Origin of the sequence: Pontibacter qinzhouensis (assembly GCF_008017455.1) — a bacterium.
GTDB lineage: Bacteria > Bacteroidota > Bacteroidia > Cytophagales > Hymenobacteraceae > Pontibacter > Pontibacter qinzhouensis.
In genome coordinates this window covers 1-46,108 of sequence record NZ_VRTY01000046.1, presented here as the reverse complement: position 1 = coordinate 46,108, position 46,108 = coordinate 1, and the positions used below count along the sequence as shown (strand labels likewise).

The 46,108-nt window shown below is 42.6% G+C and carries 38 protein-coding genes; 32 read left to right on the top strand and 6 right to left on the bottom strand.

The window, feature by feature from the left end:
- Positions 1–494 precede the first annotated feature (494 nt).
- From FVR03_RS13185 to FVR03_RS13105, 17 genes are all read left to right on the top strand, one after another.
- Positions 495–1,730: an O-antigen ligase family protein gene (locus FVR03_RS13185; RefSeq protein ID WP_147922223.1), complete on the top strand. Its 1,236-nt coding sequence runs from the start codon at positions 495–497 to the stop codon at positions 1,728–1,730.
- Positions 1,727–2,491, top strand: a complete 765-nt coding sequence (locus FVR03_RS13180; RefSeq protein ID WP_147922222.1) for a glycosyltransferase family 2 protein — start codon at positions 1,727–1,729, stop codon at positions 2,489–2,491. The genes FVR03_RS13185 and FVR03_RS13180 overlap by 4 nt, the downstream gene beginning before the upstream one ends.
- A gap of 929 nt (positions 2,492–3,420) precedes the next feature.
- Positions 3,421–4,521: a glycosyltransferase family 4 protein gene (locus tag FVR03_RS13175; protein ID WP_147922221.1), complete on the top strand. Its 1,101-nt coding sequence runs from the start codon at positions 3,421–3,423 to the stop codon at positions 4,519–4,521.
- Between the two features lie 201 nt (positions 4,522–4,722).
- The gene (locus tag FVR03_RS13170) at positions 4,723–5,997 is read left to right on the top strand and encodes an O-antigen ligase family protein (protein WP_187270160.1); all 1,275 of its coding nucleotides are present in this window, start codon (positions 4,723–4,725) and stop codon (positions 5,995–5,997) included.
- 314 nt (positions 5,998–6,311) lie between these two features.
- Positions 6,312–7,412, top strand: coding sequence for a glycosyltransferase family 4 protein (locus FVR03_RS13165; RefSeq protein WP_147922219.1), 1,101 nt, complete (start codon positions 6,312–6,314; stop codon positions 7,410–7,412).
- A gap of 327 nt (positions 7,413–7,739) precedes the next feature.
- On the top strand, positions 7,740–8,849 hold the full coding sequence (locus FVR03_RS13160; RefSeq protein ID WP_147922218.1) for a glycosyltransferase: 1,110 nt from the start codon (positions 7,740–7,742) through the stop codon (positions 8,847–8,849).
- Positions 8,850–9,273: 424 nt separating this feature from the next.
- Entirely contained in the window at positions 9,274–10,080 is an 807-nt protein-coding gene (locus tag FVR03_RS13155) for a glycosyltransferase family 2 protein (protein ID WP_147922217.1), read from the top strand.
- 59 nt (positions 10,081–10,139) lie between these two features.
- Positions 10,140–11,516, top strand: a complete 1,377-nt coding sequence (locus tag FVR03_RS13150) for an undecaprenyl-phosphate glucose phosphotransferase (protein ID WP_147922216.1) — start codon at positions 10,140–10,142, stop codon at positions 11,514–11,516.
- Positions 11,517–11,649: 133 nt separating this feature from the next.
- Positions 11,650–11,934 carry a transposase gene (locus FVR03_RS13145; RefSeq protein WP_147922215.1) on the top strand — a complete coding sequence of 95 codons (285 nt, stop codon included), beginning with the start codon at positions 11,650–11,652 and terminating at the stop codon, positions 11,932–11,934.
- Positions 11,935–11,948: 14 nt separating this feature from the next.
- Positions 11,949–12,293: an IS3 family transposase gene (locus FVR03_RS13140; protein WP_147922214.1), complete on the top strand. Its 345-nt coding sequence runs from the start codon at positions 11,949–11,951 to the stop codon at positions 12,291–12,293.
- 9 nt (positions 12,294–12,302) lie between these two features.
- The gene (locus tag FVR03_RS13135; protein ID WP_304608224.1) at positions 12,303–12,839 is read left to right on the top strand and encodes a DDE-type integrase/transposase/recombinase; all 537 of its coding nucleotides are present in this window, start codon (positions 12,303–12,305) and stop codon (positions 12,837–12,839) included.
- A 1,142-nt stretch (positions 12,840–13,981) separates the two neighbouring features.
- A complete protein-coding gene (locus FVR03_RS13130) occupies positions 13,982–14,860 on the top strand; it encodes an acyltransferase family protein (protein ID WP_147922212.1) in 879 nt (292 codons plus the stop codon).
- 324 nt (positions 14,861–15,184) lie between these two features.
- Positions 15,185–16,582 (top strand): histidine--tRNA ligase, encoded by a 1,398-nt coding sequence (gene hisS, locus FVR03_RS13125; RefSeq protein WP_147922211.1) that lies wholly within the window; start codon positions 15,185–15,187, stop codon positions 16,580–16,582.
- A gap of 415 nt (positions 16,583–16,997) precedes the next feature.
- A complete protein-coding gene (gene hutH, locus FVR03_RS13120) occupies positions 16,998–18,506 on the top strand; it encodes a histidine ammonia-lyase (protein WP_147922210.1) in 1,509 nt (502 codons plus the stop codon).
- A 294-nt stretch (positions 18,507–18,800) separates the two neighbouring features.
- Positions 18,801–20,693, top strand: a complete 1,893-nt coding sequence (locus tag FVR03_RS13115) for a T9SS type B sorting domain-containing protein (protein ID WP_147922209.1) — start codon at positions 18,801–18,803, stop codon at positions 20,691–20,693.
- Positions 20,694–20,779: 86 nt separating this feature from the next.
- Positions 20,780–21,115: a YbaB/EbfC family nucleoid-associated protein gene (locus FVR03_RS13110; protein WP_147922208.1), complete on the top strand. Its 336-nt coding sequence runs from the start codon at positions 20,780–20,782 to the stop codon at positions 21,113–21,115.
- Positions 21,105–22,127 carry a glycosyltransferase family 2 protein gene (locus FVR03_RS13105; RefSeq protein WP_255474209.1) on the top strand — a complete coding sequence of 341 codons (1,023 nt, stop codon included), beginning with the start codon at positions 21,105–21,107 and terminating at the stop codon, positions 22,125–22,127. Before FVR03_RS13110 ends, FVR03_RS13105 begins: the two co-directional genes overlap by 11 nt.
- Here the strand turns inward: FVR03_RS13105 and FVR03_RS13100 are convergent.
- Entirely contained in the window at positions 22,122–22,340 is a 219-nt protein-coding gene (locus tag FVR03_RS13100; protein WP_147922207.1) for a PspC domain-containing protein, read from the bottom strand. The genes FVR03_RS13105 and FVR03_RS13100 overlap by 6 nt on opposite strands.
- Before the next feature lie 247 nt (positions 22,341–22,587).
- Between FVR03_RS13100 and FVR03_RS13095 the strand changes: the two genes are divergently transcribed.
- Both FVR03_RS13095 and FVR03_RS13090 read left to right on the top strand, forming a co-directional pair.
- Positions 22,588–24,369, top strand: coding sequence for a tetratricopeptide repeat protein (locus tag FVR03_RS13095; RefSeq protein ID WP_147922206.1), 1,782 nt, complete (start codon positions 22,588–22,590; stop codon positions 24,367–24,369).
- 86 nt (positions 24,370–24,455) lie between these two features.
- Positions 24,456–25,439, top strand: coding sequence for a pyruvate dehydrogenase complex E1 component subunit beta (locus FVR03_RS13090; RefSeq protein ID WP_147922205.1), 984 nt, complete (start codon positions 24,456–24,458; stop codon positions 25,437–25,439).
- A 420-nt stretch (positions 25,440–25,859) separates the two neighbouring features.
- Here the strand turns inward: FVR03_RS13090 and FVR03_RS13080 are convergent, their stop codons facing one another.
- Complete coding sequence (locus FVR03_RS13080) at positions 25,860–26,573, bottom strand: class I SAM-dependent methyltransferase (RefSeq protein ID WP_147922204.1); 714 nt, start codon at positions 26,571–26,573, stop codon at positions 25,860–25,862.
- A gap of 341 nt (positions 26,574–26,914) precedes the next feature.
- On the opposite strand from FVR03_RS13080, the gene FVR03_RS13075 reads away from it, so the two are divergent.
- The gene (locus tag FVR03_RS13075) at positions 26,915–27,463 is read left to right on the top strand and encodes a DinB family protein (protein ID WP_147922203.1); all 549 of its coding nucleotides are present in this window, start codon (positions 26,915–26,917) and stop codon (positions 27,461–27,463) included.
- A 455-nt stretch (positions 27,464–27,918) separates the two neighbouring features.
- Here FVR03_RS13075 and FVR03_RS13070 read toward each other — a convergent pair whose 3' ends face one another.
- Together FVR03_RS13070 and FVR03_RS13065 are read right to left on the bottom strand one after the other, a co-directional pair.
- A complete protein-coding gene (locus FVR03_RS13070) occupies positions 27,919–28,533 on the bottom strand; it encodes a DUF6565 domain-containing protein (RefSeq protein WP_147922202.1) in 615 nt (204 codons plus the stop codon).
- A gap of 578 nt (positions 28,534–29,111) precedes the next feature.
- Positions 29,112–29,600, bottom strand: a complete 489-nt coding sequence (locus FVR03_RS13065; RefSeq protein ID WP_147922201.1) for a hypothetical protein — start codon at positions 29,598–29,600, stop codon at positions 29,112–29,114.
- A gap of 140 nt (positions 29,601–29,740) precedes the next feature.
- Between FVR03_RS13065 and FVR03_RS13060 the strand changes: the two genes are divergently transcribed.
- Positions 29,741–30,214 (top strand): nucleoside deaminase, encoded by a 474-nt coding sequence (locus FVR03_RS13060; protein ID WP_147922200.1) that lies wholly within the window; start codon positions 29,741–29,743, stop codon positions 30,212–30,214.
- 109 nt (positions 30,215–30,323) lie between these two features.
- Here the strand turns inward: FVR03_RS13060 and ffh are convergent, their stop codons facing one another.
- On the bottom strand, positions 30,324–31,658 hold the full coding sequence (ffh, locus tag FVR03_RS13055; RefSeq protein WP_147922199.1) for a signal recognition particle protein: 1,335 nt from the start codon (positions 31,656–31,658) through the stop codon (positions 30,324–30,326).
- Between the two features lie 225 nt (positions 31,659–31,883).
- On the opposite strand from ffh, the gene FVR03_RS13050 reads away from it, so the two are divergent.
- The 10 genes from FVR03_RS13050 (at position 31,884) to FVR03_RS13005 (ending at position 44,475) form a co-directional block, all read left to right on the top strand.
- On the top strand, positions 31,884–32,501 hold the full coding sequence (locus FVR03_RS13050) for an START domain-containing protein (protein WP_147922198.1): 618 nt from the start codon (positions 31,884–31,886) through the stop codon (positions 32,499–32,501).
- A gap of 157 nt (positions 32,502–32,658) precedes the next feature.
- A complete protein-coding gene (locus FVR03_RS13045) occupies positions 32,659–33,981 on the top strand; it encodes a glycosyltransferase family 4 protein (protein WP_147922197.1) in 1,323 nt (440 codons plus the stop codon).
- A gap of 292 nt (positions 33,982–34,273) precedes the next feature.
- The gene (gene pseB, locus FVR03_RS13040) at positions 34,274–35,293 is read left to right on the top strand and encodes a UDP-N-acetylglucosamine 4,6-dehydratase (inverting) (RefSeq protein ID WP_147922196.1); all 1,020 of its coding nucleotides are present in this window, start codon (positions 34,274–34,276) and stop codon (positions 35,291–35,293) included.
- A gap of 213 nt (positions 35,294–35,506) precedes the next feature.
- Positions 35,507–36,694 (top strand): UDP-4-amino-4,6-dideoxy-N-acetyl-beta-L-altrosamine transaminase, encoded by a 1,188-nt coding sequence (gene pseC, locus FVR03_RS13035; RefSeq protein ID WP_147922195.1) that lies wholly within the window; start codon positions 35,507–35,509, stop codon positions 36,692–36,694.
- A complete protein-coding gene (locus tag FVR03_RS13030; RefSeq protein ID WP_147922194.1) occupies positions 36,684–37,421 on the top strand; it encodes a cytidylyltransferase domain-containing protein in 738 nt (245 codons plus the stop codon). Before pseC ends, FVR03_RS13030 begins: the two co-directional genes overlap by 11 nt.
- A 26-nt stretch (positions 37,422–37,447) precedes the next feature.
- A complete protein-coding gene (gene pseG / locus FVR03_RS13025) occupies positions 37,448–38,935 on the top strand; it encodes a UDP-2,4-diacetamido-2,4,6-trideoxy-beta-L-altropyranose hydrolase (RefSeq protein ID WP_147922193.1) in 1,488 nt (495 codons plus the stop codon).
- A gap of 11 nt (positions 38,936–38,946) precedes the next feature.
- Complete coding sequence (pseI, locus tag FVR03_RS13020) at positions 38,947–39,990, top strand: pseudaminic acid synthase (protein ID WP_147922192.1); 1,044 nt, start codon at positions 38,947–38,949, stop codon at positions 39,988–39,990.
- A gap of 3 nt (positions 39,991–39,993) precedes the next feature.
- On the top strand, positions 39,994–41,274 hold the full coding sequence (locus FVR03_RS13015) for a hypothetical protein (RefSeq protein WP_147922191.1): 1,281 nt from the start codon (positions 39,994–39,996) through the stop codon (positions 41,272–41,274).
- Positions 41,275–41,582: 308 nt separating this feature from the next.
- Complete coding sequence (locus tag FVR03_RS13010) at positions 41,583–42,923, top strand: polysaccharide deacetylase family protein (RefSeq protein WP_147922190.1); 1,341 nt, start codon at positions 41,583–41,585, stop codon at positions 42,921–42,923.
- Between the two features lie 73 nt (positions 42,924–42,996).
- A complete protein-coding gene (locus FVR03_RS13005) occupies positions 42,997–44,475 on the top strand; it encodes a lipopolysaccharide biosynthesis protein (protein WP_147922189.1) in 1,479 nt (492 codons plus the stop codon).
- Here the strand turns inward: FVR03_RS13005 and FVR03_RS13000 are convergent.
- Positions 44,472–45,605 (bottom strand): DegT/DnrJ/EryC1/StrS family aminotransferase, encoded by a 1,134-nt coding sequence (locus FVR03_RS13000; protein WP_147922188.1) that lies wholly within the window; start codon positions 45,603–45,605, stop codon positions 44,472–44,474. The genes FVR03_RS13005 and FVR03_RS13000 overlap by 4 nt on opposite strands.
- A 209-nt stretch (positions 45,606–45,814) precedes the next feature.
- On the opposite strand from FVR03_RS13000, the gene FVR03_RS24425 reads away from it, so the two are divergent.
- The gene (locus FVR03_RS24425) at positions 45,815–45,988 is read left to right on the top strand and encodes a hypothetical protein (RefSeq protein WP_187270158.1); all 174 of its coding nucleotides are present in this window, start codon (positions 45,815–45,817) and stop codon (positions 45,986–45,988) included.
- The last annotated feature ends 120 nt before the right edge of the window (positions 45,989–46,108 follow it).

Here is a 46,108-nt window from a genome sequence, read left to right as displayed (position 1 = left end):
TCTCCATAGTAACTGTGCTTAAGCTAAGTTAATAATTTTATAGCTTTGACACAGTTCCGTTTACAGTCTCGTAGCTAAATAGTGTTTCCCCTTCATTTGTTTCAAAATTAAAGTCAAGTGGTGGCATAATAGTTAATAAACTATTATGCCACCATCTGCCTCGTCAAACGTAGTATATGCCTCCTATTTTTTTCTGGTTAACTAATCCTTTACATACTCAAACACTTTATTCTATTTCCTTACTCTAAATATTTCTCCTAACTTCATACCTACACATGATCTGCAGGATAGCTGTATAAATGGCATGGATGATATACAGGTATCACCCTTTGCCTTTCAATTTCTTTTCTATAACTTTCCAACGAGATTAGGTCAGATCTTCAAAAATTTAGCAGTATCTAACCAGTCACTTTACCTTTTCAGGCTTGTCCGGTTCATGCTTTTAGAAAATAAATACAAAACTAATTCGATACTATAATTCGAGCATTTTAATTATGTTAAAGAAGCTCATAGGACTTTTTTTAATCTTCTCCCCCTTTACATCTTACTTTGCTCTGTCAGGGTGGTTAAGGCTACCAGTGATGTTACTACTTATTACTATTTCTGCTTTTTTAATAAAACTTATTTTTAAGCCTAAGATCAAGATAAAAGCTTTAAAAATAAAAGATTATGATATTTTACTAATTGTTTTCTTAGGGATTGTCTGGGTTTCTTTTATTACAGGGTTTGCGAACAAAAGGAGCTTTAATCATTCATTAGCATATACTTTCGCAATAGGAGCTTATTATTTTATTTTGAGGATTATAGTGCATTATGAAAAGCTGGATGCAGGCTTTATCATGAAAATGTTTGCCATCTCTGCGGTTGTCTGCTCATGTATCATAACTTTGGACTTTATTCTAATAAATGTATTCAAAATTGGCATAAGAGGATATTTTATTAATTTGGATAATGGTTCTGCAAATATGCTTTATTACATAAGAGGAAGGGCTTGGGCAGTAGGAGGCGTTGCTGAAGAGCCTGGTAGCATGGCACTCTTAATGAATATTATTTGCCCTGTAGGAATTCTCTATTACAAATTAAGAGAAAATCAGTTTATGCAGTATTTCCTTACAATTCTTTACCTCTTTTCGATGATCTTTCTTTTCTCCGCTGCCGGAATGTTGATTTTAATTTTAGTTTATGGTTTTATTTTCTCTTGTACTTTCCTGTTAAGTAAAAGGATTACGATAAAAAAGTCGAATATATTAGCCATATTTCTCTTAATAGGCATCTCAGCATTACTTGTTGTTAAATATTATGCAGTTCTGGAGAAGCCTTTAAATGAACTGAGTGATAAAGTATTATTTAAGAACAATAGTTACTCTGCCAGCATAAGATTACACACTTGGGTCACGGCCTTTAAAGATTGGTTTATGAATCCTTTTTTAGGGAATGGACCCGGATATGGAGTTGAAAAATATACATTGGGCTACCATAGTATATACTTAACTATATTAGCAGATTTAGGAATTTTTGCAATTATTGCTTTTGTAAGCTTTTTGATAAAGTTTGGAGGAAATTTATTTTGGCTTAATCCTCAAATAAGAACATATTTTATGCTTCCTTTTTTGTCGACCTTAGTACACTTGGCCATTGTAGGAGATTTTTACCATGCTCCATTCTGGATTCTTTTAATTTTAATTCAGCTCATCCAAAAAGATGAATATATTCGTAACTTTACCTCATGAAAATTTCAGTTATTATACCTGTTTACAATGGAGAAAAGTACATCAAAGAAACTTTGGACTCTATCTTTGAACAAACCTACAGGAACTTTGAAGTAATTGTAATGGATGGGGCTTCTATTGATAAAACAGCAGAAATTGTTGCTCAATATCCGAATGTTAAATTTTACTCAAGAAAAGATAAAGGGCAATCCGATGCCATAAATCATGGTTTTAAGTATGCTACTGGAGATATTTTAGCCTGGCAGAATGCTGATGATGTTTATTTTCCATATACTTTCAATGAAGTGGTTAATTTTTTTAAACAAAATACAAATGCTGATCTCATTTATGGCTATTACCATCTTATAGACGAAAAGAGTAACTGGATTTGTGATGTAAAACCAATTCTATGGAATAAATGGAAATTTAAACATGGAAGGTTCTGTCCTGTTCAACCAACCGTTTTTTGGCGGAAAAACGTCTATGAAAGTAAAGGACAGTTAAGACTTGACCTGAATTATTGTATGGATGTAGATTTTTACGCCAGTATCAGTAAAAAATTTAACATTTGCTTGTTACCCAAGTTCCTCGGCAAGTTCAGGGTTCACCAAGAGAGTAAAACTCAAAATATTAATAATAAAAAGAGTATTATGCAGGAGTATTACCAGGTTCTGTCACAGCATTTTAAGTATAATAAAATAAATAGGTTGCTTTTTTATATATTTCAAAAACGAGCTGATATAGCTAGTACTATTAAAAGAAAATGGTTGAAAAAGCTTTAAGAAGTATTCTGCACTTTAAGAAAAACTTAAATTGGCTGTGCTGAAACTTAATATTCATAGACGCAGCTATTTCTGAACAGGAATATTGTTTGCCTTGATTTCTACAATGCTTTACCTAATGTTATTGAAAACATACTGGAGTACGTAATAGTTATTCATTAGATGGTTTTAAAAAAAGGAGAACCTCTTATTTGAGATCATTACGCAGCGATTATTAATTTCTTCTTTCAATATATCTATCCCTAAGCTCGGGATAGATATATTGAAAGAAGAAATTTCACCTAATACTCTTAAAAAGTCCTTATGCTAAAGTATTGGTATGGAGTGGAAGTATTGAAAGGTACGGGACATTAGTCTTTTTAGATGAAAGAAGGGTATGATTGTTGAAACTATCATGCCAATTGAACATAGACTCCAATAATTTTGGATGATCACAAAATCCCCAATCAAGATAAAACATTTGATTGTATTTATAGTACAAGTGGTTTTAGAGCATGCTATTAATCTTTTACATGCATAAGCCAAATTTACCGAGATTTTAAAAAAGATTGGATTGTTTATAGCGAAACATCGCTTCTGCAGCATCTGTTTAGAGGAACTTTAGATTTCATCCATTTTACCTGTTCCGGCTACAGGTACGTATATAAAAACTTCAAAAAAATGAAATCGGAATAATTGCAGGTCATGGTACTGTACTTCTTTGGAGTATTGAATACTTCTTTTTGTTGATTTTTGGTTTTAATAAGTATTTGCGACTCATTATAAAAGCGATAGTTCGAATTTTGTTTTTCTGGATGCCCTACCTGGACCTCCTCGTCTGGAACAAAAAACGAACGATGGATTCAGCATCCGGATTATATTTTATAGGAGCCAAAACCGGTTACCAGATGCAGAACTCGGAGTTAATAGATTATTATAAGTAAAATTGAATGAAAATCGTACATATTATTACCGCACTAGGTTTTGGTGGGGCGGAAAGGTTACTTATTAATTTCTCGAATATACATGTACAGAAGCACGAAGTTCATATCATTTATTTAAAAGATATCACCGATTTAAAAGATAAGCTTCATCCCGATATTAAGCTAAAAATTATTCCCTTAGGCAATAATTGTAGTAAACAGATTCGTGCATATCTCAAGTTATGTAAACCTGATGTGGTTAACACTCATCTCAGCCATGCTGATTTTTTAGGATTGTGGGCTTGTAGAGGATTAAAGTTAAGCCTATTTTGCACCATGCATAATATCTGGTTTAAGTGGAATAAACTTGATTATATTTTTTTCCTGATATACAGAATTTTATTTACTACGGTCGCCCGAAATTCTAAAGTAATTGCCATTTCCAAAGCCGTCGCTGATCATGTTCATAAAAGGTTGGGAGTATCTTCTGATAGAATTCATTTGCTGTACAATTGTATACCAGCAAAGGCGGAAGCAGATATTAGCGACGTTTCACTCCTAAGAAATAAACTGCAGATCAATCCGGGCAATTTTAATATATTGTTTGTAGGACGACTAGCTGTTCAAAAGTCAGTGGATACATTATTATTGGCTGCTAGCACTCTGAAAGGTATTATTCCTAACATCAAAGTAATTTTGGTCGGTGAGGGTATGCTAAGAAATAAACTGGAAGCCCTGGCAAACCAACTTGCCTTACAAGATGTAGTTGAGTTTCGAGGTGCAACTTATCATCCCGAAGAATATTTTTCAAGCTGCCATATTTTTGTTTTACCTTCAATTTTTGAGGGTATGGGCCTGGTTATACTAGAAGCCTTTAGAGCAGGCATACCTGTAATTGCTACTAATATAGAAGGGCCAAAAGAGTTGGTTCAGGATGGATTTAATGGTTTACTAACAATACCTTTGGATCACGTGCAATTAGCAGAGAAAATCAAGTATTTATGGCAAAATCCTACTGTCGCCCAAAAATTAGGCAATCAGTGCAAAAAATCTTTTGAAAAACAATTTACAATAGAATATTATGCAGCAGAATTAGAAAATTTATATTTATCTAATAATATTCTATAAAATGAATTATCTGCTAAAGATACTGAAGATTATATATACCTGCTTCTTTTAATATTCAACACATCTAATATTTTGGAAGACAATTTATAATAGCAGGCTTAATTTTACAACCGATGTAATTAGTTTACTCATAAGTATGCATCAAGTGCCGCAGGAATATACTATTTTTAATTTCATATATAAATACCGGTTCTTATGCTTATGAACAAAGCAGCGGGGAAATACTCAAAAGATATTCAGGATAAAATTTACTTTTATTTGCTTATGTCTTTTGGGTTTTGTTTGATACTGCCGCGTAACTTCACAGTTATAATTCTTATTTTGTTATTATTAAATTGGCTTGTAAAGCTCGATTTTAAAAATTCATTTTTAAAACTAATTAACTGTAGTTACTTCATTGTTTTTATTTTGCCGTTTGCCATTTTGATAATATGGTTATTTGGAACTGATAACTTCGAGTACGCATTTTTCAAAATAGAAAAATCACTGGCACTATTCATCTTTCCGCTAGTCATTTTTAGCTCAAGACCACTTCAGCAAAATGAATACAGAAAAATTTTCAAGGCATTTATATTGAGTATTAGCATAGGAAGCATTATAGCAGTTTTGTTTGCTCTTTACAAAAGATACATAGTTTCAGGCCTAACACTTATTGAATTGAATAATTTTTTTATTGATATTCCTCTTTTGTACATGTCGCATATATATTTTGGGTATTATGTTGTTACTGCTGTTATTCTTACTATTTATATTTATATGACAGAACCCAATTTAAAAACTGGGACGAGAACAGCTATTGCTATATTACTGCTATATTTATGCGTTTTCATAATGTTGTGTGCAGGACTTGCTTCATTTATCTCTATCCTCGCCGTCGGATTATTTTTAACAATTGCATATTATTCTCAAATTAATAAGCGTTTTCTCATAGCTTTTGCTTTAATGGCAACAACTATAGGCTGCTTAGTGGTTTTAAAAGGTTCCAATAATACACTTGAAAGGTATAAGCAACGATTTAATGTCTCATTCAAAACTATCGAAAACAATCCTTACAATTATTCTTCTACCAGAATAGGGCCACTCTTGGCAGGGTTAACCATAATTAAGGATAATTGGTTTTTGGGGGTAGGGACAGGAGACACGCAGGATGAAATGGCAGTTGTTTATGTTGAAAAAGGATTAGATAGGCTTCTAGGATTTAATTCACATAATCAGTATTTAGATTTTTTAATGACTTTTGGTATTATAGGTTTGTTCGTGCTTTGTCTATTTTACTTTTACCCTCTCATAAAAAGTCTAAAACTTAGGCAGTATCATTATACATGCTTTTTGTTTATGATAATTATATGTTCAATAACTGAAAATATTCTGGAGAATAATAAGTGTATATTTTTACTAGCATTTTTTAATACATTGCTTGCATCCCAAATGGTAACTAATAATGCTGCAAAACATTTCATAAAGAGAACCATTTAAGCAATATCTATCTAGCCAACAATATTTTACAGCAGTAATGGAGCCTGTTTAAATAGTAGGATTAGTTAATAAAATAGGGAATCTGGGTCTTGTAGCAGAAGGTGCGCGATGAAATTTTATCCAAACGATTTAACGAATCCCAAGGGAGTATATATTACCATAAGAGCGCTGGGTCTGGCTGGACAAATACAGGCACCTGGGTAAGGGTCGTGAGCAACTAGCCTCAATATCATCTGCTTTTATACTGATGGCTAAATGCTTAGTTATATAGAAAAGTAAATATTTAAACAAGGTCTAAACATTCCAAATTGTTTATGAAAATATTGTATGATCATCAGGTTTTTGCAAATCAAAGATTTGGTGGCATCTCAAGGTACTTCTATGAATTAATGTCTTATGCTGTGGCACAAAAAATAGATTTTGACATTTCGTTGATTCTGTCTAACAACGTTTATGCGAAATGTTTGAAACCACAAGTATCCCCTTTTTTTAACTCATTTAATTTTCGAGGGCAAAAGAGATTGATGAGTATTATTAATAGTTTTAAAACAAATAGCAGCCTTAAAAAGCAGCAATTCGATTTATTTCATCCAACTTTTTATAATGACTCTTTCTTAAAGAATGGTATTAACAATAAGCCTTTTGTAGTAACCTGCCATGATATGATAGACGAGAAGTTTAGTCATTATTTTAAAAGTGATCTTGTTGCAAGGCAGAAAAAAAATCAACTTGAGGCTGCTGAAGCTATTCTAGCTGTTTCGGAAAATACAAAACAGGATATTATTAAAATTTTAAATATTCCTGAAAACAAAATTTTTGTTACGCCACTTGCCAGTTCCTTTAGTGCTAATATGGTGCTCCCTGAAAATGATTTTGTAACCAAATTGGGCGACTTCATTTTGTATGTTGGACTAAGAGACCATTATAAGAACTTTTTACCTTATGTTACAGCAATTGCTCCTATTTTAAAAAGAAATTCTCTTAAATTAATTAGTGCCGGAGGAGGTGGTTTCACCAAGAATGAAATCAGTATATTCAAGAAACTAGGTATACAGGATTTAGTTATACAGTTACCTATCAATGATCTATTTTTGGCCCAACTCTATAATCAAGCTTTATTCTTTGTATTCCCTTCACAATATGAAGGATTTGGTATACCTACTTTAGAAGCGTTTTCTTTTGGTACGCCAGTACTCTTAGCAAACGCAGGTTCATTGCCTGAAGTTGGTGGAAATGCAGCCTTATACTTTGACCCTTATGATATGTCTTCTATGTATAATAAAACAGAGAGGCTTGTAGCAAATTCTGCTTTAAGAATAGACTTGAGCAATAAAGGGAGGTCTCGTAGTAATTTATATTCTTGGGAAAAAGCAGCTAAACTAACTTTTAAAGTTTATGAATCGGTATTAAGTTGAGAAAAGTTGGTCAAATTATTAATTCATAGTTAGTATAAAAACAAATTATGAACAGGGCTACCGCGCCAATAATACACCTATCTGGCTATCAGCTTGTTGTGGATTTAATATTATTAAATTTCAATATTTCAAGTATTTAAATTTCAATAACTTACATATTTTGATGCGGAAGCCTTGAATTATATATTATTTTTTTATAACTATTTTTATGATAGTGGGTTAAATCAGTTGTTTTTAACAGTTATCAATATGTAATTGATAACTAGCTGGTTATTTTGATTTTTAGTACTTAATCAACTTGGTTGGTCCACTACCTTTTTTTATAATATGTTATTAGAATTGTTAATAATGAGAGTTATACATGTAATTGAGTGTTTCGCTTCTGGTGCAGCATTATTTGTAAATTTTTTAACTAGGTTTACAAATGGATTTGAACATATAGTTATACATGGTGAAAAGCCAGACGAAATTAGTGCTGAAGAAGTTAAGGCTACTTTCCCGGAAGATGTCAAATTTATTTATTGGAACTATTCTCAAAGGGAAATCAATCCTTATCAAGATATAAGAGCTTTGATAGAACTCCTGAAAATTTTCAGGAAACACAAAGGCGATGTTATTCATCTTCATTCTTCTAAAGCAGGCTTTTTAGGCCGAGTGGCTAGTACCCTTACCAAGCACAGGAATGTAGTTTATACACCTCATGGTGCCTCTTTTGCACGTAAAGATATATCCTCATTTCAAAAAAACTTATTTATCTGGCTTGAGAAAACAGCAAGTTTATTTTCGGGAAATATAGTATGCTGCTCATCCTCTGAAGCTGATATATTTAATCAAGTAGGTATTAAAGCAACTTATATTAATAATGGAACAGTTTTAGATAATTGCGAAAACACCACGCTTACGAAAAATCAGAGCAAATTTACTATAGTTACGTGCGGCAGGGTAACTGGGCAAAAAAATCCACAACTTTTTAACAGCATTGCTGAAAGGTTTGCAGAAAATTCTAAATTTCAATTTATTTGGGTTGGCGATGGAACAACAGCTAATCTTGATTTGCTTCAGTCTCCTAACATAATAGTAACAGGCATGGTTTCTAAAAAAGAAGTTTTTGAAATAGTAGGTTCTGCAGATTTATATATTTCAACTGCTTTATGGGAAGGATTACCTTTAGCAGTACTGGAGGCCATGAGTGTGTCTAAATGTTTACTTTTAAACAAATGTGTAGGAAATATAGATCTTGTAAAGGATGGTTTTAATGGTTTTAAATTCAAAACAATTGAAAAAGCTGTTGAAAAAATTTTGTGGCTTGAGAAGACGCCTCTTGAAGTGGAACGAATGGGGAATAATTCCAGAAAATGGTGCGAAGAAGACTTCAACATTAAAACAAATGCACATATGTATCAAGAACTTTATAAATTACACCTGCAGCATAAGTAATTTTGGTAGTGCTAAAGAAGTAATACTTAAGATATTTCATTAAAATTAAGCTGAAAAATATCTTGATTTTTAGCGAATCTGTACATATTATAGATAGATTTTTAAATCAGCATCACTTCTTTAACACTACTTTTATCATCAGTTAGTTAAACACTTAAAATAATATAAAACCAATTTAGAAAGATGTTTTATATAGACGGCGACTTAACTTCCCGGAAATCGAATTGTACTGCCATCTTTTACAGGACACTGGATGCAGAACATAAGACACAGAACTTTTTTAATAATTCTGTTGAAATAGAACAAATCAAATCTTGAATTCCGATAAGTTCTGTCGCTGTTTATATTATTTATGTAAGTCAGTTAAATGTATATTAAATAACTTACTGCTGTATTATAAATTACTATGTATAAATAAAATAAAGTGATAGTAGCATCCATAGTAGCATATAAGACAAAAGCATGGGTTATCAACCAGACAATTTTAAGCTTACTCAGTTCAGAACATATAAATCAAATTTTTGTCTACGATAATTCTCCTACAGATTGCTTAAGAACAGAAATTATTGTAGATGATTGTATAAGCTATCATTTTAATAATAATAACATTGGGTTTGGGAAAGCTCACAATTTTTGCATAAATAAATCTTTAAAAGCTTCTAAATACCATATCATCCTTAATCCCGATGTTTACTTTGAGGGCAATATAATCAATAATATGCTTGCCCTATTTCAGTCTGATCCAAACATTGGTTTAGTTGCACCTAAAATTCTTTATCCAAACGGTCAATTACAATTATCCTGCCGTTCGTTGCCTACCCCTTTCGATATTATTATAAGGAGAATTCCTTTTATTAAAAATTTATTCAGTAAACGATGTAGGTTTCATCAATTTCTGCATACATCTTACAATAAAACAATGAATGTTCCTTTTTTATTAGGATGTTTTCTTATGATTCGCAAAGATGTCCTTGAGGAAGTTGGTGGATTTGATGAACAATTTTTTCTTTATATGGAGGATTTGGATTTATGTAGAAGGATTAATCAAAAATACCAAACCCTTTATTATCCACAAACAACTATTTATCACTTATATGAGAGAGCTTCTGCCAAACAGTTTTACCTTTTTATAATTCATATATCATCAATGATAAAATATTTTAATAAATGGAGTTGGTTTGATGATTCTGAAAGAGAAAACATTAATAATAATCTCAAGAAGTTATCTTAAAAGTCTCAAATGTAAATTTAGGCTGCCAATTCTCCTTACATTTGTGCAAATTTTCTTTTATGCCCGGATTATATACAAAATACATAAAACTTGTTCATGCTTTTGGAGACTTGGTAGCTGTAACAGGTTCTGTTATTTCTACATTTATGTTATATTTTGGCAGTCTCGATAGTTTTAAGACACCGTATAAAGATTTCCTTTTTTATTCATCGATTGGATGGTTCATTTGTGCTGCATTACTAGGAATTTACAAAAATTACCGGGTTGCCCGAACAATAAGGGTAATAGTAAATGCTATAAAAGTAATTTTCCTCTACATTCTACTAATAGAAGCAACACTCAATGTTACTAATATCCAAAACATTTCCCGAGATTATTTATCAAACCATTATATATTATTAGGAACAAGTGTAATCATCTGGCGGCTGCTTGTTATTTACGCCCTTAAATACTGGCGCAGGAAAGGATATAATTTTCGGAAAGTCATCATTGTAGGTTATGGAAATACTGGTTTAGAACTCAGGCGGTATTTCAGCCAACATCCTGAGCACGGATATAGATTTATAGGCTTCTTTGATGATAAAAAGCATGGGGACCATATAATAGGTAGGGTAGCAGATATTGAAAGGTTTATCGTTGAAAACGGAATAGACGAAATTTATTGCTCTCCGCATGAGCTAAGCAAAGAGCAGGTGGTAAGGCTGCTGGACTTTGTGGACAATAACCTGGTCCGCATGAAGTTTTTACCCGAACCCGGCGACTTTCAATACAGAAAACTGAAAATTGACTTTTATGACATGCTGCCTGTTCTCATCCTGCGCTCCATTCCGCTCGATGATGCTATAAATAAAATATTAAAAAGAACTTTTGATATTGTTTTCTCACTTTTAATAATTCTATTTGTATTGTCATGGCTTATTCCAGTAATAGCTTTGCTTATTAAGCTTGACTCTAAAGGACCTGTTTTCTTTAAACAGGAACGCTCAGGAATAGATAACAGAATTTTTAACTGCTGGAAACTTCGTTCTATGTATGTAAATAGCGACTCTAATACTTTACAGGCTCGGCGTGGCGACGCACGAATTACCAAAATAGGTGCTTTTATACGAAGAACAAGTATTGATGAATTGCCGCAGTTCTTCAATGTCTTGATAGGAAATATGTCAGTTGTGGGCCCGCGGCCGCACATGCTCAAACATACCGAAGAATATGCCCTTATAGTTGATAAATTTATGTTGCGCCACTTCATTAAACCTGGAATTACAGGTTTATCGCAGGTACGTGGGTACCGTGGTGAAACTACGGAAGTGCATCAAATGCGTGCCCGTGTAAAGCTTGATATTTTTTACCTTGAAAACTGGAGTTTTTTGTTAGACTTGAAAATAATTTTTTATACAGTATATAATATGGTTCGCGGCGATAACAACGCCTTTTAAACTTACTCATTATAATATTCCCCCATTAATTAAATATATGCCCTAATTGTTATAATATTAAGTCCAAGTATAATACTCCCCGAAATTAGGACCACTACTATAATTGAAGAGTAATGGTTAAATTAGAGGAGTAATGAAAGGAACAAGACGAAAATTCAGTGCGGCCTTTAAAGCCAAAGTAGTCCTGGAGGCGCTCAAAGAAAGAGAGAGCCTGGCAGAGTTATCCAAGCATTTTGAGATACACGCCAACAGCATCAGCAAATGGAAACAGGAGTTCGTGCAGGGAGCTTCTTCTGTCTTTGAAAGAGAGAAGGATAAGGTGCAGGAGCCAGATTCGGAGAAGCTATATGCCAAGATAGGGAAACTGGAGTTGGAGAATGAGTATCTAAAAAAAAGCTTAAGCAAGCTGGGCCTTTAGCCGTACGCCAAGCTATGGTAGATTACACTGAGAAGCTCAGCATCCGCAGTCAATGTCGGATGCTGGGGATACATCGCAGCGGCCTGTATTATGCCCCGGTGCAGGAGAGCGAGGAGAATCTGCTGCTCATGCGCCTGTTGGATGAGCGCTACCTGGACTATCCCACCCATGGTGTGCTGCAGATGCAGGATTACCTGCTCGATGCGGGCTATGAGGTAAATCACAAGCGGGTAAGAAGGCTGCTCAGGCTCATGGGATTGCTGGCTATCTACCCCAAGAAGAACCTGAGCAAGCTGGGAAAGGCTGAGTATATTTACCCTTATCTGCTTCGGAATCTGATGATAGTGCGTTCAAACTAGGTATGGGAGATTGACATCACCTATATTGCCATGGAGCGGGGTTTTCTTTACCTGGTGGCCCTCATTGACGTCTGCAGCCGCTTTGTTGTGGGCTGGGGCCTGTCCAACAGCCTGGAGGCAGGGGAAAGTCTGGCGGTGCTGCAGGAGGCAATCAGCAGGTATGGTAAACCGGAGATCGTCAACTCCGACCAGGGGAGCCAGTTCACCTGCAAAGAGTGGGTCGAGTACCTGAAGGAAAAGGAAATCAAAATCAGCATGGATGGCAAAGGCAGGGCCATTGACAACATCTATATTGAGCGGCTGTGGCGGACGGTGAAGCGGGATTATGTATATTTACATCCTGCCCGTGACGGATGGGAGCTGTACCAAGGGCTGAAAAACTTCTTTGACTTCTATAACTATAAGAAGCACCATCAGGGAATAGAGCGGCAGATTCCGGCAAACCAGTACCTGCAAAAAGCTGCCACGGCAGGGGGCAAACAGCAAGGCCACCCGGAGCCGGTTTTCAACCCAGGCCTTCTCCCGTTGGTCGAAACATTGAGCTGAAAACCGGCTCCGGGTAAAGAAGAAACTGACAAGAAAGTTCAACTAAGAATCACCACCCAGTGGTCCTACAAATGGGGAGTACTATAAAGTTGCGTGGTAGTAATTGATGGCTGAATTAGTAGAAACAGTTAATGAGAAAAAGAATTATTTAATGCGAAATATGTATTTTTTACACTACTGTCCAAATATATATCTTGAAAATTAGCTCAAAGGTTTAATATTCAGTCAATGATAGTTGATTTATTTTTTTTCGATTTAATACGAGTTTTTTCACTGGTTTGGTCCCTGTTTGATTAAATAAATGATGAAAATCCGTACTACACCACTTTAATTAGCTTTTCTATCTCATTTTAGGTAGTATTAAGTAGATAGAAAGCTAAAAAATGGCAGAACTATTTACATAAATCTACAAATTTTGACTGTCTCTTATTTTAACAAAATATTAAAAATAAGCTACTTGCAATTTTAAATTACATAAATCAGAAAATATAAATTTTAACTTGTTAATAATCATTATTTTATATTTGGGTAGTGATAAAGAAGTAATGCTGGTTCAAAAATTTATCCAGAATGTTCAGTTACAATATGCTCAGACTCGCTAAAAATCAAGATATTTTTCAGCTCAATTTTAGAGAAATCCTTTTAGCATTACTTGTTTAACACTTCTTATATTTGGACACTAATGTTTTTTTTAAATAATTTTATTTTTAAGAAATTATTAATATTAACCGCGACTTAACTTATCGGAATTTGAAATTACACATCCATCTGTCACAGAATCATAGTCGTCAGGCTAAGCGATTTAAAATCAAGCAAAACGCCCCGGCCAGCCCTTGTTGAGCGTTTTTTACCTACAAGCGAAACTGTTGATCAATTGGTAAAAGCTTCAAAATTAAAGCAGCAAGCCACATTTCTTCTTTAGCCTGACGGCTATGGTCACAGGACATAAGATGCAGGATACAAGATTTTTATTTTCCTTTCTTAATGTTGAATAAATCTAAAAGGGAATTCCGATAAGTTGTGTCGCTGTTGTATTAAATAAGACTTTAGGTCAGCTATTGTACAACTTTGGATTTATGTAATAACTTCTGAAAAAAGATTTATTGCTCCTTAGCTTTTTTAAAATTTTTAGTAATTAACCGATGAACTACAGCCTTGAATTGATTCGCTTTGTTGCGGTTGTGTTAATTACATTTACCCATACAAAACATAATTTTACAAAGGGTTCTATATATTATATACTTGAAGTACTTCCTACTTATGGAACGCTTGTCCTTTCAGTTACATCTGGTTACTTATACTGGAACCATTCAAGACACAAAACACATCTATTTCAAAAAAAAATTAGAAATCTTCTGATACCATTTTTTATTGCTAATTTTTCAGTATTGCTACCTGTTTTAATTGCTCATTTTATAGGATTAAATATACTTACCAGGCTCTCATACGATCATAAATTAATAACTGATGGTATTTTTGCTCTAAACAATGCCCCAATTAACCCGCCTACATACTTCATTAGAGACTTATTCATTGTTTTTTCAATAATTGAATTATTGTTGAGAAAAAATTTATGGATGTTAGCATTACTTATTCCATTAGCTGTGTTTGGAAAGCTGATGCTGCGATATGATATATTTTTTCTATTCTTTGCGGGTGCCGTTTATGCTCACTTTCAGACTAGACTTAATAAAAAGTTATTATTGGTCTTTGTCTTTTTTGTAATAGTAGTGACATTCAATATTTTTTCCGGCTACAATAAGTACTTTATCGCATTATTTTTTTTTATTTTACTTTTAGATCTTCCAGCCAATTTTTTTAATGTAGGAGGTTATACTTACCTTCTACACTTGTATCATGCCCCCATTATGATTGTCTTGCTGCCCTTTTTGAACGCAACAATAGAAAATGAATATTTTAAAGTCACAATACAAGTCGTTCTTTCACTTCTATTAACATATCTATTATATTTAACAACAAGGAAAAATGTAAAATTTCAAATCATAAGTGGTGGCAGGTAATGCATATCGTAACTATTTAGGCACTAATGGTTAAGCCTTGGTAGGCAAATATTCACTGCTCTAAATCAGGCAGGATAGAAGTTGGTATTTTGCCTATTTGGAAAAAGTGGCCCTTAGCTGCTGCGGTCACAGATACTGCTCTTCAAATTACAAATACAAGAACCTTTAGCTTTTAGAAATATGAGTTCCACTAAATTTCCCATTCCCCAATTTCCAAATTTTCAAATTTTCAAATCTCCCACTTACCCAATCATCTTATTCCCAAATTTTCAAAACTCCAAATCCGGAACGATTTAGTAACTTCGCGGGGCAAATTCAGAAGGCATGAGCAAAGAGAAACCATCTATTCCGAAAGGAACACGCGATTTTGGCCCTGCTGTGGTGGTCAAAAGAAACTATATATTTGGCGTAATTAAACGCACATTCGAGAAGTACGGCTACCTGCCGCTGGAGACACCGGCTATGGAGCAGCTATCGGTGCTAACCGGAAAATATGGCGATGAAGGCGATCAGCTAATTTTTAAGGTGCTGAACTCCGGCGATTTCCTGAGCAAGACCTCTGCTGCCGATATAGCCCAAGGTTCAAAGCACATGGTCCGGAAAGTATCTGAAAAGGCACTGCGCTACGACCTTACAGTGCCATTTGCCCGGTTTGTGGTGATGAACCGCAACGAGATATCGTTTCCGTTTAAACGTTACCAGATTCAGCCGGTATGGCGGGCAGACAGGCCGCAAAGGGGTCGCTACAGAGAATTTTACCAGTGCGACGCAGATGTGGTAGGAACCAACTCCCTGCTGTGCGAAGCAGAAATTGTGCAGATGATCGACGAAGTGCTCTCCACGCTCGGCCTTACCGACTTCAGCATTAAAATAAACCACCGTGGCATTCTGGCGGGCATAGCAGAGGCCATAGGCGAAAAGGGCCGTGAAGGAGAACTATGCGTAGCCATCGACAAGCTGGATAAAATAGGCAAAGAAGGCGTGCGCAAAGAATTAATGGAACGAGGCATTGCCACGGCAGCCATCGAAAAACTAGAGCCGCTTTACGACCTCTCCGGCTCTAACCAGAACAAACTCACAGAACTTACCAATCTACTTGGCCAAACAACTGAAGGCTCACGCGGCCTCTCCGACCTGCAGGAAGTCTGGAAATACCTGGAGCAGCTGCAGAGCAAAGCCTTAACTACCGAAAACCCATCGGGGCAGCCGCGCCTGCAGCTGGATGCAACGCTGGCAAGAGGCCTCTCCTATTACACTGGCTGCATCTTTGAAGTAAAAGTAAACAACGCCAACATGGGCAGCATAAGCGGAGGCGGCCGCTACGATAACCTGACGGGCATGTTTGGTTTGCCTGGTGTTTCGGGAGTAGGCTTTTCTTTTGGGGTAGATCGTGTGTACGATGTGCTGGAAGAACTGCATTTGTTCCCTGATAGCAGCCAAGTAGGCACCAAAGTACTGCTCGTACAGTTCGACAAAGAGTCGGAGCAACATGCGCTGCCTCTGCTGCAGCAGCTCCGCGATGCCGGCGTTGCCTCCGAGCTTTATCCGGAACCCGCTAAACTTAAAAAGCAAATGAGCTACGCCGACCAAAAGCGAATACCGTTTGTAGTACTCATTGGATCCGAGGAAATTGCCTCCGGAAAATTAAAGTTACGCAACATGCAATCCGGCGAGCAACAAGACTTCTCACCTGACGATCTGGTAGCCTATTTAGCCCGGTAACAGGGTGCATCTGGTACATTCAGCTTAAATTATTTAAATTAAAATAGCCTTCAGAAGCATTTTCGAGGAAAAAGCTCCAAGGGTAAGGTTATCGTTGCAGGTCTGTCAGTTATAATAATAGCTTTAGCAGGAAATCAGCAGCAAGTACAAAGAAGGAGTAGCAGCCTAAGTGAGCGAATTATCAAAGCCTTTCAAAAAGGGCATCAGCTGCTTCTAGTCATCATTTTAACATAAATGGTAAACAACTGATATTATTCTGCATAAGAACCATCACAAAAATATTTATTCGATGCCTTGTGAGTCTTTTTTTTCACAAATAGTTGATATTCCAGATAATAAGGAAATAAAAGTTTTGTGTTGTGATACATGTGACCTGATATTTAATCGGTTTAAGCCTAAAATTTAATTATAGCAGATGAGCAGCGTTCATAGCATTACGAGAAGCACATTAACTTTACTGCAGATCCGCAACATCCTGGCTGGGAACTTCACGCTGGCGCTCTCTCCAGAGGCTGAAAACCGCATTACAACGTGCTACGAGTACCTGCAGCACAAGATCAAGCATAGCACCGAACGCTTATACGGCATCAATACCGGCTTTGGAGGTCTTGCCGATAAAACGGTATCTGCCACAGACCTGGAGCAGTTGCAGCGGAACCTGATGATGTCGCATGCGTGTGGCACCGGAGCCGAGGTACCAGCCGATATAGTGAAACTCATGCTGCTGCTAAAGGTACAGGCGCTGGCCTACGGGCACAGCGGGGTGCAACTGCCAACAGTAAAGCGTCTGATCGACTTTTTTAATCGTGAGGTTTTTCCGGTGGTGTACCAGCAGGGCTCTTTGGGAGCCAGCGGCGACCTCGCACCATTGGCGCACCTGTGCCTGCCGCTCCTGGGCCTGGGCGAAGCCAACTTTCAGGGCTACAAGCTCGACAGCAAGCATATTCTGGAGATGTTCAGCTGGGAGCCGGTACAGTTAAAGGCCAAAGAAGGGCTGGCGCTGCTCAACGGAACTCAATTTATGAGTGCTTACGCAGCCTACTGCCTGCTGCAGGCAGAGCGCCTGTCCAGTTGGGCCGATGTTATAGGGGCACTCTCGCTCGATGCCTATGGTGGCCACATTACCCCGTTTCAGGAGTTGCTGCACCAGGTACGTCCGCACCAGGGCCAGCTCCAGACTGCAGCACAGGTGCGGCAGCTCCTGCAGGACTCCGACCTTGTTAAGCAAGCCAAAGAGCATGTACAGGACCCCTACTCTTTCCGGTGCATACCGCAGGTGCACGGAGCCAGCAAAGACGCCCTCCGTTATGCGACCGAGGTCGTAACCACTGAAATCAATGCCGTAACCGATAATCCCATTATTTTTCCGGAGCAGGACCAGATTTTGTCAGGAGGCAATTTTCATGGGCAACCTTTGGCGCTGGCACTCGACTTTACGGCCATTGCCCTTGCCGAATTAGGCAGTATCTCGGAGCGCAGAACCTATCAGCTGCTAACAGGCAACAACCGGCTCCCGGAGTTCCTGGTGGCTGAACCAGGCCTTAATTCGGGTCTCATGATTAGTCAATATACAGCAGCCAGCCTGGTGAGCCAGAACAAACAACTCTGCTCCCCTGCCTCCACCGATACCATTCCATCGTCTAACGGGCAGGAAGACCACGTAAGCATGGGTGCCAATGCAGCTACAAAGCTCTACCAGGTGGTACAAAATGTTGAGGCTGTCCTGGCTATCGAATTACTGAATGCGGTGCAGGCGCTGGAGTTCCGAAGGCCGCTTCAGACCTCGCCGGCACTCGAGAAGCTGGTTACGGCATACCGGCAGCAGGTACCGTTTATTTCTGCAGATACCTTCCTCCACCCTCACCTCAAGCAGACCATCAGTTTTCTGAAAACCTTTCCGGTACAGGAGCTGCTAGTTTCTTAGCAGAAGAGGTAAGCAGCAAACTTACCCTTGAAGCAAAAACAACAAAAAAGCTTCGGAAGGCCATTTTCATTCAAATAATTTATTTTTAGCTAGTTAAATCAGCGATCAAACTTAGAACATGACCATATTGTGCTACCTAAAGCCAGTACAATATGGTCATGTAAAACCTTATAGCGGCAATCTATACTAAAAACAGCCCGAAGCAGTTAAAACAATAGCTTACTTATTTTGCGCCAAAAAGTGCGTGGCTCCCGTATTTTTAGTTGATTTGAAGAAAATTAAGAATTCTTTCCGTTGAAGTACCTGCTGATCCTTATTTTCCTGCTTATGAACCTGGTGGCAATGGCGCAGAGCAGGTGCTTTAAGGCATACCACGAAGGCAAGGAAGTAACTGTATTTTGTGTGGGCCAGACTATTCGGTTCAAAGACTGCAGTGGCCGGGTAAGTCCGGAGCAGGAGTACTATTACCATCCCGAAGAAGACATCAACAACCCCAATAAAGACACGGTTAAAACCATCACCTTCACCAGACCCGGGCCGGTTACCATTACGCAGCTTGCAAATTTCAACAACCAGGGTACCTCTCTTTTCAGGCAGGATTTTGAAGTGAAAGCGACACCTGAACCCACTTTTACGATAACAGGCTGCGACAGGCGAACTGTCCGTGTTCAAATAACAGACACCTCTTACGACACTTACAACCTGGACTTTGGAAATGGGCAGTCGCGGGCTGTAACTTCAGGAGAGAGAGTTACTTACACGTATGCAGCTGAAGGTGCTTATACAATAACCTTAACAGGCTCTTACCGCGGCGCTACCTGCTCCCAAAGTGCCACTAAAGAGTTTAAAGACTTTTCACCTCTCCCACTGCCCGTGCTCAGCCAGGTTACCGTTGACCGGCAAGCGCAGGTAAACGGCAGCATTTCTATTTCGTACAAGGTCGAATCGAGATACACCTACCTGCTGGAGCACCTAAACCCCGCAGATAATTCAGTACTGGCTGTAGATACGTTAGATGGTTTGGAAAGCGGAGTAGCCGTAAAGCTTAAAACCCTGGAAAATATTAATACAACAGAACCCAGGTGTTACAGGGTGCGGGTTACTGATGCCTGCGGGAACAGTCAGGTATCCAGTACGGTATGTTCTATTGTATTTAATGCCTCTGTTGCCTCAGGAGAAGCCGTGCTGACCTGGAAAACACACTTGTTTCCCGGCCAGCAGGTGGAGATCCGGAATTCAAGTAACAATACCACCCTTTATACTTCAGCTGATCCGCAAGGCAGTACAACAATTTCAAACCTGACGTGTGGCCGATATTGCTATAGTGCCATGGTTACTGGTGGAGATGGATTTGGCATAGCGCAAGATCAATGTGTTGAAATTGCTGCAACTGCTGCCCCACCTGCCGGTTACCTATTGGCGAGCTACAATAACCAGAACCAGGTGGAGCTTACGCTGCAGGTACCACAAGAGCAAACATTCCGGCAGCTCGAAGTTTATCGTGAACCAGGAGGCAACAGCCAACCGGTTGGCACCGCCCTCACCACTACTTACCGCGACGAAGTGAACACTCCCGGCACCTATTGCTACCAGGCAACCTACACCGACGATTGCAGCGCCACATCAAGCCTCAGCAACACCACCTGCCCCATGTACCTGCAGCTGCGCGAACAAGGTGTGGCCGGCATACAATTATTTTGGACCGCTTTTACCGGCTATCAGGGCGGTGTGCTACGGTACGAGGTAGAGCAACTAAATGCTGTCAACACAGTTGTTGCCAGCACTCCTGCTACCGGTACTACTTACACCGATAGTAACCCTGTAGAGGAGCAGCGCCTGCGGTATCGCATAAAGGCTATTTCGCGCACCGGGGCCGAGGTATCGTATTCAAATATTCTGGAGGTGGTGCAGCCTATCAGGTTGTTTGTGCCGAGCGCCTTTAGTCCGAACAACGATGGCCTTAACGATATTTTTACCGTAAAGGGTAACTTCTTCGAAAACTTTAGTATCAGGATTTACAACCGGTCGGGGCAGGTAGTTTACGAGGCAACCGATGCCACTGCCGGATGGGATGGCACCACAAAGGGGCAGCTACAGCCAGCAGGCGCTTACGTGTACGAGATAGCGGTGACCACCACCGACGGAGAAAAAAAGACACGAAAAGGAACAGTTACCCTCATTCGCTGATTTGATAGCAGCCAATTTGTATATTTGCAGTAAATTAACCCGCATTAGTGTGTAATCGGGATAAACCATAACCACAGAAAAGCACCATGTTTGATATGTTCGGAATGCTGGGCAAGGTAAAAGAGGTCCAGGCAAAAATTAAAGAAGCGCAGGATAAGCTGCAGCACATTACGGTAACCTCAGAGTCTGGGGCCGGTTTAGTTAAAGCCACCGTAAACGGCCAGCGCAAACTCCTGAAAATAGAAATAGACGATTCTATTCTAAACACCAACGATCGTGATATGGTTAACGACCTCGTGGTGGCCGCCGTAAACAGCGCCATGGAGTCTGCCAACGAAAAGGCGCAGGAAGAGCTTAAAAAGAACACGGAAGGTTTGCTGCCCAACATCCCCGGCTTAGATTTAGGTAACTTTGGCATGTAAACCCGGCCATACGGCTATTGTTATTTTAAACTGGAACGGACTGCATTTTCTGCAGCAGTTCCTGCCTTCTGTAATAGAAAACAGCCCCGGTTGCGAGATCATCGTAGCCGACAATGCCTCCTCCGATGAATCGGTGGCTTTTTTGCGCGCGCATTTTCCGGAGGTTCGTGTGATCAGGCACGAATCGAATCTTGGTTTTTGTGAAGGCTACAATCAGGCGCTCCGGCAGGTAGAAGCCACTTATTATGTGCTCCTCAACTCCGATGTTGCCGTTACGCCTGGTTGGGTAGCTCCAGTTATAACGCTTTTGGAGTCTGATGAGCAGATTGCGGTTTGCCAGCCAAAAATTAACGCCCACCAGCATCCGCACCTGTTCGAGTATGCCGGGGCTGCCGGTGGCATGCTCGACACCCTTGGCTACCCCTTCTGCAGAGGTCGTTTATTTGAGCACCTGGAAGACGACAACGGACAGTACAACGATGTGCAGGAGGTGTTTTGGGCAACTGGTGCCTGCATGTTTGTGCGGGCTTCGGTTTACAAAGAAATGGGTGGTTTAGAACCTGCTTTTTTTGCCCATATGGAAGAAATAGATTTCTGCTGGCGCGTCAGCAACGCAGGTTACAAAGTGTTCTATACGGGCCATAGCCAGGTGTTTCATGTGGGTGGCGGCACCTTGCATAAATCAAACCCACATAAAACCTTTCTGAACTTCAGGAACGGGCTGGCCATGCTTTATAAAAATCTGCCACTTTCAGAGCTTTACCAGGTTATCGTTTTCAGAATACTGCTGGACTGGCTGGCTGCCTTCCGGATGCTGGTGGCTGGTCAGAAAGCAGACGCTAAAGCTGTATTGGAGGCGCACGTATCGTTGTTAAAGCAAGCCTCCTACTGGCATAACCGCCGTAAGCTGCAGCCTGTTAAAAAAAAGTTAAAGGAACTAAAGGGAATTTATGCCGGCAGTATTGTATGGGAATACTTTATTCGGCAGAAAAGGACGGTAAAGGAGCTATAGATCCCAGATAGTGCTTCGTTCCCGACGCAGGTGCTTGCTCACGTTCATCCAGAAGGCCAGCATGAGGTAAATAAGTACAGGAGATCCAAACGTTAAAAACGAGAGGTAGATAAAAGAAAACCGTATGCTGCTGGAAGCGATTCCAAGCTTCTCACCAAGCATGGTGCAGACACCAAAAGCCTGAGATTCGATAAAGTACTGGAGCCGTCTCATATTTCTGAATTAATTTAAATTTAAAAATATACTATTAATTTCTTCTATCAAAATAAAAATGCAACTCATTCTGGCTCAAACGTTTTAAACCCTAACATCCTAATTTAAGCAGGTTCAGAATTAACAGCACAGAAAGCAGAATGTTTAGTTAAGACAGAAATTTGAAAGTAAAACATAAATTCCAAAGAAAGGCTTACCACCCAAAGCGGAATTTTGGTGTATTTTACGGTTTATTTAGATACAAGATATGCCTGGCATTAAAAAACAACAATTTCATTTCTTCCTTTCCATTCTCACGCTCAGTTGCTTGACCTCCTCCTGCACCTTGCCACGCCTCATCAGGCAGGCAGAAAAGAAGCAGGAGATAACGGTAAGTCCTTTGCCGCTGGCTGCCAGTGGCGATGAAGTGGTTTTTGAAGTAAAAGCAAGCGTACCCGAGAAGCTGGTCAACAAGCAATACCCCTACAAAATAGATCTGTTTTACGAATACGGTGAAAACAAACGCGAGAATGTTGGCACCTTAAATTTCCAGTTTGGTGAGTTCCTATACGAGAACAAACGGCCAACCATAATAAAAAGCTTTAGCTTACCTTACACACCGGCCAAGAAAACAGGGAAATTACTGGCGCAGGGCAGGGTGACAGATGCCAAGACGAAGGGCGTGCAGTATACTAAAACAACCACACTAACTACTGGCATTCTTACAACTCCGCTTTCAGTAGTTAAAAATAATGAAGTACTTTATATCCCCAATACCTACAACCCCGCCGAAAATACCAAAGAACTACTGGATTTCTACTTCGATAATGATTTGCACGAGTTGCGCGATTATGTGGGTTCTAACCTCCAGACGCTGGACCAGTACATTCTTGATAATGTAGATGCACAGGAAATAACCGTGTATGGCAGCCAGTCGCCTGAGGAAAAAGATCCTGAACTCTCAGCCACCAGAGCCACTGCTCTAAAGGATTATTACCAGGATAAAGTAGAAATGCTGGACTACTCCGGTAAAGAAGTAACCATTACCACCCAACCCGACAATGATTTTCGGCAGCGACTGAAAACCAAAGTAGAGCACTCGGCCTTGGGCAAGAAGCAGAAAGCAGAAGTCCTGGCTATTCTGGCATCAGATAATTCAATCTATACAATGGCTGAGGACCTGCAGCAAACGGAAGCTTATAATTACCTGCAGAAATACATTTATCCGACCTTACGATCTGCTCATGTAGAAATAAATTACCAGCGCAATCAGAAGCCTGACTACGAATTGTACTTGCTCGCCCAAAAAATTGCCGACCAAACTGCTGACCCGGCACAACTTTCGGCAGAGGAGTTACTATATGCTGCCACCCTAACTCCTTTGCTTACGGAACGCCGAAAATTGTACGAAGCATCGGTAAAGCTCACCGACAAATGGCCTGCCTACTTTAACCTCGGTGTAGTGTACCTCGAAATGGCCGACAAAGAATTCCGGCCTGACATAAAAAACAAGTTATTGGACCAGGCAACACAGCACCTTTCGTATGCGGGTTACAGGCAACCGACTGCTGCTGTTCATTACAGCCTTGGCAGCGCCTACCATGTGCGTGGCAACAAACCTAAAGCGCTCGAATCTTACAACTACGCCATCCGGATGGGCGGTGATAGCGACCTGCTAACTAGAGTTTTTGCCGATAAAGCTGCGCTTGAAATAGAAATGGGTTTATATGATGATGCCATTGCCAGCCTGAAATACGCCGGCGACAGTTACCAGACCCAGATGAACCTGGGGTTGAGCTACCTCTTAAAAGAAAACTACGAAGGAGCTGAGAGCTTTTACCTGCAGGCCCTGCAACACAAGCCTTATGATGGCCGGGCACATTATTTTATGGCGGTTAAAGCAGCCAGAACAAAAAATGACCAGCTGCTGAGTACCCACCTCCGCCAGGCAGTACGATCCGACAGGAACCTGCTTAAAGAGGCAGTAGAGGACCCGGAGTTCAGGGTGTACCACGGTACCAGGCTGTTTCAGGAGGCGCTGCTGCCGTAAGTCGTGTGCAGAAATATAAAGAAGGCATTGTAAATTGACTGACTTATCTTAATTTTACCAACAGAAAGAGACAATAAACATCCTATATGCGAAGTATACAGTTTAGAGAAGCCTTGCGCGAAGCCATGAGTGAAGAAATGCGCCGTGACAAGAGCGTTTATTTGATGGGGGAAGAAGTGGCCGAGTACAATGGCGCCTACAAAGTTAGCCAGGGCATGCTGGACGAATTCGGTCCGGAACGTGTAATCGACACACCCATCGCAGAACTTGGTTTTGCAGGTATCGGCGTTGGATCTGCCATGAATGGCTTACGCCCGATAATTGAGTTTATGACCTTTAACTTTTCGTTAGTGGCTATCGATCAGGTTATTAACTCTGCTGCTAAAGTTATGTCGATGTCTGGTGGTCAGTACAGCGCCCCTATGGTGTTCCGTGGGCCAACCGGTAGCGCAGGCATGCTGTCTTCGCAGCACTCGCAGAACTTCGAGAACTGGTTTGCCAACACCGCCGGTTTAAAGGTGGTAGTTCCTTCTAACCCGTACGATGCCAAAGGTCTTCTTAAAACCGCCATCCGCGATAATGACCCGGTTATATTTATGGAATCGGAGCAGATGTATGGCGACAAAGGCGAAGTGCCTGAAGAAGAATACCTGATTCCGATTGGTGTAGCAGACATTAAGCGCGAAGGTTCTGATGTAACCATCGTATCTTTCGGTAAAATGATGAAAGTTGTTTTGGCGGCAGCCGAAGAACTTGCAAAAGACGGAGTAAACGCTGAAGTTATTGACCTGCGTTCTGTAAGACCAATTGATTACAAAACACTGGTTGAGTCTGTTAAGAAAACCAACCGTATGGTAGTTGTAGAAGAAGCCTGGCCATTGGCATCTATTTCTTCTGAAATTGCCTACCACATACAAAGCAACGCCTTCGATTACATGGATGCTCCTGTAAAACGCGTTACCTGCCGCGATGTGCCGCTTCCTTATGCTCCTACGCTTATAGAAGCTTCGTTGCCAAACGTTGAACGCACGATTGAGGCTGTAAAACAGGTGATGTACAAAAAAGCCTAAGGTCAACATATAGTATAAAAAAAGGGAAAGACTCTGTTATAGGGCTTTCCCTTTTTTTATGTTCCTTTTTTAGTCAGTTTCAACTTCTTCCGTTCTTACTTTAACAGCGTTATCTTTTGGCTCTATCCCCTGGTCATGCTCCTGCGATTATACTTGTGTAAACTCCGCCCCCAGCAGAAAAATGATGGAAGTATAATACACCTAAACCAGAATAAGCACCAACAAACCAGCAGCACGTACGTATCGACCAGCGGGTCGTGCTGAAAATAATTATTGAGTGCAAATTTATTTACTGCAAACAGTAAAGCAGTAACCGTTGCGCCTACCCAAACAGTAGACCACCTGATTTCACTTTGCTTTAACCGGAATTAGAATAACTCAATTCCTATTCCTTACTCAACGATCATTTCTACTGTTGCTTTAGCGCAAGAAGAGTCTGGCCAGGTAATTACCGTCTTCTCCTTCGTACATAAGCTCAAATGAGAAGCCCTGTTCTTCGGCATAGTCCTGCAAAATGGCGGCATCTATAAAAAGCCAGTTAAACCAGCCGGTTTCCAGGTTCTTGTAGTGCATGTTGTATTTTACCTCACCGTAATAACCGGCGTTCAAATCCAATAGCACACTTCCGTCTTCTTCTTCAAACATGTACAAGATATCAGATGACTCAAGCAGGATCTGACCTTGAGGTTGCAATAAAGTACGTGCCTGCTTCAGAAAACCAGGTAAGTCGCGTAGGGTACCCGCTATGCCAATGCCATTCATGAGCAGCAACAGGGTATCAAACGTTGTTCCCTGGTAGGTCATAATATCCTGTAGCAAAGCCTGTTTAACGCCCCTGGTTTTCATAGCTTCTATGGCTCCCTCTGAAATATCGATGGCAGTTACATCGAAGCCCTTTTGCTGCAGTGCCAGCGTATGGCTACCAGCTGCTGCTCCAACATCCAGCACTTTACCTTTGCTTGCCTCAAGGGCCAGTAGCTCCCAGGCAGGCATATCGCGCTCGTTCCGGAAGAGGTAATCAACCGGAATTACATCATCTTCGGTCAGGTTGCTTTCTACTACTATTTCGGCACCACTTATACCTTCTAATTTGTCGAGGAGAGCCGCTCCTACGGGGTCTTGCGAATAATCCATAGCTCATCTGAAAAAACAAATTTACAGTATTAACAGCACAAACCTACACGGCCTTTTCCGGCTAAAGCTTTTAGGAAGTCCCGATATTAATAATAAACAGGTTGGTTTCATACTTGTAGGTTTAAACAGCCATTATGTTGGATTATTCGTAAAATATGCTTTAATTGATATATTACTTCCGGCACTGCTATAGCGAGGTCCAAATGGTTGACCTTTAGAAGTGTATATCTTCAAGAACAGATTCTTAGGATTTGATTAAAACGACAGAAGGTAATCGCAGTTACATCATTTTTGTGTTGCAGTTCTACTCATACTAAATACAACTTCTATACTTATTGCTGATGAACTTACTGTTAGAAGTAAAGTATTTAAAACTGGAAAAGTCGAGGAACCGGTTGCTGGATGCGCTGGAGCAGGTAGACCCCGTTATTCTGAACACCAAAATAGCTGAAGACAAGTGGTCTATCGCCCAGATTGTGGCACACCTGGTGCTGGTAGAGGAGTTTACGCTGAGCTATATGCAACGAAAACTGGAAGAGCCTGAAAAACTGCCAGCTGCGTCTCTTAAAAATTACTTGAAATCGCTGTTGCTGAAACTGGCACTAAAATCGAAACTTAAATTTAAAGCGCCTCCCCGGGTGGCCGATGTGCCGGACAAGGTGTGTTTACAGAGCCTGCGCCGCCAATGGAATGGCGTACGCTATACCTTCGAAGACCTGCTCACTGATCTGCCACCTGAGCTACTCGACAAGTGCCTGTTCAAGCACCCTTACGTGGGCCCGCTTTCCGTCACCCAATGCCTCACCTTTCTGCAAGACCACTTCGACCACCATGCCGCCCAAATCAAACACCTAAAGCAGGCGTTGCAACCTGGGACTTCAATAAATTAAAATTTCAAGTCCAAAATGGTGGATGCTAAACCTTTAATAAATTAAGAGTATAAAAATTATTCACTCATCTCCGTTATTTTTTAGTCTCAATAGCTCTTACTCCTTCTTAGTACCTCCAAACTTCAAATCAAATAATTAGCCATTTAGCAATCATTACATACTCAATTATTTAAATGAAATTGGCCTTCCAAAAGGTTTTTTGTAGTTTCCTGTCAAGGGTCGTAAAAGGGATTCCTTCATTTTTTCAGCAATACAAGCGACTATTTTGTATATTTGTGCGTTCTGAAACTGGATTAAAAACCTTATGACTCCAGCATATGTCTAAACTAAAGAGTAGCCTGAAAAAACTTGGTATAGCCGGATTTCTGTTCTTTTTTATTAAAGGCTTAATCTGGATCTTTATTTTTCTGGGTGGCGCCAAACTTATTTTCGGCTAAGCAGCCGCCACTATTGTCTCACGATTCAGATTCGTTTACTTCTTCTTCTTCTCCTTCTGCATCCGATTTTAGCGCGTGGTATTCCATCTGGAGTGCCTTTATCCTGATCTGGTCTTCGGTAGTAACCTCTGCCGCCACTTCGTCCTGCCGTTTCGCCAGGTCTTTGTACACTTCATGTGCCATTCTCCAATCTTCTGATTCCCATTTTGTGCACCGTAACCGCACGTTGCTCATAAACGTGGCATAGGCTTGCCAGAGGCTTTCGGAAGTGATACTGCTGGTGTTATGGGCATCTTCCAGGAGGTCGTGCCGCCATTTACCTTTTAAAATGACTTGGGTATAACGTTCGTCCAGCTCCCCGAACTGCTTTTTCAGGTCGCTGTATTCGTTTTTGCGCTCATTTGTAAGCTGCTGTAGCTGCTGGTCGAGGCTGGTAGTTCTGGCGGTGTAAGCTGCCCTGGTTTGTCGCCAGTTTTCTTCGGTCTGGTTTTCTGATTGGCGTAATTGATCCGATACCCAGGTTTTAAATTCATCGTAGTCTCTTTGCAGGCGCTGTTCACGTGTGAGCGAACAGGCTGCCAACAGCACCAAACATAGCCAGGCAGACACAAAAAGACTTGTAGCGTTTTTCATAAACCAAATATAAATAAGACTTCGCTCTACTTTAGTACGATTACAACCTCTTTTTGATTTTATTACCATTTAGAGGCAACTAACACAGTTTTTGACTGCAATTATTTTTTCAACAAAATTAAATCCAACAAATCAGCTTTAAATAAGAAAAAACATAAATATAGTAAACTAAACTAAAGCGCTATCGTAAAACTATGTATTGATAAGTTTAGTCCCACATGGTGCTTATAGCGATATAAGCAGGATGAAAGCTTCTTAAAGCTTAAAGACTTTGCCGCTTCTAAGTAAGAGCAAAGAGCGAAACAAGCAAAAGAACTAAAAAGGCAGCATAGGTAAACCTATGCTGCCTTTTTAGTTCTTTTGCACTTATAAATATAAAGCATACCTCCACAAAGATAACCTCCCTACCCTTGAGCTTTTTTTACTGAAAATCCTTCTGGAGGCTTATTTTATTTAAATAATTTCCTGCAGGCACATAACTCAACAGCATTGCCTGCACCTGCTCTACACCTATGTATTTAAAATATTCAGGAGGAACTGATTTTATTAAATCGATCCCGAAAGTACTTTTCTTGTGGTTATAGCTTTCGTTTTGCGGATAGTTTCTTCTCTTCAAACACGAGTACTTCAGCACCAGAGGCAATGGTGGAGAGCACCAGCTGGCTCGGCAGAATCCGGGCGATTTGCCAACGGTAGGCAAGGGCACTGCGAATGGCCCTTCCATCTACCTGCGTTACTCTTACACCAATATATCCTTTGTTTCCGTCAAGTTCCCAAACACCTTCCTCCACTACTTCTGGACCGTTAACGGCGTTGGGCAAATCGTTTTCCTGGATGAGCCGGTACGTACTATCCGCGTGAAATGTGAGTACATACTTCGGCACTGGCCGCACCGATACCAACTCCTGTTCTTCCTGCACAAACCGCTCGCGCAGTACCCACACCTTCGAGAGATCTGCTATAGAGTCGTGTTTGGTTCGTGCAACAGGGTTGTCTGTAGCCAAAACAATGGCCGGTGCTCCGGAACTTAAGGCCAGCCATAAAAAGAGCAGAGAGAACCAAGTCATAGCTTTTTCTTATTTGCTTCGGAATTAAACTAATTTCTGCTGAATTTTCCAATTCATAACGATAAATCTTAAAAATAGGTATAGTAAGTGTATCGGTTGAGTCTCGTAATGTAGAGAATTAAATAAAACGTGATTAGTAAATGAAGGATCAGGAAGAATTTATGCGGGAAGCAATCCGCTTATCGATTGAAAAAATGAAGGCTGGGTTTGGAGGCCCTTTTGGTGCTGTCGTGGTACGAGACGGCCAGATTATAGCCCGTGGTTATAACAATGTGCTCTCTTCTAACGACCCGACCGCGCACGCTGAGGTAGATGCCATACGGAAGGCTTGCCAGGCTCTTGGCACGTTTCAGCTTACCGACTGCGACCTGTACACCAGTTGTGAGCCATGCCCCATGTGCCTGGGAGCAATTTACTGGGCCCGGCCCCGCCAAGTATACTACGGCAACACCAAAGCAGATGCCGCTCAGGCCGGTTTCGACGATCAGTTTATTTATGAGGAACTGGACAAGGCTCTGCCAGACCGGCATATACCCATGCTACAGCTTCTTCGGGAGGAGGCTCTGGCTGGCTTCGAGGCCTGGGAACAGCACGAAAACAAAAAAGCATATTGATTTACTGACTAGCTCACCAGATAAGTTACGGATAGTATTATAGGATAAAAAGGAGCAGGGGCAGCACCACATCTGGTACTGCCCCTGCTCCTTTTAATAAGGTTAAATTTTACTTACCCATCATTTTAGCAAGATTTGCCAGACCACCTGGCTTACCAGCCATTTTGTTCATAGAGCGCATCATCTTACGCATGTCGTTAAACTGCTTCATCAGGTTGTTTACCTGCTGTATATCAGTTCCGCTGCCTTTGGCGATACGCGCACGACGGCTACCAGAAATTACATCCGGGTTTTCGCGCTCATGTGGCGTCATCGATTTAATAATGGCTTCGATTGGTTTAAAAGCATTCTCATCTATCTCCACATCCTTCAGCGCCTTGCCTACACCAGGTATCATGCCTACAAGGTCCTTTATATCGCCCATCTTCTTTATCTGCTCCAGCTGTGTCAGGAAGTCATCGAAGTTGAACTGGTTTTTGCGGATTTTCTTGTTGATGCGTTTGGCTTCGTCTTCGTCGAAGGCTTGCTGCGCACGCTCTACTAACGATATTACGTCGCCCATGCCCAGAATACGCTGGGCCATCCGGTCTGGGTAAAACAGGTCGAGCGCTTCCATTTTCTCGCCGGTAGAGATAAACTTAATCGGTTTCTCTACTACCGACCTGATGGAAAGGGCGGCACCACCACGCGAATCACCATCGAGCTTGGTAAGAACCACGCCATCGAAGTTGATGCGATCGTTAAATGTTTTGGCTGTGTTCACCGCATCCTGACCAGTCATGGAATCAACCACGAAGAGCGTTTCGGTTGGCTTTACGGCACGCTTGATCTCGGCAATTTCGTTCATCATCGCCTCGTCTACTGCCAAACGGCCGGCGGTATCGATAATAACTACTTTCTTGTTTGTTTTTCTGGCATGCTCAATGGCGTTGAGGGCAATCTGAACCGGATTTTTGTTTTCGAGTTCGGTATAGGCCTCTACGCCCACCTGCTCTGCCAGCACCTGCAGCTGGTTTATCGCAGCCGGACGGTACACGTCGCAGGCGGCAACCAATACATTGCGGTTTTGCTTTTTAAGGAAATTAGCGAGCTTGCCTGTAAACGTTGTTTTACCAGAACCTTGTAAACCTGCAATCAGGATAATAGCCGGATCACCTTTAATATTGATATCCTGCTTTTCGCCACCCATCAGCTCGGTCAGCTCCTCATATACGATCTTCACCATCAGCTGGCCCGGCGATACAGAAATAAGGACATCGCGGCCCATGGCCTCGTCTTTTATCTTATCGGTAACCGTTTTGGCAACTTTATAGTTTACGTCAGCATCTACCAGGGCACGGCGCACCTCTTTTATGGTTTGTGCAACGTTAATTTCGGTAATGCTTCCCTGGCCTTTCAGTGTTTTAAAGGCACGGTCTAACTTGTTACTTAAATTATCAAACATCTCTTTTTCTGGATTTACCTACAAAAATAGGTATTTTTCTTTTTATATGATACTAGTGCCTGCCAAAGCTTGTAGGTTTGTCTTAAAGTTTGTGCGTGAAAAAGGCAAATTCAACGAGCTATTTCTCAAATACTACATGTAGCCGGAGCAGCAGGCCTGCTTAATACCTGTACAACATTTGGCGATTTTCCGTAAGTACACAAAGAACTAAACTGCAGAATTTACATGAAACGAGTTTTAGGCGTAGTAGCGTTTCTTTTTATCTTTTCTTCAACTGGTCTACTGGCACAGGACAATTGGGAACTAAAGAAAGATGAGGATGGCATTAAGGTATATACCCGTAAGTTGGGAGATGAAAAACTGAAGGAGATAAAAGTTGTAGCAGATATGCCAGGCACAACAGACCAACTGGTGCAGGTGCTGTTAGATGTTGCTAATCATAAAAACTGGGTGTACGGCATCAAAGAGTCTCGTTTGCTGAAACAAACAGACCAAAGCTCCCTAATTTACTACAGTGTAGCCGACCTGCCCTGGCCCGTAAGCGACCGCGACATGGTATTGCAACTCAGCGTTACGACAGATCCTGCTACCCAGGAAGCCACTATCCAGTCTAAAAGTCAACTCGATTACATGCCTCATCAAAAAGGCAAAGTAAGGGTGCCATACTCCACCGCCTCCTGGAAAATAACTCCCCTGCCCGATAAAGCCATTCAGGCAGAATATGTGTTCAGTGTAAACCCCGGAGGATCGCTCCCGGCCTGGGTTGTGAACTCCGTAGCCACCACCGGCCCATATAATTCTTTTGTAGAGCTGCGTAAACTGATGGCTGCTGCCACCAGGTAATTTTTGGCAAAGGCTGTTGATTAGGCTTCATCATCAAAAAAATCTTCTAACTTTAAATTTCTTTGGTTCCTGCACCAGACAGTATTTTATTGTTCGCGTAAAGCGTTAACTGGTGGCATAATTTAATCAGAAAAAAAACAGATTATAAGGCTATAAATTGAAACCACACGATCCGTTACAACTGCTTTTTATCTCCTACTACTGGCCACCCTCCGGCGGACCGGGGGTGCAACGTGGGCTCAAATTTATTAAGTATTTTCCGGAGGCAGGTATTGTGCCCACCGTTCTGACGGTAGATGAAAAACAAGCCTCTTACCCCTTGTTAGATCCTACCTTCGAGAACGAGGTGCCGGCTGGGCTGGAGGTGCACCGCACAGCTACCTCTGAGCCTTTCGAGTACTACAAAAAACTCTCTGGCAAAAAGGAAATACCCTATAGCGGCTTTGCCAACCAGCAAGGGAAAGATTCGTTTCTAGACAAGATGTTTAAATTTGTGCGGGGTAATCTTTTTATTCCGGATGCCCGTGTTGGCTGGAACAAACATGCCCTCAAAAAATCGGAAGAGCTGCTGCACAACGGCCCTTACAAGGTTATTATAACCACCAGCCCGCCCCACTCCACCCAATTAATCGGGTTGGAACTCCGGAAAAAATATGGCATTAAATGGATTGCCGACCTGCGCGACCCCTGGACAAACATTCATTATTATGACCAGCTTTACCACACGGCCCTGGCCAAACGCCTCGACCAGAAATATGAGCGGCAGGTGCTGGAGCAGGCCGATGCCGTTATTGTGACCAGCGAAGACACCAAACGCTTGTTTCTGAACAAACCGGCAGGCATCGATCCCGATAAAATTCATGTTATCCCGAATGGTTACGACGACGATGACTTTGTATACCCCTCTGCCCCACCCACTAACTCATTTCTGATTACCTACACCGGCACCATTACCGAGAGCTACAACATCGATGTGTTCTTGAAGGCTTTGGCAAATTTGCGGTCGGTTTACCACGAAATTGAGTTTAAGCTGCGCTTTGTAGGAAAAGTGTCGGAGGGAGTGCACAAGCGGATCGAGAAAGCCGGGCTGATCGGCATAACAGAATTTATTCCGCATGTGCCACACACGCGTGCCATTCAATACCTCATGGAAAGTACGGTGCTGTTGCTTGCCATAGCCGATGTACCGCATGTGTTTGCCAACGTGCCGGGCAAGCTGTTTGAGTACCTGGCCTCTAACAAACCCATTGTGTGCCTGGGGCCGGTGCACTCCGATACAGACCGCATTATAGATGAGTGCGGTGCCGGCAGGTTGTTCCACTACACCGCCTACGACCTGATACTGGACCACCTGACGCAGATGTGCAGGGCCTGGCTAAAAAACCCGAACCTGGACCTGCCGCTCATTAACCATACCAGCTACTCCAGGCGCGTACTGACACAGCAACTGGCAACAATTATTAGAGAGCTGGTTGATTAAACAGAAGCCTTTTACCCTTGGACCAATTTTGCCATAAAAGCTTCGGAAGGCCATTTTCATTTGAATAATTTGAAGATTTTTACCTAAAAGGGTTAGCGGCAGCAGCTTTTACTGCTACCATAAGGGCAGCTACTGTATTTGTTGTCAGGGCATCAGGCTTTGTAAAAAATTGTAAAGAAGCTTCCGTGCAAAAATTGCGTTCGCGGGTCTTCCGTTCCTCTTTATAAATTCTGTAACTTGCAGGCCCAACAGGCAAATTTCGGTGCCTGAACATACTTAGTTTAATTTAAGAATGGCATTAGACCTTAACCATAAGGCCATACTGGTAACAGGTGGCACAGGCTCTTTCGGTAAAAAGTTTGTAGAAATGGTCTACAAGCAGTTTCCGCAGGTAAAGCGACTGGTAATTTACTCGCGCGACGAGCTGAAACAATACGAGATGTCGCAGCTTTTTCCCTGGAGCAAATACCCTTCTATCCGGTTTTTTATTGGAGATGTGCGCGATGGCGACCGTTTTAAACGTGCCTGCGAAGGCATCGATATTATTGTGCATGCCGCTGCCTTAAAACAAGTGCCTGCAGCGGAGTATAACCCGATGGAGTGCATTAAAACCAATGTGCTCGGTGCCGAAAACGTTATCAACGCCGCCCTCGATTGTGGAGTAAAAGATGTTGTGGCACTTTCTACCGACAAAGCGGCGGCTCCTATTAACCTCTACGGTGCCACCAAACTTTGCTCCGATAAGCTGTTTGTAGCCGCCAACAACATGAAAGGCAGCCGTGATATTCGCTTTTCGGTGGTGCGCTATGGCAACGTTATTGGCTCGAGAGGTTCTGTAGTGCCTTTTTTTATGCAGAAGCGACAAGATGGCGTATTGCCCATTACCCACCCCGACATGACTCGCTTTAATATTTCGTTGGAAGAAGGCGTGGACCTGGTTTTCCATGCGCTCGGGAACCATTGGGGAGGCGAAATATTCGTACCCAAAATTCCGTCGTATCGCATAACAGAGGTAGCAGAGGCTATCGGCCCAAACTGCACCCAGGAAATTGTAGGTATACGCCCGGGCGAGAAACTCCACGAAGAGATGATAACGGAAACGGATTCGCTGAACACTGTGGAACTGGCCAAATACTACGTTATTCTTCCTTCCACACCTATCTGGAGAACAGAGGATTTCCTGAAGGCGCATAACGGGAAAATGGTAGAGCTTGGTTTTAAATATAACTCAGGTACAAACGACGAGTGGCTGAACGTGGAGCAGATAAGAGAGCAGATTCGCCAGCACGTAGACCCGGCCTTTACAGTTTAACAAGAACCAGCGACTTAGGTCCTCCAACCCTTGACACTTTTTGGCGCAAAAACGCTTGGAAGGCCTTTTTTATTAGAATAATTAAGTTGTTGATTGTTAAATGATTAAATGGATAAATTTGTTGTTCTGAAGAAGCAGAATACTATTTATAACCATTAATTTCATTAGAATAATTTAATAGGTACAACAATCGTAATTCACACGTTCCCAAACATGAGGAAGGCAATACCGTACGGCAAGCAACACATATCGGAGGCAGATATTGCCGCTGTGGTGGCCACTTTGCAAGCAGATTTTCTGACGCAGGGTCCTACAGTGGCCGCTTTTGAGGCTGCCTTTGCCAATTATGTAGGTGCGAAATATGCTGTGGCGGTGGCAAACGGAACAGCAGCCCTGCATTTGTGTGCCCTCGCCCTGAACGTAAACCAGCAAACGAGGGTAATCACAACTCCTATAACCTTTGTTGCCTCTGCTAACTGCATTCGCTACTGTGGTGGCGAAATAGTTTTTGCCGATGTTGACCCCAACACCATTCTGCTCGATACTAACCTTGTGCGCCAGATGCTTGAAAGCAAACCAGCAGGGTATTATGCCGGCCTTATTCCTGTTGATTTTGGCGGTAACCCGGTAAACCTGCAGGAGCTGCGGGAACTTGCCGACCAGCACAACCTCTGGATAATTGAGGATGCCTGCCACGCCCCCGGCGGTTTTTTCTACGATAGCGATGGCACAAAGCAAATGTGCGGCAATGGAAACTTCGCAGACCTGTCTATTTTCTCATTTCACCCGGTAAAACATATCGCTACCGGCGAAGGAGGCATGATCACCACCAACAACGAAGCTCTCTATAATAAACTGCTGCTCTACCGGACCCATGGCATCACGAAAGACCCGGAACTGATGCAGGAGAACCATGGCCCTTGGTACATGGAGATGCAGGAACTTGGCTATAACTATCGAATTCCGGATATTTTATGTGCCCTCGGCCTGTCGCAGTTGCAGCGTGCCGAAGAAGGGTTAACCAGAAGAAAGGCAATAGCGCGAACTTACGATCAGGCTTTTAAAGATGTGGCTGGTCTGGGTGTGGTTCAGACCGAAGCTGCAGCATTAGGTGCAGCAGACGATACCGGCCACGCTTACCACCTGTATATAATCAGGGTACAAAACCGGCAAGGCTTATACGAGCACCTGCGGCGGCACCAGATTTATGCCCAAGTGCACTATATTCCGGCCCACACCATGCCCTATTACAGAAATCTAGGCTATAAGCCAGGCGATTTTCCGGTGGCGGAAAAGTACTACTCCGAGTGCCTCAGCCTGCCCATGTACCCCACTTTAACAGAGGAGGAGCAGTTGTTTGTAATTGAGAAGGTGAAGGAGTTTGTATTTAATGGTAGGTAAAAAAATAGGGGTTATTACGCAGGCCCGCATGACAAGCACCCGCCTGCCAGGTAAAGTGCTGCTAACAGCCGGAAACAAAACCATGCTGCAACACCAGACGGATAGACTGCAGCAGGCTGGCTTGCCAGTGTACATTGCGACCACCACCAATACTACCGATGATGCTATTGCTACTTTTGCCCACCAACAAGCCATACCCTGCTACAGAGGCGATGAGCACCATGTGCTGAGCCGTTTTTATGAATGCGCTCTGGAACACAAGTTAGAAGTTATTGTAAGAGTAACTTCAGATTGCCCGCTGCTAGATGGCAATGTTATAGCCGATGCCCTGCAACAGTACCTGGCTTTAGCTGACGACATGGTATACCTGTCTAATGCGCTGATTAGAACTTACCCACGCGGCTTCGACTTCGAGATTTTTTCGTTTAAACTCCTGCACACTGCTTATCATGCTGCTACTTATACCGCTGACATAGAACATGTTACACCTTATATAAATCAGCAAAAGATTCCGGGTACCAAAATAGTACATTACCAGCGTACATCAGATGCCAGTAAGTATCGTTTAACCTTAGATAACCCGGAAGATCTGGAGTTACTTCGGAAGCTTATAGAAGACTATAAGACTGACAGATTACCTGCAGAAGAAATAATTGCTATTATGGCTGCTAACCCAGCGTTACATGCTATTAATGCCCATGTTGAGCAGAAAAAGCTGGAAGAGTAAGGCTAATGATGAAGCAGTGAAAAAATATGGCAGACAAAGCACGCATCCTTTTCAGGGCCGATGGCAACAGTAGCATTGGCTTGGGCCATGTAACCAGGTCGTTGGCCTTTGCTGAAATGCTGCTGCCAGATTTTAACGTTTTGTTCCTCATGCAGGCTCCGGCAGCAGAGTTGCAGGAGCAGGTTACCAGCAAAGGTATTTTCCTTGTTTCGCTTCCCCTTTCATCAGACTACGCTGCAGAGGTTACTTACCTGACCGGTACGTTATTAAAGCCCTCCGATGTTGTGGTGTTAGATGGCTATGGGTTTGACACAACCTATCAGGAAAAGATTAAAGAAAGTGGCTGTGGCCTTATCTGCATCGATGACTTGCACCAGATTAGGTTTGTAGCAGATGCTGTTATAAATCAGGCTGGCGGAGTGGGTGCCAATGCCTACCGTGCGGCTGCACATACAAAACTTTGCCTGGGGCCAGCCTACTCACTGCTGCGCAAACCTTTTTTAGAGGCCGCAAGAGAGACCCGAAAATACTCATCAGAAAATAAAAGCGTACTGGTTTGCCTGGGCGGGGCCGATCCCCATAACTACACACAACAAATCTGTGAGGAGCTTTATAGCAAGTATAAAATCGAACACATCAAAATTGTAGTTGGTGCTGCCTACCAGCGCCTGCTTCAGCTAAAGGAGTGGGTACAAAAAAGCCCCGGATGTTCGCTATATGTTAACCAATCTCCTTCTGACATGGTTAGCCTGATGAAGTCCTGCTACATGGCCATCACATCGGCTAGCGGTATAGCTTACGAAGTGAGTGCTGTAGGTGGTATTTTATTTGTTCTTAAAACAGCCGACAATCAAAAAGATCTTCACCACTTCCTACTGCAAAGCAGGTTAGCTTTTGATTATGGCATCATGGAGGAGTTGCAGGGACAGGCCACCTGGGAGGCGCTTTTTGAGGAGCAAGTAAAACAGCAGCGAAACGTTTTTGATGGTGAAAGCGCCGGCAGGTTGCAAGCCATTGTTACAGCAGTTAGCTTAGGTGCCCAACTAACTATGCGCGATGCCGGTAAAGACGATATGCTGCTTTTACTTGAATGGGCCAACGATCCGGAAGTTAGAATTCGCTCCTTTAACACCGATGTTATACCGTTAGCCATTCATAAAAAATGGTATTATGGTAAACTGGAGAACAGAATAAGTCGCTTATATTTGGCTGATATAGCAGCAGAACCAGCAGCACACATCCGGTTCGACCTGAAGGGAGCGAAGGCCACTATCAGTTACATGATCGGGAAACCATTTCGCCACAGAGGGCTGGGGCATGTGGTGCTACAGAAGGGGGTTGACCGGCTCAAAGAGCAGGTACCAGAAATTACTCTGGTCGAAGGTCTGGTGCAGCTCGATAATTACGCCTCCATCAGGGCATTTGAAAAAGCAGGCTACCAGCTGGTAGAACCTTACCCTGCTCACCCTGATGCCTTATGTTTTCATTTGAAATTACCTGAGCCTTTGTTTTAAATTGACAATACATGCACAAATCTATATCTGTTGGAGCCAGGCAAATTGGTTCGGAACATAAACCTTTCATTATTGCCGAAATGTCTGGAAACCACAACCAGTCGCTGGAGCGAGCCCTGGCCATTGTAGATGCCGCCGCAGATGCTGGTGCCGATGCCATTAAACTTCAAACCTACACAGCCGATACCATGACGCTGCCCGGAGCCTTCACCATAGAAGATGAAGGGTCGCTTTGGAAAGGGCGGGAACTTTATGACCTCTACCAGGAGGCTTATACCCCATGGGAGTGGCACCAGCCGTTATTTGAACGTGCAGCTGCACGCGGCCTTATCGCCTTCTCCTCCCCTTTCGACGAAACAGCAGTGGATTTTCTGGAAGGCTTGGGAGCGCCTGCCTATAAAATTGCTTCGTTTGAAAACACAGATCACCCGCTGCTGCGCAAAGTGGCTGCCACGGGTAAGCCTGTGATTATGAGTACAGGAGCTGCCACTGTTTCTGAAATAGATGAAGCTGTGCAGGTACTGCGCGATGCTGGCTGCCAGGAGCTGTTATTGTTAAAATGCACCAGCACCTATCCTGCTACTCCTGCCAATACCAATCTTATTACCATACCGCATTTGCAGCAGCTTTTCGGCCTGCAGGTAGGTTTATCAGACCATACCATGGGTATCGGAGTGGCCGTAGCTGCCGTAGCACTTGGAGCCACCGTTATCGAAAAGCACTTTACGCTCCGCCGCGCCGATGGCGGCGTAGATGCAGCCTTCTCTTTAGAACCACAGGAGCTGCAAGCCTTAGTAGTTGAAACAGAACGGGCCTGGCAGGGTTTAGGGTACATACAATATGGTGTGCAGAAGGCAGAAGAGAAAAGCAGGTTGTTTAAAAGATCAGTTTTTGCATCAGAAGATATTAAAGCAGGTGAACCTTTTTCGAAAGAGAACCTGAAAGTTATTCGTCCGGGACTTGGATTGGCACCTAAGCATTTCGAATTAATTTTAGGCAAAGTTGCCCGGCAAGATATAAAAGCCGGAACGCCGCTCAGTTGGGAAATGGTGTAGCAAATGAAGCAGTGGTTCGGTTTATACCAGAATATTCTTACACTTTTCTTTAAAAGCAGTTTCTACCAGCTCCCAGAAAGTGCTAAAAACGCTGTTTCTCCTACTCAGTGGTGGTTGCGTCTTTTAAAAATAGCTGGGTATACGCTGTTGCGGCTTATAGGTAATCTGTTCAAACGGGTTGAAGAACCAACTGCTTTAACAGGTAAGGTCTGGCTTTATGTGGTAAGCCAAAACAACTGCGATAGCCTGAAATTTATCGCTCAGGCAATGCCTGAAGCTGTGTTGGTAGCAGGCCAAAGTAAAGAATTGGGTACCTATAATGGCTTGGCACAACGCCTATCGCTGAGGCGCAAGGTGCTGTATTATTATAAATTTTTCCCGCTACTGCTATTGTTTCTTTTCCGAAAGCCCAACATTACGTTACGTTTTTTCGATGTTTTATATGATGCCGTAGGTTTTTATGAGGTGTACCTGCAGAAGCTTCAGAAGTACAAACCCCGGTGTGTTGTATTCGCCAATGACCATAACCCGGATGCCCGGGCCATGCTGTTAGCCGCCAAAAAGCTGAGTATACAAACCATATACATCCAGCATGCGAGCGTTAGCCCTAATTTCCCGCCGCTACAGTTCGACCTTAGCCTGTTGGAAGGCCAGGATTCATGGGAAAAATATAAACAATGCGGCCCAATTACCGGAAAAGTAGAGTTAGTGGGTATGCCAAAAGCCGATGCGTTTGTTCCCTTTCGAAACCATAATAAAAGCATCGGAACCATAGGTATTGGCAGTAACCTGATGGATAACACCGAAGAGTTGGAGCAACTGGTGAAAAGCATCACTATGCGTTTTCAGCAGGTACAGGTTATCGTGCGGCCTCACCCCCGCGACACCAGAAACTTTGCCTCCCTGCAACTTCTCTCTCCACAGGTTTCGCTTTCTTCTGCGCGCACCGAATCCACCTTCGACTACCTCCGGAGGATAGATGTGCAGATCAGTGCGAATTCAGGCATTCACCTGGAAGCGGTACTGCTAAACGTGTGGTCAATCTTCTTTAACCTGAACCAGGAGGAGCAACTGCATGATTACTATGGCTTTATAGAAAAGGGCTTGGTAGAGTCCGCCACAAACACAAACGAACTACTTCTGCTGTTGCAGCAACACCTCACAAACAAACCAGATGTGTACTTAAGGGCGAAATATTTTAATGCCACCGTAGCGACAGCTTATGATGGCAAAAGCAGCGAACTGGCTCTGAAGTATATAAAAGACTTTATACTTCCGGACTAAATAGAAAATCCTGCAGTCACACCGGCACCAAGAGGTTTTTTCCGTAGGCTTGCCCTGATCTCCCCAGGCATTTTGACAAAAAACAGTAATGGGGTGATTAATCTTTTCAGCAAAAGAGGCACGCAAATAAATAAGGTACTGTTAGAATTATATAATCGAATGAGCAAAATGCTCTGCCAAAGTAAATTTCACAAAAACAAATAGTCTCCTACTGCTGTTGCAGCCGGAAATTCTTATTATTATAGCAAAACCAGCCCAAACCGAAAACATTTTAAGGGCTGGTTCGAGATTGTAAAATAGATGCCGCCTTGTTAGAATACGTACTCTCCCACTTCTACAGCCTCTACCCACAAGCAAAAAGGTACAAGATAAGCTATGGCAACGCAGCAGGAGAAACCGGTGTTGTAATTAAAAAGTACGCCGGAAACTTCTTCGAGGGCCAGGAGCCGCAACCGGGCCAACCTGTGTGGTACGAGTGGAAAGGAAAGCGTATACCGTTCTTTTTTGAGCATGACCAGGTGGCAGAGCTTGTAAAGTATAAAGATGGAGTTGCCTACATACAGTACGATATTGTTGCTGCTGCTTTTTACCTGTTAAGCGGCTGGCAGGAATTTCACAGCCAACACCACGACCAGTTCGGCCGGTTCCCGTACAGTGCCAGCGTGCAGTCGAAATATGGTTTTATAGGAATACCCGTAGTTAATTACTATTTCAGCATACTGAAAGAAGCAATTGAAAATTGTTTCGATGTTAAGCTGAAGCAAAAGCAGTGGAAAGATAGTGCGTTCGCTACCTGCCTCACCCACGACATAGACAGGCTGCAGTCTGCCTGGAAAGTAGCCGGCATGCAACGCCTGAAACAGGGCAGGCATTTGGCTGTGGCACGACTCTGCACCAAAAAGCTTCTGAAGAAAGATGCCTGGAATAACATTCCGGAGGTAATGGCACTAGCAGAAAAGCATCAGTTGAAAGCTACTTATTTCTGGATGGCACAAAACCAAACTTACAAAGGCCACCCCAACGCAGATTATAAGGTACAGGAGCCACTCTACCAAAAAACACTGCAGACGCTGGCAGAAGCAGGCCATGAAGTAGCCCTGCACGGTAGCTTCGGTACCTGCGAAAGTACCGACCAGTTACTTGAGGAAGCTGAAAGGCTACAGGTGCCCGTTAGCGGCAACAGGTTTCATTACCTGCAGTACAAGCCTAAAATTACCCCAACAATTGTGCAGCAGAGCCAACTGGCCTACGATAGCACCCTGGGATTTGCGGAACAAACAGGTTTCAGAAATTCCTTTTGTCATCCTTTTTTTCCGTACGATTTTAAAAATCGAAAAGCCTTTGATTTTCTGGAACTACCGCTGATAGCCATGGATGTTACTTTATATGGCCCGAACTACATGCACCTCCGGCCCGCCGAGGTTCTGCAGCTGCTAAGACCAATTCTGCGGGAGGTAAAAGAGTTTGGAGGGCTCTTTACGCTGCTGTGGCACAACGAAAACATATCAGACTACCCGGAGTACCCGCTTGGGCCGCACGAGCAAAACTGGCGCGAGGTACTGGAAGATTTACTGGATTACGTTGCCGACGCAGGCACAGGTTTTTTAACATGCTCAGAGGCTGTGGCAGCTTTTAAAGCCAAAGAATAAATTTTTGCCGGAGCACCTGGTTGTCTGGTCGGCATTAAAGGCTAGTTTTGCAGGCTAAATAGAACATCACCTTATGGGTAAACTGCAGCGCGAAGGAATCTGGAATACCTTTATCTCGTATGCTGGCATCGGAATTGGCTATGTGAACACGGTGCTGCTGTTCCCTAACTTTCTGGCCGAAGATGAAGTCGGTCTTACGCGGCTCCTGACTTCGCTGGCACTCATGTATGCGCAGTTTTCGGCCTTGGGCTTTAACAGCATGAGCGCCCGCTACTTCCCTTACTTCCGCGACAAAGCTAAAGCTCACCATGGGTTTCTTTTTCTGCTACTGGCAATCCCTGTTGCCGGCTTTGCGGTTATTTCGGCGCTTTTTCTTTTAACCAAACCCCTGGTGGTAGCGGCTTACGAAGACAGCTCGCGGCTGCTGCTGGACTTTTACTTTTATATTATTCCGCTTGCTTTTTTCACGCTGTTGCTCAACCTGCTCACCTCCTACCTGCGCTCACTCTATAAAACCATTGTATCGTCGTTTGTGCAGGATTTCCTGCTTAAACTGCTAACATCGGTGCTCATCCTGGTTTATTCGCTGGGTTTCATGAGCTTTCAGGACTTTGTAATAGCCTACATTGGCATTAACTCAATTGTTTTGCTTGTGCTGGCGGCTTATACCATGTGGCTGCGGCAACTGTTCCTGAAACCATCGTGGGAAATGCTGCGCATAATACCGCTGGGGGAGTTGCTGCATTATGGCTTCTTCACGTTTCTGGGCACGATCTCTACCACCATCATCACCACCATCGATCAGTTCATGATCGGCTCCTACAGCCTCAGCGATAATGGCGTGTATACCACTGCTTTTTTCATGACTACTGCCATCATGATACCGGCCAAATCTGTGCTTAAAATTGCGTATCCGCAGGTAGCAGATTACTGGAAAGACAAAAACATGGACGGCATTGCAACCCTTTACAAACAAATTACGCTTGTTAACCTCATTCTGGGTTTGCTGCTCTCGATTGGCATCTGGGCCAATATCGATAACCTGTTCTCGTTTATGCCTGAACCTTACAGAGCAGGTAAATACGTGGTGCTGTTTATGTCGGTCGCCAGGCTAGTCGATTTAGCAACGGGTATCAACGGCATTATTCTGGCTACTTCTGATAAGTATCGGTGGGATCTGGTGTTTAACGTCGTATTAGCCGTCTTAACCGTCTGGACCAATTTTTACTTTATCCCACTATATGGTATTAACGGAGCTGCTTTCGCCTCTATGCTCTCTTATGCAAGCATTAACCTGGCACGCCTGTTCTTTCTGCACTACCTATACCGGATGCAGCCTTTTGCCTGGAGCTCCCTTACCATGGCCATTATTGCAGCTACAGCGCTCGGGGCATCATACCTGCTGCCTTACCTGGGCAACGTGTACCTCGATATGGTGGTGCGATCGCTTCTTATTTCAGTTATTTATGCCTCGCTTACCTTGGGGCTGCGGGTGTTCCCCGAAATGAATGCCTGGCTCCTCTCCTACATCGGCAAACTACTGAAACGTTAAGCATGTTCCGGGGCTAAAAATGTAGCTATATGGTGGCAGATGTAAGCCTGTTGTTCCTCCGTCAGCTCTGTATGCAAGGCCAGCGATAGCACACCCTGGTGAAGCCGTTCTGCTTCAGGAAAATCATCCTGGCCTTTACCTGCTGATGCGTGCTGCCGGAGTTGCGGCTCCGGGTAATAAATCATACTCGGTATAAAATGCTCCTGCAAATGGGCCTGCAAACCGTTTCGTAAGGCTGTGGGTACACGTATGCTGTAATGCTGAAAGACATGTGCACCTGGCCCGGCAGCAGTCGGCAACTGGCAATCAGGCACTGTAGCCAGTAACCGGGTATACCTGGCTGCCACCTGCTGCCTGGCCTCCAGTAGCTCAGGCAGGTATTTTAATTTTACCCTGACCATAGCTGCCTGCAGGTTAGGAAGGCGCCAATCGGTACAAGCAGCTGCGTGCGGTAAGCTCAAGCTATTATTATTTTGGAGCCACTCGTTCAACCTGGAGGCAATTTCCGGTTTACTTGTAAAAACTGCTCCACCTTCGTCGGCTGGGTCGTTTGGTTTTGCCGGGAAAAACGAGGTATAGGCTACTGCACCCATGGCTCCTGCGTACTGAGTGGAGCCGCCGGTAAAGGTATAAGTCGCCCCAAGTGCCTGGGTAACATCTTCTACAACGAGCAAATTATGATTGGCAGCAACTTGTAACAGAGCAGCCATTGCGGCACACTGGCCAAATAAATGCACGACCACTACGGCCACTGTTTTCTCTGATACTGCTGCAGCCACGGCATCAGGAGTTATAGTAAAGGTTTGCGGATGTACATCGGCTAACACTGGCCTGAGCCCCAACTGTGCTAGTGCAGCAGCAGCGGCATGACCGCCAAAAGCCGGAACTATAACCTCTGCACCAGCTGGTAAATCGAGCGCTGCTAAAGCAAGCTGCATAGCCTCTGCACCGTGTGCACACGGCAATGCGCCCGGCACCTGCAGAAATTCTTCCAGTTGCTGTGCCAACGCTATAACATCCGGCCCATCAGGTAAATCAGCAGATCCCATGGCAGCCAGAAAGGCCTGGTCCAGCTCCGGCTTCAGTTTGGCGTAAAGTGCCTTCCGGTTACTCATTTTAATATCTTCCATAGGTACAGGTATTCGAGTCTCCCCTTGTTTCCAGAGCCATTGCCCTTGACTGATTTTAGCTTAAAAACTTTAGGAAGGCCATTTTTATTAGAAAAATTTACATTTACCTGAAGGTAAATGTAACAGTTGCTGCTTGCAAAAGCTATAATCATCTAAGGTGGAAATCCGAAAACCGGATGCCGGAGCTAGCCTCAATTATTTAAATAAAAATGCCCTTCCAAAGCTTTTCTCCTGATTTTATGCCCAGGGTTGCCGCTGCACCAGCGCTTAAAAACAGCTTATCGATTAATTTCTTTCATATAAAAATATTTGTGTTTGATGCCTTTTTGATGACAACAATACATCTCAAATTAACAATAGCTAAAGCAGCTGAATACCTGTAGAAATGACCAATATCAAGTTATATTTTTTATAAAACATAATTTGATATTAGTAATTAACTCAAGTTGCGATTATAAAACTATGAAGCCATCCAGGTTTGTTAAGGGGTAAAGCTACCAAAC

Excerpts from the sequence above, each read along its gene's own strand:
- FVR03_RS13185 (WP_147922223.1), top strand. The coding sequence starts at position 495 with ATGTTAAAGAAGCTCATAGGACTTTTTTTAATCTTCTCCCCCTTTACA.
- FVR03_RS13180 (WP_147922222.1), top strand. The coding sequence starts at position 1,727 with ATGAAAATTTCAGTTATTATACCTGTTTACAATGGAGAAAAGTACATC.
- FVR03_RS13175 (WP_147922221.1), top strand. The coding sequence starts at position 3,421 with ATGAAAATCGTACATATTATTACCGCACTAGGTTTTGGTGGGGCGGAA.
- FVR03_RS13170 (WP_187270160.1), top strand. The coding sequence starts at position 4,723 with ATGAACAAAGCAGCGGGGAAATACTCAAAAGATATTCAGGATAAAATT.
- FVR03_RS13165 (WP_147922219.1), top strand. The coding sequence starts at position 6,312 with ATGAAAATATTGTATGATCATCAGGTTTTTGCAAATCAAAGATTTGGT.
- FVR03_RS13160 (WP_147922218.1), top strand. The coding sequence starts at position 7,740 with ATGTTATTAGAATTGTTAATAATGAGAGTTATACATGTAATTGAGTGT.
- FVR03_RS13150 (WP_147922216.1), top strand. The coding sequence starts at position 10,140 with ATGCCCGGATTATATACAAAATACATAAAACTTGTTCATGCTTTTGGA.
- FVR03_RS13145 (WP_147922215.1), top strand. The coding sequence starts at position 11,650 with ATGAAAGGAACAAGACGAAAATTCAGTGCGGCCTTTAAAGCCAAAGTA.
- FVR03_RS13140 (WP_147922214.1), top strand. The coding sequence starts at position 11,949 with ATGGTAGATTACACTGAGAAGCTCAGCATCCGCAGTCAATGTCGGATG.
- FVR03_RS13130 (WP_147922212.1), top strand. The coding sequence starts at position 13,982 with ATGAACTACAGCCTTGAATTGATTCGCTTTGTTGCGGTTGTGTTAATT.
- hisS (WP_147922211.1), top strand. The coding sequence starts at position 15,185 with ATGAGCAAAGAGAAACCATCTATTCCGAAAGGAACACGCGATTTTGGC.
- hutH (WP_147922210.1), top strand. The coding sequence starts at position 16,998 with ATGAGCAGCGTTCATAGCATTACGAGAAGCACATTAACTTTACTGCAG.
- FVR03_RS13110 (WP_147922208.1), top strand. The coding sequence starts at position 20,780 with ATGTTTGATATGTTCGGAATGCTGGGCAAGGTAAAAGAGGTCCAGGCA.
- FVR03_RS13100 (WP_147922207.1), bottom strand. The coding sequence starts at position 22,340 with ATGAGACGGCTCCAGTACTTTATCGAATCTCAGGCTTTTGGTGTCTGC.
- FVR03_RS13095 (WP_147922206.1), top strand. The coding sequence starts at position 22,588 with ATGCCTGGCATTAAAAAACAACAATTTCATTTCTTCCTTTCCATTCTC.
- FVR03_RS13090 (WP_147922205.1), top strand. The coding sequence starts at position 24,456 with ATGCGAAGTATACAGTTTAGAGAAGCCTTGCGCGAAGCCATGAGTGAA.
- FVR03_RS13080 (WP_147922204.1), bottom strand. The coding sequence starts at position 26,573 with ATGGATTATTCGCAAGACCCCGTAGGAGCGGCTCTCCTCGACAAATTA.
- FVR03_RS13075 (WP_147922203.1), top strand. The coding sequence starts at position 26,915 with ATGAACTTACTGTTAGAAGTAAAGTATTTAAAACTGGAAAAGTCGAGG.
- FVR03_RS13070 (WP_147922202.1), bottom strand. The coding sequence starts at position 28,533 with ATGAAAAACGCTACAAGTCTTTTTGTGTCTGCCTGGCTATGTTTGGTG.
- FVR03_RS13065 (WP_147922201.1), bottom strand. The coding sequence starts at position 29,600 with ATGACTTGGTTCTCTCTGCTCTTTTTATGGCTGGCCTTAAGTTCCGGA.
- FVR03_RS13060 (WP_147922200.1), top strand. The coding sequence starts at position 29,741 with ATGAAGGATCAGGAAGAATTTATGCGGGAAGCAATCCGCTTATCGATT.
- ffh (WP_147922199.1), bottom strand. The coding sequence starts at position 31,658 with ATGTTTGATAATTTAAGTAACAAGTTAGACCGTGCCTTTAAAACACTG.
- FVR03_RS13050 (WP_147922198.1), top strand. The coding sequence starts at position 31,884 with ATGAAACGAGTTTTAGGCGTAGTAGCGTTTCTTTTTATCTTTTCTTCA.
- pseB (WP_147922196.1), top strand. The coding sequence starts at position 34,274 with ATGGCATTAGACCTTAACCATAAGGCCATACTGGTAACAGGTGGCACA.
- pseC (WP_147922195.1), top strand. The coding sequence starts at position 35,507 with ATGAGGAAGGCAATACCGTACGGCAAGCAACACATATCGGAGGCAGAT.
- FVR03_RS13030 (WP_147922194.1), top strand. The coding sequence starts at position 36,684 with ATGGTAGGTAAAAAAATAGGGGTTATTACGCAGGCCCGCATGACAAGC.
- pseG (WP_147922193.1), top strand. The coding sequence starts at position 37,448 with ATGGCAGACAAAGCACGCATCCTTTTCAGGGCCGATGGCAACAGTAGC.
- pseI (WP_147922192.1), top strand. The coding sequence starts at position 38,947 with ATGCACAAATCTATATCTGTTGGAGCCAGGCAAATTGGTTCGGAACAT.
- FVR03_RS13015 (WP_147922191.1), top strand. The coding sequence starts at position 39,994 with ATGAAGCAGTGGTTCGGTTTATACCAGAATATTCTTACACTTTTCTTT.
- FVR03_RS13005 (WP_147922189.1), top strand. The coding sequence starts at position 42,997 with ATGGGTAAACTGCAGCGCGAAGGAATCTGGAATACCTTTATCTCGTAT.
- FVR03_RS13000 (WP_147922188.1), bottom strand. The coding sequence starts at position 45,605 with ATGGAAGATATTAAAATGAGTAACCGGAAGGCACTTTACGCCAAACTG.
- FVR03_RS24425 (WP_187270158.1), top strand. The coding sequence starts at position 45,815 with ATGCCCTTCCAAAGCTTTTCTCCTGATTTTATGCCCAGGGTTGCCGCT.